Origin of the sequence: Staphylococcus sp. Marseille-Q1834 (assembly GCF_916858875.1) — a bacterium.
Taxonomy (GTDB): Bacteria; Bacillota; Bacilli; order Staphylococcales; family Staphylococcaceae; genus Staphylococcus; species Staphylococcus pragensis.
The window spans coordinates 1,787,815-1,845,485 of record NZ_CAKASN010000001.1 but is presented as its reverse complement, the minus strand read 5'-3'; the positions used below and the strand labels follow the sequence as shown (position 1 = coordinate 1,845,485).

Sequence of the window (57,671 nt, the reverse complement as noted above, 5' to 3'; positions counted from 1 at the left end):
TTGTTATGATTGGCGTACTTAGTGCTTCAATTGTTAACTTGATTTTTTTACCACCTAAATTTGAAACCAAAATATATTATAATTCCGTAAATATTGCTTCAGATATATTTATTTGGTTCAAACTTGTGCTAAATGACGCTTCTGACTATCATCAGATTAAAGAAGATGGTGAACAAATAGAATCTCGCATTACAAAACTTGAACAAATCTTTAATTATTATGAAGAAGAAAAAGCATTAACGCGCAAAACTGCTTTCCAACAAAATAGAAAGAAAATCTTGTTTAAAGAAGTTGTTGGTACTACCAGACAAGCTTATGAAGTACTTAATCGAATGTCTCGTTACCAAAATGACTTGCATCATGTAAATCATAATTTAATCTTCCAAATTAAATTAGAGTTGGATTCGTTATCTGCTTATCATGAACAAATTTTAAAAAGCTTATCTAAGAAAGCAAAATATAATATCGAAAGTTTTGATAATCAAATTATAAATCCTCAAAAGAAAGATTTAATGGATGCTTTCCAACAACAATTAATCCAAAATCCTTATCAAACTGAGTATTCTTATTCAAATATCATGCAGATAATTGCTGCAATTGAAGAATATCGTTACTTCTTAGAACATCTTGATAGATTAAGATTAAGTTTCTTCACTTATCATCGTAACGATACTGAAATTGATATTGCTGATGAAGATTTTGATTTATGATTTTCAACTCATAAAAAATTCCGCATATTAAGTGATTGTGCTTAATACGCGGAATTTTTAGGCTCTACGTCAAATCGGACTGATGAGTCCTAATATTGAGATTAAGCAACCTTAGGTTGTTTAATCTCTTTTTTTGTTGTTGAGGCAAATAGTCGCGAAGTTATAATAATTCGATTACGTAAATTATCATAATTTCTATAACCAAAAGATACCCTTTTAATGAGTTTGATTTTATTATTAATTCCTTCTAACGGACCGTTGGTCAGGTTAGAATATATCATGGAGTTTTCAATGAAAGCTGTTAATCTTCTTAAAGTTCTAATGACTGGGCGTAATCTAGGACACACATCTGAAAGATGAATAGAAAAGAGTTTATGAGTAAATTTCTCTATTTGGTTTTCTTTTAATAATCGTCTTAGCTCATGAACGTAGTGATATGTATTAAATAATTCAACGTCTACACTTAATAAGTAATTCATAATTCCTTTTTCGGTTTTCCACTCTTTAAATAAACGGACTTTACGATAATTAAATGCCTCTAGCGTTTCAAAAGGTTTAAGAAATAGTTTCCAATAACTTTTATATTTATTGTAAAGCGGTCTATTAGAGGTTCTATAACAATTCATTATATGAACTCTAGACATATTTAACGCTCGATTTAAAGATTGAACAATATGGAAACGATCAATAATAATCTTCGCATTAGGAAATAATTGTTTGATTAGCGACATATAGGGTTCATACATATCAATCGTTACAGTTTTGACTTTTTGTCTTAGTTTCAAAGAATAACGATAAAAATGATCTTTCAGCGATTTTAACTTACGATCCGCTACCACATCTACGATGCGGTGTGATACAGCATCTGCATAAATAAAACTCATTTTTCCAATTACATTTTTAACACTTTTAAATTCGTCCATCATTAAGTGTTCAGGTAAAGCATCAAAAGAAGACTGACCTACGTCGCTTGCCGCTTGATTAATCACTCTAGATACAGTCATTGATGATACTAAGCATGACTTAGCGATAGATTTTTGAGAGCGGTATTCTTGTACTTTATCTAAAACTGCAAGTTTTGTTTTGTTAGAAATAAAACAATAATCGTCGACAATATTAGATTTAGCAGTAAAATAACTATCACATGTTTTACAATAAAATCTTTGTTTTTGAAGCTTTAAATAAGCAGGCATTTCCATAATTTTAAGTAAAGTAATCATTGAAGTTTTCTTCCCATTTTTCACTATAGAGAAATTTTCGTTTTTAGTTAAACAGTTTTCACAATGTGTAGGTTGATAAGTAAGCTCTGCATAGTAAAACAAACTCTTTCGTCCTTTATATTTTTTCTCAGTCACTTCATCTGAAAAATTTAGATTTTTATCTTTAATTCTTAATGTATTTAATATAGACTTACACATAGGCGCATTACCTTTCTTTTTTATTTGGTGTGGTAGCTAATAATTATAGAGGTAATTGCGCTATTTTTGTATTCAAAACATAAAAATTTGACTGATGATTTTTAGTCATCAGTCCAATTTATTATAGAGCCAATTTTTATTATAAATTTTGAATGCTATATAAATGTTCGTATGCGCCTTTTTTAGCAATAAGTTCATTATGTGTGCCTGTTTCAACTATTTGACCATTTTGCATAACGATAATTTTATCGGCATGAGTAATAGTTGAAAGTCTATGTGCCACGATTAAAGTTGTTCTATCTTTACTCAATACATCTAAAGCTTCTTGAATTATTGCTTCACTTTCTAAATCGAGAGCACTTGTTGCTTCGTCTAAAATTAAAATAGGCGGATTATTTAAAAATATACGTGCAATAGAAAGACGTTGTTTTTGACCACCAGAAAGCTTAACGCCACGTTCCCCTACTTCAGTATCATAACCTTGGGGAAGGTTCATAATGAAGTCATGAGCGTTTGCCATTTTAGCCGCTTCAATTATTTCATCTTCTGTAGCATCTGGTCGACCTAATAATATATTTTCTCTTACAGTATCAGAGAATAAAATATTATCTTGCTGTACTAAACCAATTTGATTTCTTAAGCTACCAGTTAAAAAGTCTTTAATATTGTGATTATCTATGAGAATCTCACCTTGAGTAACATCGTAAAATCGCGGAATAAGATTGATTAATGTTGATTTACCGCCACCACTCATTCCAACGAAAGCTACGGTATCTCCACGTTCAATATTTAGATTTATATTTTTTAAAACAAGTGACTCATCATCGTTATATTTAAAACTAACGTCTTTTAATTCAATATGTCCTTGTTTAATTTCAATAGGTTGTGCACCTACTCCATTTTTAATGTCATAATCTTCATCCATTAATTGGAATACCCTGTCCATTGAAGCAAAACTTTGTGTCAACGTTGTAAATGAAGCAACTAATCTTCTTAACGGACCAAATAATTGTTCCAAATATCCAACAAAAGCAGCTAATGTACCCACAGTGATTGAGCCGTTAATAGCTAGGTAAGCACCAACGCCAATGACAATGATAGGTCCTAAATCTGTTACTGTATTGATAGCCGCAAATGAATAAGCATTCCATGAAGTATGTTTAAAGGCTTTACTTAAGAAATTTTTATTTCTATGATCAAAATTTTTCGCTTCGTTGTCTTCAATAGCGAAACTTTTAATAACTGACATCCCTTGAACACGTTCATGTAGAAATCCTTGTACCTCTGCAAGTGCTTGTGAACGTTTACGTGTTAATTGTCTTAAACGTCCAAAGAAGAAATAAACAGTTAAAATATAAAATGGGAAGATGAAAATTGCTGCTAACGTTAATTTAACATCTAAAAAGAACATAATTGAAAGTGCAATAATAATAGTTACACAGTCTAACCATATATTCATTAGACCTGTAAGAATGAAATCTTTAGTTTGTTCTACATCATTAATGACTCGTGAAATAACTTGGCCAACTTGATTATTTGCATAGAATCTTGCACTCAATGCTTGCAAATGATTATATAATTGCTTTCTAATATCATATAAAATTTTGTTACTTGTCCATTGAGCTAAATATTGGCGAAGATATTCGATAGGTGGTCTAACAATTAAGAAGATAAATAATGCTATCCCAATCGCTACTGCTAAGTGTTGGAATTTTTCATTAGTAGAAAGCGCATGGTTATTAATAACGCCATCTATAGCATATTTAATTAATAATGGTATTAACATTGGTATGCCGAATTTAATAATACCAATAATGATCGTCGCGAATATACGATATTTATATGGTTTCACGAACTCTAAATAGCGTCGTATCATTCGTGTTCCCCCCTCCATCCATTTACGCTTATTTGTGAAAATTAATAGAGGTTGAAGACTTAACTTACAAACTTTAGCGTCTGTAATAAAAAAGTAATTTCAACCTCTCATTATTATTACTCAAGTACTATAAAACAATTATGTACTGATTACATCTATTATGCTTAGTAATTACGAATCTTTTTATATCGTTCTTTCCACACTTTAATAAAATCAGGCGCAAACGGTCCTTTTTTCTGTTCAATCCATTGTTGTAAAATATCGACATTACGACGTAAAATCACATCAATATCATGAGGATAATTCATTTGATTCATATGTTGTTCATATTCATCTTCATCTAACAGATGATATTTTCCATTTGGATACACTTTTATATCGAGATCATAATCAATATATTTTAATGCCTCTTCGTCACAAACAAACGGTGAAGATAGATTACAATAATAATAAATGCCATCTTCTCTGAACATACAAATCACATTAAACCAGTATTCAGAATGGAAATAGACAATGGCTGGTTCTCTAGTAATCCAAGTGCGACCATCGCTTTCAGTGACTAAAGTATGGTCATTACCTCCAATGATTACATGATCCGTTCCTTTTAAAATAGTCGTTTCAGACCATACTCTATGGATATTTCCATCATGTTTATAGCTCTGAATTTTTATATTTTCGCCTTCTTTAGGTATGGATTCTTTTACCATACTCCACACCACCTTTTAATCATTTTTTTGCACTTTAAATTATAGCATATTTTTTACAAAAGACTTGAAACATCATTAAAATACTTCTAAATTAACTGTTCTATCGCGTCATAAAGATTGTCGAATTATCCAATGATAAATCGATATATTTTGTCCATCGATACAGGAAGCGTATATTGGTGACGTTCATTTAAATCTAACCATTCCATCTGATCTTTAAACTTCTCTAGAGAAATATCCACGTCTTCAATGACACTATAAACATTTATATTCCATGTCATATGTGTAAATTGATGTTTAAGATGAAATATTGATTCATCTGTAATTGTTACTGAAATGTTTAATTTTTCTTCTAATTGTTTTAACGCCTCTGGCCCTTCAAACATTGGGAATTGCCACATACCATTTAATAATTTTTCCTGTCTTTTTTCTATCAAATATTCACCTTTAGAATTTCTTATTAAAAAGACATTTTGATTTTTTGTTTTCTTACTAATCTTTTTCGTTTTAACTGGCAAATCAAGGACTGTTCCTTCTTTGAATGCTTCACAATTTTCTTGCACTGGGCAAAATAAACATAACGGATTTTTAGGTGTGCAAACCAATGCGCCTAATTCCATCATAGATTGATTAAACGTACCCGCTTCTTCTTGTACATAAGGAAGTAATTCTTGTTCATATGCTTTACGCGTAGACTGTAGTTTAATATCTCGTTTGTCATTATTCAATCTTGACCATACACGAAAGACATTTCCATCTACCGTAGCTAATGGTTGATTAAACGCAATACTCATGACAGCTGCTTGTGTATACGGTCCTACTCCTTTTAATTGAGCAAACTTATCGGGAGAAGATGGAACTTCCCCATTATACTTCTCTTCTACTTCTTTAATAGCAGTATGAAAGTTACGCGCACGACTATAATATCCAAGGCCTTCCCAATATTTCAGAACTTCATCTTCATTGGCTTTGCTTAATGCTTCGACCGTTGGGAAGCGACGAATGAATCGATGATAATAATCTATGACGGTTTTAACTTGAGTTTGTTGTAACATTACTTCACTTAACCAGATATAATAAGGATTTGTCGTTTCACGCCACGGCATTTCTCTTTGATTTTTTTCGAACCATGTTACGATATTATTTTTAAAAGTGGGTTCGTTGAACATTTATATTTTCCTTTCTACGTTCATTTTTATTTTACTTTATCCAATTTAACTAATTTTTTATTTTTTATTAAGTATCTTAATTTTGTTATTCTAATTTTTAGATTATAATATATATTAAATTCAAATGAAAAGAGTGAACTTTTATGGATACAGCCACACATATTGCTATGGGTGTCGGATTAACCGCATTAGCTACGCAAGATCCTGTGATGGCCGACACAATGGTAGCTACGGCTACAACTTTAATTGCTGGGTCTTTAATCCCTGATGGTGATACTGTTTTAAAATTAAAAAATAATGCAACTTACATTTCTCATCATAGAGGTATTACACATTCAATTCCGTTTACTATTTTGTGGCCAATATTAATTACATTCGCAATTTACATTTTATTTCCACATATAGATGCAACACATGTATGGTTGTGGGCGCAACTTGCAGTATTTCTACATGTATTTGTAGATATTTTCAATTCTTATGGTACGCAAGCGTTGCGACCGATTACTAATAAGTGGATTCAACTCAGTGTTATTAATACGTTTGATCCCATTATCTTTGGTATTCTATGTCTTGGTATCATTATTTGGGCATGCGGAGTTCATCCGTTCTTAGTGTATTTCCCTATTATAGCGATACTTATTGTTTATTATATTGTTCGTTTTAAAATGCAAGCGACTATTCGCAAACAAGCTTTAAAACAAATTCAACAACAACATCGTCCAGTTAAAATCTTTGTAGCGCCTACGATGAAATTTATGGAATGGCGTGTCGCAATTCAAACTGAAGAACATGATTACGTTGGTCGTGCATACGGTCGAAACGTCACATTTACTGACAAAGTTAAACGTCAGAAATTTTCACCAGACTCATTATTATGGCAAATTAAAGGTAATCCTGATATTAGAACTTTTTTAAATTTCTCATCTATTTATCGTTGGCAAACACGTCAGCTAGATGATGATACTACTGAAATTAGATTAATCGATTTACGCTATTTAAATAAAGGTCATTATTCTTTTGCAGCGATTGCACATTTAGATAAAAACAATCATATCGATCATTCTTATATTGGTTGGGTATTTACAGAAGAAAAATTACAAAAAAAATTATACTCACATTAATAGAATAAGGTACGCTATCAAATAGATTTATTGATAGCGTACCTTTTTTATTTCACCTGTTGTTGTGTATCATCTTTTACATTTTGGGTATGATTTGTATATTTATACTTTTCATGAGCAACATAGCGCACTAACATGAAATTGATTGTACCTAACAAGACTAAGAAAATAATAAAATAAATGTGATAAGCGATATTATACATATTTACAGCACCAAAAATAACTGAACTAGCTGAGCCATCTAAAAGATAATACATTGGATTAATCTTTAAAATTTGGTTAATAATATGGAATTTCGTACTAGGAATATAAATAATTGGCACTAAGAAGAAACAAATCGCACTAACAATCATAAATAGTTTAGTTACTTTGTTGCTAATTAAATCAAGTAATCCTAGAGTTACGACAATAAATATCATAAACAGTATACACATTAAAGCAAAGAATAAATATGAAATTACCGAAGTTTCTAAGTTCGTAGGTTTAAAAATAGCTATAATAAATGATAATACCCAAATAACAATATTACCCATGATGATATTCATGATAGCAGTAACTAAAGGTGTTAATTGAAACGACTTAGTAATTAGGTAATCTCTACTATACTCCATATATGCTTTATAAATTGTACTTACTATTGATATAAATGTAATCAAAGTAGTAAGTCGATATAACCATTGAGCTTTAACTATTTCCTCTATTTCTAAAAAAGATACACATAACAGTAAGATAACAACTAGAATCAACTGTGCTAAGAATAAGTAAGCAAACCATTTCCATGTATTAAATAATCTTTGCTTTGCAAATTTTAAAAGCGATGGAAAGTGTTTAAAATATAAAATTAAATTATCTATCATTTTTCCACCTACAATTCCACATAAATCCATTTATTGTTCTTCATATCAGCAATTAAATAGCCATCAGTCGTTTTAACAGTCCACAAATCTTGTTTAATATGATATTTGTTTTTTAATTTATCTTTGTCAACTATTGGATATACAAAACCAGTCAATTTATTCTCGTCATTAAATAACATATCAATAGGTTGTTGTGTTATAGGCACTACAAAGCGCTGATCTTTTTCTGGTACAAGTGTTTTCTTTACTTGATCGTGTTTTTTATGTAATTGGCCATTGAAATAATCAACGTAGTTACTATAGTTTGATTTCATATATGGTGCCAACGTTTTAAATTCATGAGATTCATAGAGGGCAGCCGGATTAAAATATTGCAATTTACTTTTTCCAATTTCATAATTTTTATCATCAACGACAACGCGGTAATTTTTAGCACTTTCACCTGTAATAGTAACGAAACTATATTTTGGTATATTGCGATTTTCTTCTCCATTTAATTTGACTGATTTATCAAGAACAATGCCATATGCCAATTTATCTTCAAATGGATCCTTATCTTTATTTTGTACTTTCTTTTGAACTTCATTCGCTGGTATTTCAATTTTACCGACATTATTTACTACCATTGCAGCAAATAATACGAAAGCTAATAATCCTGCAATTAATATCGTCCAAAATTTAACTATGAAATCCGGAATTTTGACATGTTTATATCGTTCAACTCTTTTGAAGCTGTAACTCATCTCAGGTAATCGGCTTCGACTTTCTTTCCAATCAAGGTCAAAATTTTGCTTCTCTTCTTCACTTTGAATACTTAATCTATCACGTTCATGTTCTCTAAATACTGGCAATACTTGATTTAATGAGCCTTCTAAACGCAATTGCCCATGTGAAATCCATGCTACATAGTTACTAACTTGAGCAACTTTATCTACATCATTATCAATAAAGACAATCGATAGGTTCTCAGAAACATAATCTTTAGTCAGTTCTTTCGCTTTTTGTAAAAAGTCTTCATTAAGATGTTCAATAATGTGATTTAAAATTATCACTTCATTTCGGCATACTCTTGCAATACTCAATATCAATTGCGCAAATTCTGCATGACTAAGCTCATTCACTTTTGTAGAAGATTTCTCATCTAAATGTGCAAATTTAATAATTTGTTCAACACTATGTGAAGATGTTTCGTATGTAAATAATCGTTGAATATCTTGAGTATATTCTTCTACAGTAATATTTAATAAATGTTTATCTTTAATATCACCATAATATGTAGAAACCGATTGAATCACTTTACCTCTATCGGGTTTGATATCACCGGACATAATCCTGCCAAGCAATGTTTTAGATGAGCCAGGTTCTCCAATAATTGCTAGCGCTTCACCTTGATATATATGCAATGATATCTTATTTAATTCAATATCTTCAGCAGCATAGCCAAATGGTAAATACCATTTCCTATCTTTCTTATTCCTATAATATTGCGTAACGTTAAGTAACTTTAAAACTATAGAACTTCCCATTCTTGTTACATCCTTCTAAATTTTTAATAAAGCGATTGGCAAACCTTCCTCTGGATTAGAACTATTAATTCTATACCCCCATGCGAATATACCTTTTAAACGTTCGACTTTAAAATATTGTTCACTGCCATCTGCTAATTTATACATTCTGCCAAGTTCGATTTTATTGCGATCTACCAAATAACTTTCGGCTACAATCACTTTACTCTGGTAGACATCATATTCATTCATAATGCCGTTCATTTCTGCTTTACGCATTTTCTCTTTATACGTTTGAATTTCATGTCTTAATTCTTGTTCAGACATTTCACTAAGTTTTTTATCATTCATCAGAAATACCACTTTCTTCTAATTTATCTTTAATTTTATCATATTTATAGCCTTTTCTCATAAGGGACTCGATGGTTTTCATCACAAGCATTTGTCCATCATATTTACGACGTTGTTTATGATAAACTTTCTCTAAATCACGTTGTAGTAAATCATCCATCATCGCTTCATCTTGCGTAAAATCTAATTCACTCATAGCTTGATTAGCTACTTCCATAGAATACCCCTTTTGAACTAAGCTCTGCAAAACTTTTTGTTTTATTTTACTTTCTGGACCTTTTTTAGTTTTCATTATTTTTTGGGCTACATTAACTACCGCTTCTAAGGGTTGTTCTTCCTCATATATCGCTACGAAATGATTAATAATGTTAGGTTCTACCCCTAATTGGTACAATTTCTGTTTATATACTTCCGGTCCTTTATCAGTAGTATTAATCATTGTATTTTTTAAACTTTCAGCGTAATCATTGTGATTAATATATTGTTCTTTATAGCAGTAATCAATAACTTGTTGAATTGCCACATCACTAATTTCACTTTTCTCTAAATGTTGGCGCACTTCTTTTTCCGTTCTCTTTTTATAAGATAAATATTGAATGGCTATATTCACACCCAATCTATAGTGTTCATATTTCTGGATTTGTTCCATTTCAGCCGCTTCAACTACATGTCCTTTTTTCAAATTAAACTTCACTAAGGTATCGATATCTATGCCCATTTCAAACTCTCCATCTAAGAACAGATTGAAACGTTCCTTATTCTTCTTTTGAACTTCAATTTTTGTAATTTTAGGCATAATTTTCCCTCCTTTTCTAAAAATGAATAATTATAATTGCTCGAGAATATTTCTAACTTCAACATTTATCATTTTATAATAGCTATCCTCACTCTCAAAGCATTTTAACTATCTAGATAAATAAAAAATGAAGATTAAGACTTTTTAATCATCTTACTCTTCATTCATAACAACATCTTAATAATTATTTAATTGTGATAATGCTTCTTGATATTGGTCATCATTAATATAATTTTGTTGTTTCATTTTTTCTAAATTTGTTTTAATACGATTTTTAAAATTGTCGGACATGTTATTGATATCATATACACTTGGTGCGTTCACTTTACTTGCTAAAATAGCACTTTGTAACACAGTAATTTGAGACATACTACTATTGTTTTGATTAGTAGTAGTTCCAAAGTAATAGTTTGCAGCACTCTCAATTGTATATTGATCACTACCATAATAAATATTATTTAAATAAAAACTTAAGATTTGGTTTTTATTATATTCTTGCTCTACTTTGTGAGCTACAAACAGTTCTTTAAGTTTTCTAGTAAATGATCGTTCATTATCATAGTAATAGTTTTTTACAGTTTGTTGTGTGATCGTACTTCCACCTTGAACGTCATGTTCACCTATCGTTGAAAATATGGCACGAACCGTTCCTTTAACATCAACTCCATGATGTTTATAAAATCGTTCATCCTCCATAGAAATAAATGCCCCTTTTACATAATCAGGCATATTATCTACTGGAACATAACTACTTTTATTCTCAATTGTTTGTAAAGCCTCCACATTCGCTCTAGAAGATAAGAAATACATTAAACCAGTAAACAAAGCGAATAGGATTGCAAAAATAATAAATATTCTTAAAAAAATACGTTTACTTTTTTTCTTTTTAGGCGGTTTACCTACAGGTCTGTAATACGTATTATAATGTGGTTCATTTTGATGATGTGGATATCTCTCAGGCGAGTTGTTATATCTTTGGCTTCTTTTCATGCGCTAGCTCCTTTACTTAAACTCACTCTATATTTGAGAGTTTAACAGTACTTTATATTTTTAGCTATACTTATCATCAAAAATCAGTCCCAAGGTGTATTACGTATGCGACTTGAGACTATACAAAGCAAAAAGCTGTCCACAAAGTCAATGACTCCATGGACAGCTTTACTTGAAACAAATATATGCTTCAAATACTAGTTAATCTTATTAAATATAATTAGTCTTCTAATTGTTTTACGATTTCTCTATTGAAATCATCTAAATCGTCAGGTGTACGGCTTGTAACGATATTTTTGTCAACAGCTACTGATTCATCAACAACGTTTGCACCTGCATTTGATAAATCTTTACGTACGTTTAATACAGCAGTTAAAGTACGACCATTTAAATCATCAGTATCGATTAATACTTGAGGTCCGTGACAAATTGCGAATGTTGGTACATCATTTTTAGTGAAATATTTAGCGAATGCGCCATAACGACCTTCTGCATCTCCACGTAAGTGGTCTGGAGAGAAGCCACCAGGAATTAATAATGCATCGTAGTCTTCTGGTTTAGCATCTGCAATGCTTACATTAACTGTAGCTTTTTCACCATGTTTACCAACTACTTCTGCGTTAGCAGTATCTCCAATAATTTCAGTTTCAAATCCAGCTTCTTCTAAAGCTTCTTTAGGACTTGTTAATTCGATATCTTCAAATTCGTCTGCTAAGATAATTGCTACTTTTTTAGCCATATGTGTATCACCTTTCTTAACTAATTTATATTTAATATATAGACAAGTTTAAGATGCTTTAAACATAAAATTTATTTAGAGACTTGTTTTACTTTCTCTTCTAACTGATCTAGTAATCCAATCCACTCATCAATATCTTCTACACTGACTTCATCTGGATTAACATGATCGATATCCTCTAGAAATTTTGATAAACGACTTTTAATTTGGTCAATAGTTTGTTTTTCATCCATTAAAATGAACGCTCCTTTAAAAATGATTTTATTTAACTATTACGTTAGTTTTATCCTAACAGAATTTGACAAAAAGGGATATAATCTTAATAATGTTTACTGTACTTTTTAGCAACGGAGAAAGGAATTTATAAGTTTAGGAGTAATAAAAATGTTGATGACAAATAGTAAAAAACCCATTTCGATAACAAATGATCCGTGGGAAGCTTATAATGATATCGAAGAACATGGGAACTTAACTTTAAGTAATATTGAATTTACTACCACTAATTTATGTAATATGCGTTGTAGCCATTGTGCTGTAGGTTACACATTACAAACCAAAGATCCAGACCCTCTACCTATGGATTTAATTTATAGACGTTTAGATGAAATCCCTCATTTACGTACAATGTCTATTACTGGTGGCGAGCCAATGTTTTCTAAGAAATCTATTAAAAACGTTGTGAAGCCACTTTTAAAATATGCGCAAAATCGCGGTATTTATGTACAAATGAATTCTAATTTAACACTTCCTCAAGATCGTTATTTAGATATTGCTGAATATATTGATGTAATGCATATTTCTCATAACTGGGGTACGATTCAAGAATTTACTGATGTTGGTTTCGGCGCAATGAAGAAACAACCTCCATTGAAGGCGAAATTAAAATTATATGAACAAATGTTAGACAATGCGAGCACTTTATCTGAGCAAGGGATGTTTGTATCAGCTGAAACAATGTTAAATCAAAGCACTTTACCTTATTTAGATAAGATACATAATGAAATTGTGAATGATATGAAATGTAGCAGACATGAAGTTCATCCTATGTATCCTGCTGACTTTGCGAGTCAACTTAACGTGTTGTCGCTTAAAGAAATGAAATCAGCTATTCATCATTTATTAGATATTCGTGATGAAGATGTTTGGATGTTATTTGGTACATTACCGATTTACCCATGTATCAATGATGAGAATGATCAAGCGTTATTACAACGTTTAAGAGATGCTAAAAACGTTACTATGCGAAATGACCCTGATGGTCGTAGCCGTTTAAACGTGAATGTATTTAGTGGTGATGTGATTGTTACAGACTTCGGTGATGAAAATGGAACGATTTCTAATATAAAACGTGATAAGTTAACAGATGTGTTTAATACTTGGTTAGATAGTGATTTAGCGAAATCTTTAAACTGTCACTGTGAAGCGTTCCAATGTTTAGGACCAAATGTGTTAGTCAAAAATATGTATTATCCAAATACGGATTTCAAACAAAACGAAATTGCTATGCATAGCGAACATATATTTAATTAGATTAAAAGAAGCGGTTGGAACTTAACTAACATTCCAGCCGCTTCTAAATTTATACTTCTTCGATATTTTGTGCATTTGATAGAAAATCTAAAGTGCTTTTACTTTCTTCACGTCTATCTTTTCTACGTTGAACACGTTTAGGTGCGCTTTCGTAGAACCATTTCTCCACTTTCGTTTCTGGATAAACCTTAGGTACTTGCACAGGTTTGCCGTCATCATCTAATGCTACAAATGTTAAAAAACTTAATGCAGCTAAGTGTCTTTCTTTATTTAATACGTCTTCAATGATAATTTGAACACAGACTTCCATTGAACTTGTACCCGCATAACTTACCATTGCTTCATATGAAGTAATATCACCTGTTTTAATCGGTCTTAAGAAATCGACTGAATCTGTAGATGCTGTTACTACTTGGGCATTCGCATGTTTCATTGCAGTAATAGCAGCAATTTCATCTATATTAGCCATTAAAGAACCGCCAAACATTGTATGATGATGGTTGGTATCTTGTGGAAAGACTTGTTTGGCTTTAACACTTTTTGACTCAGACATTGATTTTTTCTCAACTTGCTTTTGTGACATTCTGACTACCCCTTTTATATATTCTATCTTTTACTATGTTATTGAGCCCAATTCCCGTTTTCAAAAACTAATTCTTTACTGCCGTCATGAAGTATGCCGTATATAGTTAAATCAGAACTACCTATCATAAAATCTACATGCGTATTTGAATCATTCAAACCACTAGCAATCTTCTCTTCAGTAGTCATTTCAGTGCCACCTTTAACGTTGAAACCGTAAGCTGAGCCAATAGCTAAATGGCATGATGCGTTCTCATCAAATAAAGTATTGTAGAAAATAGTATTACGGTTAGAAATAGGTGAATCGTCTGGCACAAGTGCTACTTCACCTAATCGTTTAGAGCCCTCATCTGTATCAATTAAGTCTCTTAATACGTCTTCACCTTGTTCAGCTTTATAATCAACGATAACGCCATCTTTGAACGTTAATGTAAAACCATCGATAATAGTGCCATTGTAACTTAATGGAAGCTTATTCGTTACATAACCATTTACGTTATTGCGGTCTGGTGCTGTGAATACTTCTTCAGTAGGAATGTTCGCAATGAAAGGTTGTTGATCTCCATTAACATAACTTGTAGCGTCTTCCCAAATATGTCCTTCTGGTAAGCCTACTACTAAATCTGTACCTTCAGAAAGATAATGTAATGCTTTATAATTTTTCTCTTGTAATTTATTCGCATGAACGCTTAAATTCTCCACATGCTTTTTCCAATTTTCAACTGGATTATTGCCGTCGATACGCACGATATCAAATACTTCGTCTACAAATTTATTAAATGCTTCCTCTTCTGAAAGCTCTGGATAAACGCGTTTAGCCCATGCTTTAGAAGGAAATGCAGCAACTACCCAAGGGAATTTATTTTTCTGGCTACCTTCCATATAACCTTTAAATGCTTTAGCATATTTCATTTGAGACGCTTTTAATTTTTTAGAATCTATACCATTTAATAAATCAGGATCTTCAGTAAGTAACGCTAAATTAGCAGCACCTCGATTTGCATAATCCATGCGTTCTTCAACATCATATGATTTTACTGGAGAATTTTCAAAAGTTTCTACAGACTCATATTCAAATTTTAATCGACTTAATGTAGGGTCTCCATAAACCACTCTGACATCTGATGCGCCCGCTTTATAAGATTCTTCAACAATTAAGCGCGTTAGCTCTATTGCATCTACAGATGATCTAATAAAAACAGGTTGTTTAGGTTGAACATTCATCCCTACTTTTACTAATAATTCTGCATATTGTTGTAATTTCTCTTCATAACTCAATGTTGCCATTTGAACTTCCTCCTTAGTCTTGACGTAAATTGCCTAATTCATCTGCTATCGCTGTGACTTCGCTTGGTGAAAATGACTCTTTAGACATCACAAAACTATGAATTTCTTCAATATCTTCATTATTTGCTTCTTTAAATTTATCCGGATTTAATAAACCTTGATTAACTATGTTTAATTTCTTTCTAATATCTTTAATCATTTCTTCATTACTTTGTGCCATATTCTTCACCTCTTTATTTCAACATTCTATCAAAGTATGAATATTTAATAAACTTTTATAGAATTTGACAAATTTATTACTTTCTAAATGTTTAAATTAAATATAAAATGGTTTTATATTATAGTTTGGAGGTATGTATATTGATAGATGTAGCTTTTGCCTGTCTAGGAAATATTTGTCGTTCTCCAATGGCTGAAGCAATTATGCGTCAGCGTTTAAAAGATCGCGGTATTTCTGGAATAACTGTTCATTCAAGAGGTACAGGTCGTTGGAATTTAGGTGAACCTCCTCATGAGGGTACCCAAGATATTCTAAAACGTCATAATGTGCCCTTCGATGGTATGATAAGTGAGCTTTTTGAACCTAATGATGACTTTGATTACATCATTGCAATGGATCAAAGTAATGTAGATAATATCAAATCAATTAATCCTAATCTTAAAGGACAATTGTTCAAATTGCTTGAATTTAGTAACATGGAAGAGAGTGATGTACCAGATCCATATTACACAAATAATTTCGAAGGCGTGTATGAAATGGTACAATCATCTTGTGACAATCTAATAGATTTCATCATTAAAGATGCAAACATGAAAGAGGGGTAACTTAAAATGGAAAACAAATTAATTCCTGGTATTATTATTGGTGCTATTGTTGGCGGTGCTGCTACATTAGCTGATAAATCAACTCGTAACTCATTAGTACAATCTGCTAAAGATGTTAAAAACGGTAATCGTTCTCGTAAACCATCTAAAATCAGTTCTATTAAAGATGAAGTTATGTACTGGAAAGATACAATCGAAGAAATTCGCCGTAATAATCCAGAGTTAGAAAGATCAATTAGAGATGCTAAAGATACCTTTGTAAATCGTAAAAATAATCGTATCGGCAAATAATTGATATTTAAAGGCAAAATTCCTTTTTACTAAAGAAATTTTGCCTTTAATTTTAAAAGAAATAATTATTGTTAATTGTACAAAGGAGATTGTTATGTCAAAACAAAATCAATCAAATTCTAATTATCTTAATTCTATTAAAGATAAAGAGAATGAGAAGAAAGATAAGATTAAGGTTGATCGTACATATGTAGAACCTCAAGAATTTCAATCTAAGGAACCTAAAAAAGATAACCAAGTGTTTTTCGTATCTAGACTCAATAAGCCTGCGAAATACACTAAGGATTCTAACTTTTTCTCATATTTAATTTATCGTATTGGAAAAGATGATGCCGCTGGACTAGCTGCTCAAATGACTTATCATTTTGTATTAGCTATGTTCCCTATGCTCATCTTTTTATTAACACTTTTACCATTATTTAATTTAGATCAAAAACAAATCACTGATTTATTAAGTAATGCGCCAGCAGAAACTTCATCGTTAATTAAAGGCGTTATTACTGATGTTACTAAAAACTCAAGTGGTGGCTTACTATCTATTGGTTTGATTTTAGCAATTTGGTCAGCGTCTAATGGTATGACAGCAATTATGAATTCTTTCAATGTGGCTTATGACGTTGAGGATAATCGAAACGGTATTGTATTAAAAATATTAAGTGTCGTATTCACTGTTGTTTTAGGCGTTGTATTTTTAGCAGCGATGACATTGCCAACTATGGGTTCAGTAATCGCTCATTTCCTATTTGGTCCGTTAGGCTTAGATGATGAAGTTAAATGGATATTTAATTTAGTTCAAGTCGTTCTACCATTAATTATTATTTTAATTTTATTCACTATTCTTTATTCAGTAGCACCAAATGTTAAAACAAAGTTAAAATCAGTTTTACCAGGTGCAATCTTCACATCAGTGATTTGGTTAATTGGTTCATTTGCATTTGGTTTCTATATTTCAAACTTTGGTAACTATTCTAAAACTTATGGTAGTATCGCAGGTATTATCATTTTATTAATTTGGATTTATTTAACTAGTTTTATTATTCTAATAGGTGCAGAGATTAATGCTATCATCCATCAAAGAAAAGTCATTCAAGGATTATCACCAGAAGAAGCAGCATTAAAACACGATGATAATAACCAAAATCATTACAATGAAGATACAACATATGAATATAAACAAACACCACCTGGACAAGATGAGGATTATAAAGTAGACAAAGATCCTGATAATAAAACAAAAGAAAAAGAATCACTTACTGATAAAATTAAAGATAAATTCAGTAACGATGATGATGATGATAAGAAAAATAAATAATAAGTAAGAATAAAGGACAAGACGTTTTTCCGTCTTGTCCTTTATTGATTCGTTATTGAATTAAATTGTGTTGGAAAGCATAAATTACAGCTTGAGTTCTATCTTGTACTTCTAATTTACTTAAGATATTACTTACATGGGTTTTAACCGTTTTAATTGTAATATGAGACGCACTAGCAATTTCTTGGTTCGAATACCCTTTTGCAATTAATAATAATATTTCCATTTCACGTTCAGTTAGCATTTCATATAATTCTGCTCTTTTTTTCATTCTATTGCGCATTTTAACCAATACTTCTGGCTCAAATACAGATTCACCGTGATATGTTTTACGTACAGCTTCAGCTATATCGCTTGCGCTTGTTGTTTTTAATATATAACTATCTACGCCAGCATCTAAGGCTCTATATACTTCTTTGTCTTCAATAAAGCTTGTAAGCATTACTACTTTTATATGAGGTAAATCTTTCTTAATTTGAGTCGTAGCTTCAACACCATCCATATCATCCATAAGTAAATCCATTAAGATTAAGTCTGGTTGTAATTCGTGTGCTTTAGCAATAGCTTCTTTTCCTGATGCGCCTTCTCCCACGACTTCAATATCTTCTTGAGTTGATAAATAACTAGAAATCCCAATTCGAACCATTTCGTGGTCATCCACAAATAGTACTTTAATCGCCATACAAATCATCCTCCTTATGTAATGGTGCTTTCACTTCTATTCTTGTTCCTGCATCTGGTAAGGAAACAATATGGAAAGTCGCTCCAATTTCTAACGCACGTTCTCGCATATTTTTTAAACCATAGCTTTGTTCAAGCTTTTCATCAACATTAAAGCCTTTTCCATTATCTTGAATACGCAATAATAAATAATCTTCTTTATTGAATAATTCAACCGTTACTTTCGTACCGTTTGAATGGCGCAACGTATTAGAAATAGCTTCTTGCGTAATTCTAAACAAATGATCTTCAATCCCTTTAGGTACTTCAAAGTCTTCAATATCATGAATCACTTTCATAGGCACTTTCTTCTGTAAATCAATGACTAAGTCTTTAATACCTTCACCTAATGACTTATCTTTGAGACCAATTGGGCGAAGATGTAATAAAAGTGCTCGCATTTCTAATTGAGATTCTTGGACCATTTTTTCAAGTACTGGTATTTGTTGATCTAGTGGTGGCTCTAATTTCGTTTCTTTGATAGCTGAGAGCATCATGCTAGCTGCGAAAAGTTGTTGACTTACAGAGTCGTGTAATTCACGCGCTAAACGTTGACGCTCGTCTTCAATAATCTTTTTCACTTTGACATCATTCATATTATAATTTTCATTGGTTAAATTTTGCGTTTTAATTCTTAAACGATGTAATTCTTGATTTAATGGTACAAGCGTTTGATAAATATCAATGGTTTCGTTATAAAGTTCAATATTTTGGTCATTGATACCTACCGTTTCACCCTCGATAGCATGTTCAATTTGATTTTTAATCCAATGATTTTGTTGGTTAATCTTATAAGCTAAAACAGAACCAACAATAATGCATAATAAAATAATGATTAAGTTTAAAAATAAGAATACAGGTATGCCGAAGATTTGGGTATAAAACATCCCTTGGAAATAAATAATGTTTACGAATACTTTATCTATAAATAAGAACGCGGTTAACATGCTATACACGAGGATTAACATGGAACCAATAGCTCTTAAGTAGTGATTCATCTATAAACCACCTCAACATCACCTATAAATGTTGAAATATAAATATTTACATTATAGTTTTCTTCTTTAGGTTTTTCTTCAACTTGAATATGATTATTCTCCACTTTATATGATTGGCCGTTTAAATAAGCTGTGCCATAAAAAGCAGCCATGTGTAAATTAATATTGTAATTTGTAGGCACAATAAGTTGAACTTTTCCTAACACATGTCTAACTACAATCGTATTATTCTCTTTGATATTAGCCGCTTTCGTCATATCAATGTGAATATCTCCTACACCATGTTGAATTTGTACGTCTTCCCACTTATACACGTAAACAGGCGTACGTTGTTCGCCAAACCATTTCTGTTTAATGAATTGAGGAGACGTTACTTCCTCTTCAGAAGCCACTATTTCTAAAGGCTTAAATTTGAATATTAAGTATCTAATAATAACAATGACTAAGAAAATAAACAAAATAATAATAGTATACTTATTTGACAACAAGGTAAAAGCGATAAGAAGAATACCTATCCAGAACGCTAAGAGACCCCTTACTTTATGAAAGTAAAGGTATCCAACATAAACTAATATACATCCTAATAACAGTATAAATAGGTAGCCTATCTTCTCGAAAAAGATATAATAAAAGTTCGCTATAATCATTAAAGCAGTAAAAATAATTAATAATTCTGTTGATATATACTTACGAGTCAATCTGTCGCCCCCTATCTATTTAAAATTTTTAAGCTATGATACTGATTTGCTCAATAATATCACATTGCCCTTTTGTTGTTATGCGTTCTCTTGCACAACGATGAATGTCCGCTTCAATTCTAGCGCAATATGCTTCAAACATATCTAATTGGCTTTTTAGACTTTCAATTTCACAATTGTTAATTTCTTGAGCATTTTTAATATTATACATATTTGCTACATCAATATACTTATTTTCTAATGTTGCTGTTAAACTGTCAATTAACTTATTCATTTGCAGCTTCTTTGTTTTTAAATAAGCAATATATCTTTCAATACTATTTAATTTATTATCTAATGCTGCGCGGTACTCATTGATGTTCTGTTTAATTATTATCTTTAGAAAATGTTGTACATATAAATCTATATAATTCATAGAACCACCTCGTTCCTGATTAAGCATAATTATAATACTTTTAACTATGACTTAATATAGGCTTAGGAACCATCTTTATCTCATACTTAAGGACTAATACATCGATTAGCCTTTTTTAATAATATTGCTGTTTAATTAATATACTTTTTCCTTAAAAGAAAGATTAATTGACTTACAATTGGTTATAGTGAATACTAGTTTCACATTAAGCTAAAGGAGATTATGAAATGAATTATAAAGTTGCTTTAATTACTGGAGCTTCATCAGGTTTAGGTTTCGAAACGGCTTTATTATTAGCTGAAAAGGGATATAAAGTATATGCGACGATGCGCAATTTAGATAAACAAGACACGTTAAAACAAGCAGCTAAAGATAAAAATTTAAATATAATTATTAAAGAATTAGATGTCACTAAAGTCGATAGTATTGAAACTACAGTCAATGCTATTTTAGAAGATGAGGACACAATCAATGTGCTTATCAATAATGCTGGTGCGGGCTTTGCACGTACGACTGAACATGCGACGGATGAAGAAATGATGTGGCAAGTCAATTTAAATTTAATGGGCGTGATGCGTATGACTAAAGCGATCCTACCTACTATGAGAACACATCGTCAAGGGCATATCGTTAACATCTCATCAGTGGGTGGTTTAGTTGGCCAACCTTTCAATGAAATTTATTGCGCAACTAAATTTGGTGTTGAAGGCTATACTGAAGCATTAGCTAGCTATATCCAGCCTGAATTTAACGTGAAGTTTAGTGTCATCGAACCTGGAGGTATTCAATCCGAATTTACAAACAACTTAATGGCACATCTTGAATCAACAGGCGGTATTCAAGAGGATGAATATCTTCCACTATTCCAATCTTATATGGGTGGTTTAAAGGAAAATTATGGCCCTGGCGCTTCTCAAACATCGGCTGAAGTAGCTCAAGTTATTATTGATACAATTGAGATGGAAGAGCCACCTGTTAGAGTCCGTACATCGGCTTGGTCTGAAGACTTCACACGTTTAAAAACGGAAGCGGACCCAACTGGAAAATTGCTACAAGCTCAAGTTAAAAAATTACTAGGCAAATAAATAAATTTTAAAATTAAGTTTTTCTATAATTAAAGCCCTTAATAGAGTAATTTAAACTCTATTAAGGGCTATTGTTTCATATTAATTCTACTACATTAGTTTAAGCTTTTAATCAATTTTCGTTGTTAAGATTGGACCATCTTTGGTAACGATAACTGTATGTTCAATTTGTGCAACAAAACTTTTATCCTTTGTTTCAAACGCCCATTCATTTTTACCTTCTGTTACAAACGTTGCTTTAGAAGAAATAAATGGTTCTACTGCAATTACCACACCTTCTTTTAAAAGTGTTTTATCTTTAGGATCGTAGTAGTTCATAACATGGTTAGGCGCTTCATGTAATGATTGGCCTACACCATGGCCTGTTAAGTTTTTAATAACAGTTAAATCATTTTGGCGGGCTGTTGCATGAACTGCTTTACCAATATTACTTAATTTAGTGCCTGGTTTAATTTTAGACATTGCATTTTCAAAAGCCATAATAGCTACATCACAAACTTTTTGTTTTAATGGATTATCCGCTTCTCCTACTACAAATGAGATGCCTGTATCAGCGTAGTAGCCATTCTTCAAAGCAGAAACATCAATATTAACTAAGTCACCTTCACGGATGATACGTTTGCCAGGAATACCATGTGCAACTTCTTCATTCACACTGATACAAGTTTGACCTGGGAAGTTCTCATCATGAATTGGTGCTGAGATGGCACCATGTTCTTCAAATAACTCTTTAGCAATGTTATCTAATTCTTTAGTTGTGATACCAGGTTTAGTCGCCTCTTGCATTGTGTCTCTAACTTTAGCACAAATATAACCTATTTCCTTTAAGGCTTGTAATTCTTCATCTGTTTTTACAATCATATTATCCCGTTCCTTTTTAATTGTTGTTACATCTTATTATACCAAAATTTTTTTGATATACTAAATATGATAAACAAAACGTTAATAATTATTATTTTTAAATATAGATATACAGGATTATTTTCGGTCAACGAGAGGATTTATAGATTCATGAACAAATGGTATAAGCACATTATTGGAGCTAGAACAATTAAAACAGGGTTAGCGACCTTTCTGACCTCCCTATTTTGTTTAATGCTTAATCTAACTCCTATCTTCGCAATACTCACTGCAATTGTTACGATTGAACCTACTGCTAAAGCTTCGTTGAAAAAGGGTTACCGTAGATTACCCGCTACAGTAATTGGGGCGTTATTTGCAGTTATATTTACATACATATTTGGAGATACATCTCCTTTATCATATACATTCGCTGCAGTATTTACAATTATGCTGTGTACTAAATTAAACTTACAAGTGGGTACAACCGTAGCGGTATTGACTGCTATGGCGATGATACCTGGTATTCATCACGCCTACTACTTTAATTTCTTTTCAAGGTTATTAACTGCCTTAATTGGATTAGTAACTGCAGGGTTAGTTAACTTCATCATTTTACCTCCAAAATATTATCAACAAATAGAAGATAATTTATCGGTTATAGAACATAAGATGTATAAATTATTTGCGATTAGATGTCAGGAATTACTATTAGGTAAATTCCAATCAGATGAAAGCAATGATTTACTTGATAAATTAGCAGGTCTTAATACTAAAACAGAAACGCTAATTGGATACCAACGAGACGAGTTAAGATACCATAAAAATAAAGAGAACGAATGGAAACGATTAAAAAATATTTCTAATCGTGCGTACAGCGACCGTTTATTTGCTACCCATCTTTCTAATATTATCTACTTGCCTAAAAATATTCATCTTAAATTTACTGCTGATGAAAAAATGGCTATTATCAAAATTAGTAATAGTATTAATAAGATTCCATTAAATGATGAATTTATTCGTCAAAAAGAAGCCGCTTCAACATTAAAATCATCTGTTAAACTACTTGAAGAGTTTGACCAAAATCAAATTAAAAGTCATCTTATCTATGAAATTTTATTAATTTATAAAATACTTGATACTCGCTTTGAAGATAAAGAAAGACAGGAGCACGACAGAAATTAAAAAATTTCTTTGTCCTACTCCGACTAATTGAGTAGCTACTGTCAAAATACAAATTAAGGCTAAGACATTTTGAAATGTCTTAGCCTATTTATTTATATTTAATTTTTAGCTGAACGTTCGATAATGACACGTTTAGCAGCTTCTTCTTCAGTGTTATCAAGATGTCTTGGTTCAAAAGGTATACCTTTACGCTCACATGCTTTTTCTAATAAGTAATCTGTTAACTCATGATTTTTAGGTAAAATTGGTCCGTGTAAATACGTACCTAATAAGTTTTTATAATGAATACCTTCACGTTTATCGGTATCATTATTACCATAACCCACTTTAACCTGACCTAATGTACCAAAGTTATGATGCGTACGACCGCCATGATTTTCAAAGCCGACAATTGTGCCAAACGTATCGCTTTCAATCACAATATCTCCAGTTAAACGATCTGTACGTGATTCCGTATAAAAGTCTAAGATTCCTAAACCTTCTAACTCAGTGCCATCTGGAGTAATATATTTTGTACCTAAGAACTGGTAACCGCCACAAATCGTTAAGCCTGGCATACCATCTTCAATCGCTTCTTTTAATTTTGTTTTAATCTTACTTAATTCTTTTGTAGCGATACTTTGTTCTCTATCGCTTCCGCCACCGATAAAGAAGATATCACAATTATCTAGAGTGACACCTTCTGTTTCATTAACTTCTACAACATTTAATTTGATATTACGTTTTTTAGCACGTTGCTTAAGGGCGATAATATTCCCGATGTCACTATATAAATTCAATTTGTCTGACATAAAGTGATAGACTGTTAATTCATTCATATTTATTGCCCTCCTACAAATGAACGATTAAGTTGTTCAAGCATTGGTGATAATGACGTATAGTTTGGAATAGCTACAGTGAAGCCACTATAATTCATTGTTAATGCTGTTGCTTTATAAATATCCTTTTCAAGCACTATAGGCACTGTAACTTCAGCTAATTTCAAACGTAATTGTAACTCCTCTGCACGTGTACCTGTCACTATAATCGCTTCAATATCTTGTTCGCTTAACTTTTCAAAATCAGCGTCATAAATCCATGATGTATCGCGACCATCCGCTGCATTATCATTTAGACTAATAACATAGACTTTCTTACCTTCTAGTTGCTCGCCTACTGATAAACTTGCATTCATACCTGCAGGGTTCTTAGCTAAGTTAATCATTGCCTCTTTCTCATTTAGTTTAAAATACTGCATACGTCCATTATCAGAAGTGTAAGTTTCAAAACCTTTGCGAATGGACTCGTCATTAAGTCCTAACTCTCTTAATACTGAATAAGCGGCGATAGCATTGAAAGCGTTGAAGTCCCCAGCAATCTTCATATCGAACTGTGTATCGTTAATATTTAATTTTAAGAATGGTGATACGTTAAATGTGTTGACTTCATATTTAGGCGTTTCACGTTTGAAACCACATGTACAATGGTAATGCCCAATTTGATTGTAATGTATGTAGTCATATTCTAATAATCTTCCACAGTTAGGACAGTATTTACTTTCATTCATTGTACTTTGTTCAAATTCATGGGCATGTGCTTTCATGCCGTAATAAACAATCGTATCACTTGCGATTTTAAGACGACTCACAAATGGATCATCTGCATTAAGTAATAACTTAATTCCTTTATTACTGATTGATTTCGCAATATTATTAACCATAATATCAATTTCACCGAAACGGTCCATTTGATCTCGGAAAAAGTTGGTAAAAATCATCATAGTTGGTGTAACTTCTTTTAACACACGCGGAATAGAACCTTCATCAATTTCAATTACCGCTACTTTTGTATTTTTAGTTGATTGCATAATAAATGCGGACGTAATACCAGCCGCCATGTTTGCACCTTCATTATTATGAATAATATCGATATTATTCGCTTTTAAAGTATGACCTATTAAGTTAGAAGTAGTAGTCTTTCCATTCGTACCACTTACGAATACGATATCATCTACTTGTGCGGCTAATTTACGTAATATATTTTGATCCACTATACGTGCAATTTGACCTGGTAAGTCAGTACCCTTTTTACCAGCTGCGATACTCGCTCTACGGGCCAATTTAGCTAAGTGGGTTGCAGTCCATTGTCTCATGAGCTTCCTCCTTGTTTAATTCACTCGCATAATTATAACACGTTACGGGTATAACAAAAAACATTCTCAATTAGAAATGATATTATACACTCTAGATTATAATAATTATTATTTACTAATGAGAATAAATTTGTTATACTCAAAAAGAACAAACAGAGAAGATAAATTTTATATTTGAGGTGACTTATTTATGTTAAGTAAAGATTTATTAGAAGCATTAAACGACCAAATGAATCACGAGTATTTCGCAGCACATGCATATATGGCAATGGCAGCTTATTGTGATGATAAATCATACGAAGGATTTGCTAACTTCTATATTCAACAAGCTAAAGAAGAACGTTTCCACGGTAAAAAAATCTATGACTATATCAATGATCGTGGAGAACGTGCAGAATTTAGAGCAATTCCTGCGCCAAAAACTGATTTCAATTCTATCTTAGAAACATTCAAAGACGGCTTAGCTCAAGAACAAGACGTAACACGTCGTTTCTACAATTTATCTGAAATTGCTCAAAAAGATAAAGACTATGCTACAATTTCATTCTTAAATTGGTTCTTAGATGAACAAGTAGAAGAAGAATCTACCTTTGAAACTCACATCGATTACTTAACTCGTATCGGTGACGATTGCAACACATTATATTTATATGAAAAAGAACTTGCATCTCGTTCATTTGATGAAGAATAAGTTTAACATTCATTTCAAAATTAATGTATAAATTTAACCCGTATTACTCTCCCCCACACTTTGGAGTAATACGGGTTATTCTTTATGCAACTTTCTGTTATTTTTAACGATATTAAGCTAAACTAACAACATCTTTAAATAAAGAAAGGAAATGTATATGCCTAGTAATTCATTCGTAGCACTTGATTTTGAAACAGCTAATGGTAAGCGCACTAGTATTTGTTCAGTGGGTATGGTGAAAGTGGTTGATAATGAAATCGTAGAATCCTTCTATACACTGGTAAATCCCTTTGATTACTTTTCAAAAACCAATATTGCCGTTCATGGTATAAAGCCTCAAGATGTAGAAAATGCACCTAGCTTTGCATATGTATATCCTTATATGTTGCAATTTATTGATAAGCTTCCTGTTGTTGCTCATAATGCAACATTTGATATGAATGTGTTACATCAAAGTTTAAAGCAATTAAATATTGAGACCCCTTCTTTAATGTACTTCTGTTCTTATCAATTGGCTAAACGTACAATTAGTGCTTATCGCTATGGCCTAAAGCATTTAATGAACCATTATAAATTGGATTTCCACGGGCATCATGATGCATTAAATGATGCTAAAGCATGTGCCATGATTACGTTTAGATTGTTAAAACACTATGATAATCTTGATAGCATGTTACAAATTTACGGAAAAAATTTAAAAGATAAAGGTTAATATCAAAGACTATGGTTAAACTAGCCTTATCAAATGATAAACCTTTATCTTCTAAATAAAATCATATATAGTCATATTTTGATAGGTGGCTTGTTCTAAATTTCCAACTGTTACGCCTATTAGGCGAATAGGTACGTCTGGATCTTTTAATTCATTATACAAATCATATGCCACATTATAAATATCTGTCTCACTACTTACCATTTCTCTTAAACTGCGTTGTTTGGAGAATGTTTCATATTTATGTGTCTTAATTTTTACAGTCACAGTACTGCCAGATTTTTGCAGTTTAGCTAAGCGTTCTGCCGTCTTACTTGATAACTCCCACACTTTCTATCTCATCATCATCATTCATGTCGGTCGAGAAGGTACGCTCCGTACCTACAGATTTACGAATACGCGTCGCTTTAACTTCACTGTCATCGATGCCTCTCGCTTTATTGTATAAACCTCTTCCTTTTTTACCAAACCAACGAATTAATTCAAATTCTGATTTCTCATATAAATCTTTTCCAGTATAAATTTCATGTTCATGCATAATCTTTTTAGACGCTTTACCGACACCGGGAAACTCTCCTATATCTAAATTCATAAGAATGTCATGCACATTATTATAATCTATAACCATCATGCCATTGGGCTTATTCATCCCACTGGCCAATTTAGCTAAATACTTGTTATATGAGACACCCGCCGAAGAGGTTAACCCCGTTTTTTCGAAAATATCTCGACGAATAAAGGCAGCAATTTTAGAAGCTGGCATATCCGGTCTTACTAAATGAGTAATATCTAAATACGCTTCATCTAAAGCAAGTGGTTCAACTATATCTGTATAGCTTTTAAAAATACCCATAATTACTCCAGAAGCTTCACGATAAGCATCAAAACGTGCTCTAACATAGTAACCATTAGGACATAATTTATGTGCTTGAGACATTGGCATGGCAGAATGAACCCCATATTTACGTGCCTCATAAGACGCTGTTGACACTACACCACGGTTGCTTGCTTTACCTCCTACAATTACAGGTTTTCCACGTAACTTAGGATTATCTCTCATTTCTACTTGTGCGTAAAAACAATCCATATCAATATGTACAATACGTCTTTCTGCCATATATGTCCCCCCCTTTTCCGAAAAATAAAAAATAAAAAAAGCCTCGATACAATTATACTGCGTCTATGAGTAAAACTCATGAGATGTGCATAGTACGATTGTATGGAGACTTAACTTATATTACTCGTAATCATTCTGAGCTTGGAATGGTTGATAGTGATACATAAATAAACCTTCATCAGTAGTCTGAACATATTTGAATTTATTAATTACCACGATACCGACTAAATATATATCAAGTAAACAATAAGCTATATGTATACTTAAAATGAAGATAATCGATGAGTAAGAATAAAAACTAAATAAAACCATTAATGCAGCAGTAATCATAATTACTGGGGCTAACATAATTGTACAAAATTGCCATTTATTAAAGTACTTCTTCGAAATATGAATTAATAAAATTCCTTTTTTATATTTAAAATGAGGTTTCTCCCCTTTTGAGAAAACATAAAAAGAAAAACGATGAATAAATTCATGTATGCCTAGAACGATACCAAAGCCTAATATCCCAAAAACAATATTAGTTAAAAATGATTGTTCAATCACTCTAGTAAATGAGAAAGCCCATTTATAAGTTAGCAAAATTGCAAATAATATAACGACGATTTGTATGGCAATAAACTTCGACAAGTTTAATCGGTTGTGATTTAAATCGATTTTATGCACAATTATGACCCCCTATCCCTCTTAATTCATTCATAGTATACATGGACAAATAAAAGAAAAAAAGTATTTTTTTATAAATTAAACACTCTGTAATCTTTTCTTAATATTAATCAAACAAAATTGAATATGAATGAAAGATTAAACACTTCTAAAAGATAATATGTTATATATCATTATTTTCTTTCAAACAAAGCAACTGTTTCAATGTGTGTTGTTTGAGGGAACATGTCCACTGGTGTAATCTCTTTTAAATCATAACTTGAGGCTAATATTTGTGCATCTCGTTGTTGTGTAGAAGGATTACAAGAAATATAAACAATACGTTTGGGATTAAGTGCTAGAAGTGTTTGTAAGAAAGTTTCATCGCATCCTTTTCGAGGAGGATCGACCATGACTACATCAGGTTTAATTCCTTGTTGTTTCCATTCTATAATGACTTCTTCAGCTTTCCCACAGACAAAAGTCGTATTATCAAGTCCGTTTAAAGTCGCATTTTGCTTCGCATCTTTAATTGCAGATGGAACGACTTCTACCCCATATACATGTTTAGCTACAGGCGCCATATATAATCCAATCGTACCGATGCCACAATAAGTATCAAGCACCGTTTCTTGACCGTTTATTTGCGCATACTCGATAGCTTTCCTGTATAATTTTTCCGTCTGACTTGAATTTATTTGATAGAAAGATTGATCACTGATTTTGAAGGTAATATCACTTAATGAATCAATAATTTTATCTTTCCCATATAATGTAATGGATTGTTGTCCCATAATCACGTTTGAATGGCTATCATTAATATTCTGTTTAATACTCGTAATGTTCGGAAATGTTTGAGTTAATTGTTCAACTAATAATTGTGCCTGTTTAAATTTAGAACCGTTAGTTACAAAAATAACCATTATTTCATCTGTATAATGACCAGTACGAACAACTAAATGTCTTAATAGTCCTTTCTTAGTACGCTCATTATAAATGCTTATATTGAATTCATTAAGCCACTTTTTAACATGATTCATAATTTCTTGATGTTGATGATCTTGAATCAAACAACTGTTCATATCAATGATGTCATGGCTTCTTTGACGATAATATCCCATGATAGTGTGATGATCCTTATCCTTACCTACAGGTAATTGTGATTTATTTCTATAACGCCAAGGATTTTCCATACCTATCGTGTCATTAATTAATGTTTCATTAAACTGTGCTTTTCTATGGAAAAGATTGACGACTTGCTCTTTTTTCATAGCGAGTTGCGCTTCATATGTCATATGTTGTAATTGACATCCTCCACATTTCCAATAATATTTACAAGGAGGTTCAACTCTGTCTTCGCTCGCTTTTTTGACTTCAAGCAATTTTCCAATAGCGAAATTCTTCTTTACTTTAATCACTTTAAATTCTATTTCCTCATCAATGAGGGCATTAGGAATAAATACAGGATAGCGGTCAAATTTTACTACGCCATGACCTTCATGCGTTAAATCAACTACATGTCCCTGTTTAATATCATTCTTATTTAATGCTTCCACCTTTTTTCACCCCACATGAAAAAGAGGTTTGAGTAGCTTAATGTAGGCGATGATACTTCCCCTATGTCGTCAAACTATGACTCAACCTCTTCTTATTATTCATTAAAATATTTAATTTCAATTGTATATCATTATTTTTTTGAATTAACTTAATGCTACATGCTATCTTGTTGATCTTCAGTTAACTCCTCATTATGAATATCTTTAGGTGTACATACTTCGATATGTCGTTTTAAATTTAAGAAATTAGCTGGCAATTTACCACCATATTCTCCATCTACATTTAATTGCATTTCTGTATATGAAGATATATTGATAGATTTCGCTTTTTCATAAATCACTTTCGGATGTTTCGTATGTTCCCCTCGTGATGCTAATGTCATGATATGTCCTAGTTCTGCTAGATTAGCTTTTTCGACAATAATTAAAGTAAAATGCCCATCGTCTAGCTTAGCGTCTGGTACTAACTTTTCAAAGCCAGCCATAGAATTAGTTAACCCTAATAGAAATAATAGTGCTTCACCTTGGAAGACATTATCATCATATTCAATTCTTAAATCGACTGCTTTCATTTGAGGTAACATTTCGAAACCTTTAATGTAATAAGCAAATGGTCCCACAATTGATTTCAAACGACTTGGCGTTTCATAAGAGACTTGAGTTAATTGCCCTCCTGCTGCCAAGTTGATAAAATAGCGATTATTCATCTTACCAATGTCTACTTTAGTTGTATGGTTATCAATAATAACATCGACAGCTCCCATAATATCATTAGGTAAGTGTAAAGCGCGACCAAAATCATTTACAGTCCCCATAGGAATAATACCTAGTTTAGGGCGATTAGGTCGTTCTGCGATACCATTTACTACTTCATTAAGCGTGCCATCGCCACCAGCTGCAATAAGAATATCATAATTTTGTTTAAGTGCACGTTCAGCTTCAAGCGTTGCATCCCCTTCTCTTTCGGTAGCATAGGCACTTGTTTCATAACCTGCACGTTCTAATTTTATTAACACATCTGGTAAAGTACGTTTAAATAATTCTTTGCCAGATGTTGGATTATAGATGATTCTTGCACGTTTTCTCATAAATTATCCCTCTACTTTTTATACATACACTTATATTAAATGATTTATGAGCGAGTTAAAAGTATTTCAATCGATAAACTTCATTTATGATACAAAAATAATTGGGTCACAATATAAACATATTTAGTTTCTTCACGTTAGCCTGTATTAAGTACTCAATACTAAGTTTAGTTAAATTGGGTGAATCGTTCTTCAAATACAAAGTAAGCCTGAGACACATCCTATTGTTGTCCCAGGCTTATCAAAATTTAAAAATTCAATTAGAATTATCGTTTGTCTAATTCTTGTTTTAAGATTTGGTTTACTTTTTGAGGGTTTGCTTGACCTTTAGAAGCTTTCATAATTTGACCAACTAAGAAGCCCATCGCTTTGCCCTTACCGTTTTTGTAGTCTTCAACTGATTGTGGATTATTGTCTAACGCTTCAGTTACAAATTGAGTTAAAGTAGCCTCATCTGAAATTTGTACTAAACCTTTATCTTCCATGATTTGTTTAGCATCTCCACCATTTTCAGCTAATTCTGGGAAGACTTTCTTAGCAATTTTACTACTCATTGTGCCATCTTCAATAAGTTTAATCATTCCTGCTAAGTTTTCAGGTGTTAATTTAGTATCTTCTAAATCAACTTGGTTTTTATTAAGATACTCATTCACGCCACCCATTAACCAGTTAGAAGTTAATTTAACATCAGCACCGTGCTCAATTGCACCTTCAAAGAAGTCTGACATTTCTTTTGTAAGTGTTAATACATGCGCATCGTATTCAGGTAAACCTAATTCGTTTACATACTTCGCTTTACGTTCGTCTGGTAATTCTGGAATAGTTTGACGTACACGTTCTTTCCACTCGTCATCAACGTATAAAGGTACGATATCTGGTTCTGGGAAGTAACGATAGTCATCTGATCCTTCTTTAACACGCATAAGAATTGTTTTACCAGTAGATTCGTCGAAACGACGTGTTTCTTGTCCGATTGTTCCGCCATTTAGTAATTCTTCTTCTTGACGTTTTTCTTCATATTCTAAACCTTTTCTTACATAGTTAAATGAGTTAAGGTTTTTTAATTCAGTTTTAGTACCGAATTCTTTTTGACCATATGGACGTAATGAAATGTTGGCATCACAACGTAGTGAACCTTCTTCCATTTTACAGTCAGATACGCCAGTGTATTGAATGATTGAGCGTAATTTTTCTAAGTAAGCATATGCTTCTTTTGGTGAACGAATATCTGGTTCAGATACGATTTCGATTAATGGTGTACCTTGACGGTTTAAGTCAACTAAAGAGTAACCATCTTTATGTGTTGATTTACCAGCATCTTCTTCCATGTGAAGACGAGTAATACCAATACGTTTAGTTTCACCATCTACTTCAATATCAATATATCCATTTTCACCAATTGGTTGGTCAAATTGAGAAATTTGATAAGCCTTTGGATTATCTGGATAGAAATAGTTTTTACGGTCAAATTTAGAATGTGTCGCAATATCCATGTTAAGTGCCATTGATGCGCGCATAGCCCAGTCTACAGCACGTCTATTTACAACTGGTAAAACACCTGGATATGCTAAATCAATAACATTAGTATTTGAGTTAGGTTCAGCTCCAAAGTGTGCTGGTGATGGAGAGAACATTTTTGAGTCTGTTTTTAACTCTACGTGAACTTCAAGTCCGATAACTGTTTCAAAATGCATTATTTCCACTCCTTATAAATTTTCGTATGCGTCATGTAAGTTGAATTGTGTTTCATATTGATATGCCACACGATATAACGTCTTTTCATCAAAAGGTTTACCGATGAATTGTAAGCCAATTGGGCGTCCGTTTGATTGTCCACAAGGAACAGAAATACCTGGTAAACCAGCTAAGTTAACAGGTGTAGTTAATAAGTCATTCGCGTACATAGTTAAAGGATCATCAATTTCATCGCCTAAGTTGAACGCAGTTGTTGGAGCAGTAGGACCTACTACAACATCATAATCTTCAAATACTTTATCAAAGTCATTTTTAATTAATGTTCTTACTTTTTGAGATTTTTTATAGTACGCATCATAGTAACCAGAACTTAAGGCAAATGTACCTAAGAAGATACGACGTTTTACTTCATCGCCAAATCCTTCTGATCTAGACATTTTGTATAATTCTTCTAACGTTTGAGCTTCTTTAGAGTGGTAACCATATCTAATACCATCGAAACGAGCTAAGTTAGCTGATGCTTCAGATGATGCGATAACATAATATGAAGGAATACCATATTTAGTATTTGGTAATGACACTTCTTCTACTTCAGCGCCTAAAGATTTCAATGTTTCTACAGCATTTTTAACTGCTTCTTTAACTTCTTCACTTACACCTTCACCCAAATATTCTTTAGGTAGTGCAACTTTAAGTCCTTTAATATCTTTACCGATTTCAGAAGTGAAATCTACATCGTCAACTGGTGCACTAGTAGAATCATGTTCATCTACACCAGCAATAGCTTCTAATACTAAAGCATTATCTTTTACATTACGTGTGATTGGACCAATTTGGTCTAATGAAGAAGCGAATGCTACAAGACCGAAACGTGATACACGACCATATGTAGGTTTCATACCTACTACACCACAGTATGCTGCAGGTTGTCTGATTGAACCACCTGTGTCTGAACCTAAACTAAATGGTACTAAACCAGCTGCAACTGCTGCTGCAGAACCACCTGAAGAACCACCTGGTACTGCTGTGTGATCAAATGGGTTAACTGTTTTTTTGAAGTAAGATGTTTCTGTTGAACCACCCATTGCAAATTCATCCATGTTTAATTTACCAATTAACACGGCATTTTCATTATTTAATTTGTTCATTACAGTAGATTCATAGATAGGTACAAAGCCTTCTAACATTTTACTAGCACATGTTGTTTCTACATCTTTAGTAATAATGTTATCTTTGATACCCATTGGAATACCGAATAATTTACCTTCGATTTGTCCTTTAGCTTGCAACTCATCTAACTCTTCAGCTTTTTTGATTGCATTTTCTTTATCTAAAGCTAAAAATGATTTAACTGTAGGATCAGTTTCTTCAATTGCATCATAAATATCTCTAACAATTTCAGAAGGTTTGATCTCGTTGTTTTTAATCATTTCTGATAATTTTTCAACTGATTCATAGCGAATACTCATCTTAAGCGTCCTCCTCGTTCATGATAGCTGGTACTTTAAATTGACCATCTTCTGTTTCTTTAGCATTCTTTAATGCAAGTTCTTGAGGAATGCCCTCGATAGCTTTGTCATCACGTAACACATTTTGTAAGTCTAATACATGATAAGTTGGCTCAACACCCTCTGTATCAGCTGTGTCATTTTGTTTCGCAAAATCTAAGATACTTTCAAGCGTATTAGCCATAATTTCTGTTTCTTCTTCAGAAATTTGAAGTCTTGCTAAATGTGCTATATGTTCAACTTCTTCGCGTGTAACTTTAGTCATTAATTAAAAAGCCTCCTTATTACTCATTCATCATAAAATTGTATCAAATTTTGAATGAAAAATCTAAATATTTATCATAATTCTTATTGGTATAGTGCTTAATCTCGCTTTTTTTAATCTTAACTAAATCAATTACTACTCCTTTATGTAACTTAATCAAAATAAAAATATTATTAAAAAGTTTAAGTCATAAAAAATATGCAATTAAAGTATAAACATTCAGTAATAATATTTTTATTAAGAAAACGCTTACTAACTAATTATTAAAGCTATTTTTAACACTTTATATAAAATAATACTTCTCTCAAGTATTCAATATAATGTATAATATTACATGTAACTAATTTAATTTGTAAGTACAGGTATTTCTAATCTATTAAAACAAATTAATTTAGGAATATTTACCTAAAAAGAAAAAGAGGAGGTATAAAGATGTTTACTTTGGGAGCAAGTTTAAGCAGTCATGTTAACACTGATTGGCAAACTTATATCATGATTGCGATTTACTTTATTATTTTATTAGTTATTGGCTACTATGGCTATAAACAAGCTACAGGAAATTTAAGTGAATATATGTTAGGCGGGAGAAGTATAGGCCCCTACATTACTGCATTATCTGCAGGTGCTTCTGATATGAGTGGTTGGATGATTATGGGATTACCAGGTTCAGTTTATAGCACTGGTCTATCAGCTATATGGATTACTATTGGTCTTACACTTGGTGCTTATATTAACTATTTCGTTGTCGCACCACGTTTAAGAGTGTATACAGAAATCGCTGGAGATGCTATCACGCTTCCAGACTTTTTTAAAAATCGTTTAAATGATAAACAAAATATTATTAAAATCATTTCTGGTCTTATCATTGTCGTGTTCTTTACTTTATATACACATTCCGGTTTTGTTTCAGGAGGTAAATTATTCGAAAGTGCATTTGGACTAAACTATCATTTCGGATTAATCTTAGTAGCGGTAATCGTCATACTTTATACCTTCTTCGGAGGATATTTAGCTGTATCTATCACTGACTTTTTCCAAGGGGTAATCATGTTAATCGCAATGGTAATGGTGCCTATAGTGGCTATGATGCAACTCAATGGTTGGGATACGTTTCATCGTGTTGCCGAAATGAAACCAACAAATATGGATTTATTTAAAGGAACTACATTTTTAGGTATCATTTCGCTTTTTGCATGGGGGCTTGGTTATTTTGGACAACCTCATATTATCGTTCGATTTATGTCTATTAAATCACATAAGTTATTACCAAAAGCACGTCGTCTAGGTATTAGCTGGATGGCTGTAGGTCTTTTAGGGGCAGTAGGTGTTGGATTAACAGGTATTGCTTTTATTTCTGATAACCATATTAAGATGGAAGATCCTGAAACTTTATTTATCATTATGAGTCAAATTTTATTCCATCCATTAGCTGGTGGGTTCTTACTAGCAGCTATCCTTGCTGCAATTATGAGCACAATTTCATCTCAACTCTTAGTTACTTCAAGTTCGTTAACTGAAGACTTTTATAAATTAATACGTGGTGAAGAACGTGCAAAAACGCATCAGAGAGAATTCGTATTGGTGGGCCGTTTATCTGTATTAGCAGTAGCAATTGTAGCAATGGCAATTGCTTGGTCTCCAAACGATACAATACTTAACTTAGTTGGTAATGCCTGGGCAGGCTTCGGTGCTTCATTCAGTCCACTCGTTTTATTCTCTTTATATTGGAAGAAGTTAACACGTGCTGGTGCTGTAAGTGGTATGGTCGCCGGGGCGCTGGTTGTAATTGTTTGGATTGTATGGATTAAACCTTTAGCTAATATCAATGAATTATTCGGTATGTATGAAATCATTCCTGGTTTCTTAGCAAGTGTCATCGTAACATATGTTGTGAGCTTATTAACTCAATCACCTGGTGAATTTGTAAAACATGATTTAGATAAGGTTAAATCTATCGTACGAGAAAAGTAAATTTTCTTAGACTAAATAATAGCCATAGAAAGAAGAAACTCTTTCTATGGCAATTCCTATTAATTACTATAAATATGAACTTGTGCTTCTTTATCATCTTTAGTTTTCGTAATTAAAGCGCGTGCGTTATTACCGTCTTTAATGCGAATTTCATAGCTATCAATATTGTCAAAATATTTTTCAGCTTGTTCTGTTACATATTGCGTAATACCAATTGTTTCAGCTTGTCCATAGTAATCAATCGGTAAATCAATTGTTAATTGTTGTGGCTTTTTATCCACGAATTTGATTTTCCCTACTGCTTGAGTAAAGTTAGAGAAATATGATTGTAAATTATTATTAAATTGTTTAAAGTTATTATTTAAGTTTTCATTGTATTTTTCAGCAGTAGCAGAAGGTAATAAGGTTGAAACTTCATTAATTTTATTCCACTTACTGATTTTAGTTTGATCTTCATCTACTACTGTATTAGCGATAAACTCTCCTGGCGTAATTGAATCCTGACCTGACTGCTTGTAAATAGCAAATTGAATAGGTATATTTTTTAAATCATCATTAGCGCGTAATCGCGTTAACATTTCAGATGCCATCGCTTTACCTTGTTTTTCAATTTCTTTATCATCAAGCTCTTTACTATACGTTGGTCCATCTTTTTCTTCTTGATAATAATAAACACTATTCATGGCTAATCCAATGGTCATACCTTTAATATTAGAATCTTTAGTATCATTACTATCATAGAAATCTTGTTCTAAAATATTCGATAAATAAGCAGGAGAATTGTCAGCAATTTTTTCTGGTTTTGTTTCTCCATTATGAGAAGGGTTTAAACCTAAATTCTCATTTGCTTTTTTAGATTTTTTCTCACTTTCACTCATTTTATCGATTTCTTTTTTAGAATATCTAGGACTTAAATAAGCATTAATGGTGTCTTTATTCAAATACTGACCGTCTTGATATAAATATTTATCTGTAGGAAAGGCTTCTTTACTTAAATTGAGTAAGCCATGTTCGAAGTCTCCTCCATTATAGCTATTTGCCATATTATCTTGTAAGACTCCACGTGCTTGACTTTCTTTAAACGGTAGGATTGTTCTATAATCATCGCCTTGTACATCTTTACCAGTAGCGATTGTTTTAACATTATTCGAATTTGATTGTGTATCTTGTTGCTTGTTAACTGATTGATCATTTTTATTACTATTATCGTTTCCACATGCCGCTAATAGCACGAGAGACATTATAACTAATAGCAGTGTCCGCTTCATTGCCGTACTCCTCTAATTTGATATTTCATTTTGCTTCGTTACAAATTGGTCTTCAGTCCAAACTGTTGTGCCAAATTTTTCTGCTTTGGCTAATTTTGAACCTGCATCTTCGCCAGCAATGACTAAGTCAGTGCTCTTGGTCACACTACTTGTAACTTTTGCTCCTTGCATTTCCAACCAAGCCGTCGCTTCTTTACGTGTCATTTGTTGTAATTTCCCTGTTAATACTATTGTTTTATCTTTAAAATCAGGATGCCCTTCTATTTCACTCGTTTTGACACCTTTATACTTCATATTAACATTCTTGTGCTTAAGTTTTTCAATTAATTCTTTGATATCTTCATTTTCAAGATAAGTCACAACAGATTGTGCTAACTTATCCCCTATATCATGAATACTTACTAATTCTTCTTCCGTTACTTCAAGCAAACGATCCATTGTTTCATATTGTTCGGCAAGGACTTGGCTGGCTTTAGCGCCTAAATGACGAATACCCAAGCCAAATAATAAATGTTCTAATGAATTCTCTTTAGACATTTCAATTGCATTTAATAAGTTGTCTACTTTTTTAGCACCCATGCGTTCTAAAGGTAACAAATCTTCTTTAGTAAGATAGAAGATATCAGCCACGTCTTTAATGAGCTGATTATGGTAAAGTTGTTGAATAATTTTTGTCCCTAGTCCATCAATGTTCATCGCTTGTCTTGAAACAAAGTGAATCAACCCTTCAACTAATTGTGCTTGGCATTGAGGATTAATACAACGTAGTGCAACTTCTCCTTCAATACGTACAAGCTCATGGTCGCAACTCGGGCAATGTGTTGGCATATGATATGGCACGGCATCATCAGGGCGACGGTCAACTATACTGCGAACGACTTCTGGAATGATATCGCCTGCTTTTTTTACAACTACACTATCTCCAATACGAATATCACGTTCTTTAATTAAATCTTCATTGTGAAGTGATGCTCTTGAGACAGTAGTCCCTGCGACACGGACTGGCTCTAAAATTGCTGTAGGTGTTACTACGCCAGTTCGTCCAATACTTAATTCTATATCTTGTAATTTAGTAATCACTTCTTCTGCTGGGAATTTATAAGCAATCGCCCAACGTGGTGATTTCTGTGTATAGCCCATTTCATCTTGTTGTTCTAAGTCATTGACTTTAATTACAATACCATCTATATCATAAGGTAAATTCTCACGTTGTTCTGTCCATTTTTCAATATATTCTAATACACCTTCTATATCAGCAACACGTTCACGTTCATGATTGGTTTTAAAACCTAAGCGATCTAATTCATCTAACGCACCACTTTGCGTTGTAGCTTTAAAATCAGTAAAATCATTGACGCTATATAAGAATACACTTAATTTACGTTTTGCCGCTAATTTAGGATCTAATTGTCTTAATGAACCTGCAGCTGCATTTCGAGGGTTAGCAAATGGTTGCTCCTCATTCTTTTCTTTTTCTTCATTCAAAGCCATAAATGAACTTCGTGGCATATAAGCTTCACCACGTACTTCAAAATTCAAAGGTTCTTTAATTTTTAGAGGTATCGCATGAATGGTACGTAAGTTTTCTGTAATATCTTCACCTGTTGTTCCATTACCACGTGTTAATCCTTGCACAAAGCGTCCATCTACATATTTCAGTGAGACAGCTAAACCATCGATTTTTAATTCACACATATATTCTACTTGGCCGATTTGTTCACGGATACGTGCATCAAAACGTCGTAGTTCTTCTTCATTAAACGCGTTCCCCAAACTTAGCATCGGGGTATCATGGTCAACCTTTTCAAAAGAAGATTGAGCTTCTCCTCCTACACGTACAGTTGGAGAATCAGCCGTTTTGTATTCAGGATGTGACTCTTCTATATTGATTAATTCGCGCAATAATTTATCATATTCGCTATCTGGAACTGAAGGATTATCTTGCACGTAATATTCATAACTATATTGATTTAATAAATCATGTAGTTCATTAACACGTTGTTGGATGTTTTCCATTCATTAATCCTCCTTCTTAGTAATTGGGGCAAATTGAGCTAACAGTCGTTTAGGACCTTCAGATTTGAAGATAATATCTAATTCAACTGAGCCATTTTTCTCGCTTACATTACTTACCATACCCTCACCCCAAGATTTATGCGTTACTTTATCACCAATGTTCCAATCTGAAGCGGATACTTGTTTTTTAGATGATGTCGTGCGTTTACTAAATCCACGTTTCGCTGGTGCCTTGGATTTTGGAGTGATGACTTGTCGTTGTTGTTTCGCAGGTTTTTCTAATAAATCTTCAGGTATTTCACGTAAGAAACGTGATGGCATATTTGATTGAGAACGGCCGAATAACATACGTGACGTTGCGTGAGTGATATACAATACTTCCTCTGCACGCGTAATCGCTACGTAACAAATACGGCGTTCTTCTTCCATTTCATGCTCGTCATCGCTCTTGATTGCACGAATATGTGGGAATAATGATTCCTCCATACCCATTAGAAAGACGATTGGGAACTCTAGACCTTTCGCAGAGTGCATTGTCATTAATGTCACACCATTTTCGATTTGTGCTTCATCAATATCTGCCACTAGTGATAAATCCGTTAAAAAGTTAATCAATGATTGTTCTTCAAGTGGTGTATTCTCTTCATAGTCTTTAGGTACTGACATGAATTCATCGATATTTTCTAATCGTGAACGTGATTCGATTGTTTGTTCACGTTCTAACATTTGACGATAGCCTGATTTATCAAGAATTTCTTCTACAATCTCACTAATTTCAAGGAACTCTTGTTCTTTGATTAAATTTTGAATAAGTTCATAGAATTGTATACACTCTTGAGTAACCTTTTTAGAAAGACCAATGAAATCCACTTCGCCTAATGCGTCAAACATACTGATATTATTATCCATTGCATAGCGTTGAATCTTTTCAACTGAAGATGGACCAATACCTCGTTTAGGGACGTTAATAATACGTTGTAAACTGATATCATCATTACTATTAGCTACAATTCGTAAATAGCTTAATAAGTCTTTAATCTCTTTACGGTCATAGAACTTTTGTCCCCCTACCATTGTGTATGGAATGTTAGATTTCATAAACGTTTCCTCTAGCACACGAGATTGGGCGTTAGTTCTATACAGAATAGCCATGTCGCTATAATCTTTACCTAACTTGCGATGTTTAATGATTTCACGTACAACATATTCCGCTTCATCACGTTCAGTCATCGCTTCATAATATTTAATTTTCTCGCCACCATTATTAGCTGTCCATAATCCTTTAGGCTTACGTTCTGTATTATTTTTAATAACTTCATTAGCTGCTGTTAATATCGTCTTAGTTGAACGATAGTTTTGCTCTAGGAATATAGTCTTAGCTTCAGGATAGTCTTCTTCGAAAGATAAAATATTTTGTATATCAGCACCACGCCAACCATAAATAGATTGGTCTGAGTCACCTACTACACATAAGTTTTTAAATTTACTAGCTAGTAATTTAACAAGCGTATATTGTGCTTTATTGGTATCTTGATATTCATCTACATGAATATATTGGAATTTATTTTGATAATATTCTAATGCATCTGGTACACGTTCAAATAAACGAATGGTCTTCATGATTAAATCATCGAAATCTAATGCTTCATTTCTTGATAATTGACGTTGATAACCACTATAAACTGTCGCTACCATTTGTGAATGGAAATCATTCGCTTCATTCATCGCATCTTCTGGCGTTTTTAATTCATTTTTTAAGTTGCTGATTGCGCCAATAAACATACGAGGTTCGAAACGCTTGCTATCTATGTTTTCATTTTTCAATACATCTTTGATCACTGATTTTTGATCTGTAGGATCGATAATTGTAAAGTTACGTTCTATACCGATACGGTCAGCATCACGTCTTAATATTTTCACACACATTGAGTGGAAGGTAGACATCCATATCACTTGTGCCTGTTCTCCTACTAAATGTTCTACACGTTCTTTCATTTCTTTTGCTGCTTTATTTGTAAAAGTGATTGCTAATATGTTGTAAGGAGAAACATCTTTTTCATCTAATAAATAAGCGATTCGATGCGTTAATACTCTTGTTTTACCAGAACCTGCGCCAGCCATAATAAGCAATGGTCCTTCAGTCGTTCTTACAGCTTCACTTTGCTCTTTATTCATGTTTGCTACTAATGAATTCATTTATTAGACTCCTTTTTTATTTTTACAGTTTTTAATGCTTTTTTAATATCAGAATAAATAATATTACCTACTACAATAGTATCAGCAATATCTTTCATTTCCTTGGCTTCTTCTAATGTACTAATACCCCCGCCATAGAATAACTGAGTTGTTGATAGCATTTGAGACGCTGCTTTTACTTGTTCAACATCTCCATATGAACCACTATATTCAATATACATCATCGGTAATTTATACATGTCATTTACCATTTGTGCATATGCTTCAATATCCTCAGTAGTTAAATCTGTTTCTGACTGTGTAGCTTGAGCGACTTTGCTTTCTGCATTAAGCACTACATATCCTTCAAATATGACTTCATCGAAATTAATCATATGACCATATTGTTTTAATGCTTTATGTAAAATGCCGTTGTGATATTTAGTATCTTTACTGTTTAGTACGGTTGGTACAAAATAAAAATCGAAACCAGGCATGATACTTTCTAAATTTGAAATTTCTAGCACTAGTGGTAATGGATATCGTCTCACTCTACTCATTAAATGAATGACATTATCCTCAGTGATATCATCTGTACCACCAATCATTATCGCATCAGTTTCAGACATACAAAGTGCCTCTAAATCCTTGTCACTAATATCCTTTGCTGGATCAAGTTTAAACACATGTTGCCACTCTTTAATGTCGTACATATATCCATAACTCCTTTTTTTAACATACACTAAATTATAGCATTTTTAATCTTTGAGTTCTAAACAGATTCCTCGGCTTTTTTGCGGAAAAATAAAATTTAAATTTTTTAAATTGAGGAAAATTGAGGACATAAATTAAGGCTGAAACTTTGCGTCTCAGCCTTGTATATATAACGTTTATTCTTTTGTTTCAATATTTAAACGGTCTAAAATCATTGTATATGCATCATTACCCCATTGTAATGAACGTTTTACTCTAGAAATAGTAGCTGTTGAAGCGCCAGACTCTTTTTCAATTGTAGCATAAGTAAAACCTTGTTTAATCATTTTAGCGACTTGAAGTCTTTGAGATAATGATTGGATTTCGTTTACTGTGCATAAATCATCGAAGAACTCATAACATTCTTCTCTATTTTCTAGTGTTAATATCGCGTCAAATAATTCATCTAATGCTTGTCTGCGTAGTTTCTCGATTTGCATCTCAAACAACCCCTATATTCCAATTTCAATATACATTTATTTTAACGCATTAAATAATTAAAGTGTAGTCATTTTTATTGAAAAAAGAGTATAGGTTTATTCTAATCCAGCACGTTTGAAAATCGTATCCACTTGATTTAAATGATGTTCTGGATTGAAGCATTCATCTAATTCTTCTTTAGAAAGCACCTCTGTAATTGAACTATCTTGTTCAATTAATTCACGGAATGGTGTTTTAGTTTCCCAAGATTCCATCGCTTTAGGTTGAACTTTGTCATATGCTTCTTCACGAACCATACCTTTGTTAATTAAAGCTAATAATACTCTTTGTGAGAAGATTAAACCAAATGTCTTATCAATGTTATTTCTCATATTATCTTCAAATACAGTTAAGCGATCAACGATATTTGTAAAACGGTTTAAAGCATAATTTAATGCAATTGTTACATCAGGTAACATAATACGTTCTGCAGATGAATGTGAGATATCACGTTCATGCCATAAAGGTACATTTTCATATGCTGTTGTAATGTAACCACGAATCACTCGTGAAATACCTGTAATATTTTCTGAACCAATTGGATTACGTTTGTGAGGCATTGCTGATGAACCTTTTTGACCTTTAGCAAATGACTCTTCTACTTCACGTGTTTCAGTTTTTTGTAAATTACGGATTTCTACCGCAAATTTTTCTAAAGAAGTAGCAACTAACGCTAATGTTGCAATGTAGTAAGCATGACGATCACGTTGTAACGTTTGCGTTGAAACAGGCGCAGTATCAATGCCTAAGTGTTTACATACATAACTTTCAATTTCAGGTGGAATGTTAGCAAATGTACCAACCGCACCACTCATTTTACCTACTTCAATTTCTTTACGTACTTCTTTAAAACGTTTTAAATTACGTTTCATTTCTGCATACCATAAAGCCATTTTCACACCGAATGTTGTAGGTTCAGCGTGCACGCCATGTGTACGGCCCATCATTAAAGTATATTTATATTTTTTAGCTTTTTGTTCTAATACGTCGATAAAACGTTCAATGTCTTTCTCTAAAATTTCATTTGCTTGTTTAATCACATAACTTAAAGCTGTATCAACTACATCTGTTGACGTTAATCCATAATGAACCCATTTACGTTCTTCACCTAATGTTTCAGATACTTGTCGAGTGAAAGCTACAACATCGTGACGTGTTTGTTCTTCGATTTCTTTCGCACGCTCAACATCAACTTTAGCATTGTCTCTAATTTTTTTAACATCTTCTTTCGGAATGTGACCTAATTCACTCCATGCTTCACATGCTAAAATTTCAACTTCTAACCACGCTTCATATCTATTTTGGTCTGTCCAAATACTAGCCATTTCTTCTCTTGAATAACGTTCAATCATTTTTAAACTCCTATTCTATGTATTAGATTCATTACAAAAACTGTACATTAAATGCAAAAACACAATAATAGTTCGTGTTTAAGTGCTTATTTTTAGTTTAACAGATTCTATTTAAAAAGTATAAACCTTTTTTCTATATAATAAGTATAATGGATTATTTAAAAAATAGACACTGATGTCCCTAATAAAAAAAAGAAATCTAAGTGCTACTCAAATTAAGCATTGCACTTAGATTTCTCTTCTAATTAATTATTCACTTTCGATTTTCTTACCAACAAATTGGATATCTTGTCGTAAAACTTCTACATTACCATTTTTATCTTCTGTATAAACTGGTTTTTCAATACGACGAACTGGCATATAGCCTTCTTCACGCATACGCGCTAAACAATCAGCAATCGTTTCATTCTCATTTACTCTGAACTTCACTGTATTCCACAACGCTTTCTATTTCTTCTACTTCGTATGCTTTAACCTTACGTGTACGTACACCTTTAGTCCAGAAACCACCATGTATTGCTCTTGGTTCATAAGCAATAATAAATGCTTTTTCATCTAAATTGCGAACAGTTTCCATTAATTTACGTTCATAACGGCGTGGCGTTAAAATTTGCATAACCATTCGGCTACCATCTCTACCATGTGCTTCATAGTGCGTAACACCATACCCTAAGTTTCTTAATTCGTTAGGTAAATCTAATTCATATTCTGCTGAAGTTACGTTGACGACTGTGTATCCTAAAGCAAGTTTCTCTTCAATCTTCATACCTACCATGATACCTATTGAGAAACCAAAGGCATATGCAAAGATATTCTGTATTTGATCAAGACTAGACATTACTAATCCAAGACCAACTACATATATTAATACTTCAAGGAAACTTACTGCTGCTGCCATATAACGATAACCTTTTAATGTTAAGATTGTGCGCATTGTTAAGAACGTTACGTAAAACACATTAATAATGAATATCGCTATAACCATTGACCATGGATTTGATGTTATCACTGACATGTTAATCCCCATTTCTTCCTTGTATAACTGAAATCGAAAATTATTTTATCAGTGAATATTTAATTTGTCACTAAAAAATCATTATAGAATAGATATAAAATAAACAGTGTAAAATATTAAAGTTAAATATAAAACCTTACTATTTAACTTTAATTCTTAGGCCAAGTATAACGTGTATAAGCTAACTCACGTTTATGCGCATTGCGAACGTAATGTTTTTCAATTGTTTCGCGTGCCTCACTTGGCACTTCTTTTCCTTCTAAATAATCATCAATTTGATCATAAGTAACGCCAAGTGCTTCTTCATCAGGCAATTGCGGTTTGTCATCTTCTAAATCCGCTGTTGGCACTTTTTCATATAAATGTTTAGGCGCATTTAAATATTGTAATAATTGTCTACCTTGTCGCTTATTTAATCCGAAAATAGGTGCAATATCAGCAGCGCCATCGCCATATTTAGTATAGAAGCCAGTAACATTCTCAGCAGAGTGATCTGTACCAATGACAATGCCACTACGATTAGAAGCAATTGAAAATTGTACTTTCATACGTTCACGTGCTTTTTCATTACCACGTTGGAAATCTGTTAGTTCAATACCTGCTTCTTTCAGTGATTGAACACTTTGATCTACCGCTGGCTTAATGTTAACTGTAATCGTTTCATCTGGTTGAATAAATTTAAGGGCATCTTCGACTTCGTCAGCATCTCTTTGTACACCATATGGTAATTTTACAGCGATAAATTGACATTCTCGTCCTTCTTTACGTAACTCTTCTACTGCAAGTTGAGCAAGTTTACCTGTTAAAGTAGAGTCTTGACCACCAGAAATACCTAATACAAGTGATTTTATAAAAGCATGAGATTGAACATATTCTTTAATAAAATGAATGATTTCATGGACTTCTTTTTCACTATCAATCTGTTTTTTGACTTTCATTTCATTCACTACGATATCTTGTAATTTAGTCATTGTCTTCCTCCATTTCTTTCACACGCTCTGCAACTTCAAAAATACGTTTATGTTTATTATCCCAACATGCTGTACTTAAGTCTACTGGATACTCTTGTGGATTTAGGTAACGTTTATTTTCATCCCATAATTTTGAAAGTGCTTGTTTTAAATACTCTTGCGCTTCTTTCTCACTTGGCAACTCATAAACGAGTTGACCGTTTTCAAAAATAGAGTGATGTAAGTCAATAGCTTCGAAATGTTTAATATGTTTCATTTTATACGTATGAACTGGATGGAACATTTTTAATGGTTTTTCACTATTAGGGTTTTCATGTTCTAACGTAATGTAGTCACCTTCTGCTTTACCAGTTTTAGTGTTAATGATTCTATAAACTTTTTTCTTACCAGGTGTTGTAACCTTTTCAGCGTTATTAGACAGTTTAATACGATCGATATATTCTCCGTGTTCGTCTTCAATTGCTACTAATTTATATACTGCACCTAATGCCGGTTGATCATAACCGGTAATTAATTTCGTGCCCACGCCCCAAGAGTCTACTTTAGCACCTTGAGATTTTAAGTTCATTATTGTTTGTTCATCTAAATCATTAGAAGCGATTATCTTCGCATTAGTGAAGCCCGCTTCATCTAACATACGTCGCGCTTCTTTTGATAAATAAGCGATATCGCCAGAATCTAAACGAATACCAACGAAATTAATCTTATCGCCTAATTCTTTAGCTACTTTGATAGCGTTTGGCACGCCTGATTTCAATGTATGGAATGTATCAACTAAAAAGACACAATCTTTATGACGTTCAGCATAAATGTTAAATGCTTTATATTCATCACCATACGTTTGTACTAAGGCATGTGCATGTGTCCCAGAAACTGGGATACCAAATAATTTACCGGCACGCACATTACTTGTCGAATCAAAACCACCTATATAAGCTGCACGTGCGCCCCAAACTGCTGCATCAAGTTCTTGTGCACGTCTTGTTCCAAATTCCATTAACGTATCATTTGGTGCCACTTGACGAATACGACTCGCTTTTGTAGCAATTAACGTATGGAAATTGACAATATTTAACAATACAGTTTCAATCAATTGCGCTTGAATAAGTGGTGCTTCTACACGTAGTAACGGTTCATTGCCAAAGCATAATTCCCCTTCTTGCATAGCACGAATATTACCTGTGAATTTAAGATTTTTTAAATAAGATAGGAAATCATTTTGATATCCAATAGATTGTAAGTACTCAATATCTGAATCACTAAAGTGGAAATTCTCAATAAATTGAATGACTCGTTTTAATCCATTAAATACAGCATAACCACTTTCAAATGGCATATTTCTAAAATACAAATCAAACACAGCGTTACGTTCATGAATACCATCATTCCAGTAACTTTCAGCCATATTAATTTGGTATAAATCATTATGTAACATTAAACTATCATCTTCGTAACGATACACCTTAATCTCTCCCAACGATCTTTTTGTATATTTTATCACAATTAGTGAATTGTGAGTATTCTCTCAACATTTACCCTTTTCAAAATTAAAAATAAAGGTATCTGACAAATTCGTGACAAAAAAAATATTTGAATGTGTTCATTAATTGCCTAGATTATAATATTAATTGAGGTGTTCTTATGATATTTGAAGAAGCAAAGTCATTTATACAAACCATGTATTCAGAATTAGCATACCCGACCATTGCAATAGAAGAAAGAATCAATGAAATCGAAAAAGAAATCACCCAAACTGGCACCTACACTCATACCTATGAGGAGTTAAGTTATGGAGCAAAGATGGCGTGGCGAAACTCTAATCGTTGTATTGGACGTTTATTTTGGGATTCACTTTATGTAAAAGACGCTCGTAATATCAAGACGGAAGCCGATTTCATCGAGGCGATTAATACACATTTAGATGAAGCCACCAATGATGGTAAGATAAAGCCTTATATTACTATTTTCTCTTCTGAAAATGCACCACGCATATACAACAATCAACTTATACGTTACGCGGGTTATGAAGATAAAGGTGATCCAGCTGAACGTGAAATCACACAACTGGCACAACATTTAGGTTGGCAAGGGCAAGGCACAGATTTTGATGTTTTGCCACTAATTTATCAAATGCCTGGTGAACCGATTAAGTTGTATAACATACCCACGTCTCTAGTAAAACAAGTTGGTATTGAACATGATCATTTTCCAAAATTAAAAGATTTAAATTTAAAGTGGTATGGGGTGCCTATCATATCAAATATGGATTTAAAAATTGGCGGTATCACTTATCCTACTGCACCATTTAATGGCTGGTATATGGTAACAGAAATAGCCGTACGTAATTTCACAGACCCCTATCGCTATAATTTATTAGAAAAAGTTGCAGAAGCTTTCGAATTTGATACACTTAAAAATAAATCATTTAATAAAGATCGAGCATTAGTAGAGTTGAATTATGCGGTCTATCATTCATTTAAATCTCAAGGTGTATCTATTGTTGATCATTTAACTGCATCAAAGCAATTTGAATTATTTGAACAGAAAGAACATGCAGCACAGCGTGAAGTAACTGGTAAATGGTCTTGGTTAGCACCTCCACTTTCACCAACGTTAACAGCGAATTATCATCATGGTTATCATAATGAAATGAAAGACCCTAATTTCCATTACAAAGAGAAACAATCGATGAAATGTCCATTCCACTAGTGTTCAACAATCATGGGGTGACATTATAAGATGTGATTATATTATTTAGGTCCTAAAGGGACGTTCTCTTACCTAGCTGCACAAACTTTTATCTCTGAAAATGAGGCTACATATTTACCGAAGTCGAATTTATATGAAGTAGTAAAAGCAGTTAATGGGGATGATGAATCTATCGGTATTGTACCTATTGAAAATTCTATCGAAGGTACAATCAATATTATTGCTGATGCACTAGCGTTACAAGAAATTTATGTTCACGGTGAAATTCACCTCGCTATTAACTTTGCGTTATACGGTAAAGAAGGTGCTACTGTTGAGGATATTAAAAAAGTATATTCTATTGCGCCAGCTATAAGCCAAACAAGTCTTTATATTTATCGTCACCAATTTGCCTATGATTATGTGGATAGCACAATTCAAGGTTTAGATAAAATTTCAGATAATGAAGGAGCTATTGCACCACTTGGAAGCGGTGAAGCATATGGTTATATACCTATCGATAGTAACATTCAAGATTACCCTCATAATGTGACTCGTTTCCTAGTGGTAAAAAATCATGACCGCTATAATACGAAAGCTAAAAATACTATACTGCTCATTACACCGAAATTTGACAAAGCCGGCTTATTAGCAAGTATATTAAATACCTTTGCGTTATTTAATATTAATTTGTCTTGGATTGAATCGAGACCTTTAAAAACAAAACTAGGGATGTATCGTTTTTTCGTACAAGCTGATATAGGTTTATGCACTGATCTCAATAAAGTGACATCAATTTTAGAAACGTTAGATTTCAAAGTGAAAGTTATTGGTGCATTTAATCGCCATTAACATTAAAAATAAGCTTCGTCTTAATAGGTCATCGAACTGGATGAGTATCTATTCTGACGAAGCTTTTATTATATCAATTATTGAACATTTATCTTTTTCACTGGCACATCATCGCTTTGATTATAGGTTAAATCTGAAACATCTTCTAAATGAATTTTTTGCGATGCGTGATCAAATGCATTTCCTGCTACAAAGACATTGGTATGCTTCACGTTATTATAACTTCTTACGTGAATCGCATCTCTATTCATTTCACCTTTAAATATATTTCCAATTACACTGAAATTCTCACCTGCTTGAGACCCTTGAACGAATCCTGTAACTGGGTCAGCGGCGTTCTTTCCATCTTTCACACCTAAAAAGCGAATGCCCCCATTACAATTTATAAATTCATTACGTGAAATAATCATATTTTTAGCTTTTAAAGGTGTTAGAGCATATTCATTTAGGCCATCAAAAATATTATTTCGGATATGTACATTATCGTAAAATTTATTATATCGACTTGCATGTGAACCTATTGCTCTATTCCACGCTTGCATTTTTGGATGTTCTGAGTCGCCGAAGTAACAATTTTCAATAACAACATTTTTAGTAATCGTGCCATCTGTCGTCCCAAATTTAGGAAATGCACCAGGCACTTGAATATCTAATTGAATTGCTTCTGAAAATGAACGATCCCCATTGATATCATAAAACCCTTTAAATACACAATCTTTAATATACAAGCCATTAATACCACAAGCATCTAACGCATGCCCACCTACTACATTTAAAACGGTTACACCTAATAGTTGAACATTCTCTGCATGCCCAATAGACATAGCCGTATTATTATAAGGATAATCTCCTCCATTCATATCAAATACGCCACCTTTGATATAAATATGACTGTTTCCTTTATATCCATGATAAAATCCAAATCGTCTTCCATTTTTCAACAATGCATCTTTACTACAACGTAATAAAACTGTGTCATCTTCAAGAAGCAGTGTTGTTGAGTCGTATATCACTAAAGCTTTACCGATATGATAGGTACCTTTAGGAATATAAACGGTATGCTCTCCGTCTTTTGCGGCGTTTAATGCACGTTGAATAGCCCTTGTATCTCTACGCTTATTATTCCCTTTTAACCCATAATCTTGAGCGTTAATTAACATGTTATTGTCCCCTATCTATTATGTATTACAACTTTAAAGTTTATGTATAAATTTGTATCAAATTTAGAGTAAAGCTATACTATAGGTAATAAACTTAGCTAAACTATACTTGAGGTATATTTAAGCGTCTTATCTATATTATTATACAATTTTTTATTACCTCAAACATTCACTTGAGAGGAAGGTTGAATATGACTAAAAGAGCTTTAATTGTTGTAGATTATTCTTATGATTTTATCGCTGATGACGGCCGTTTAACTTGTGGCAAACCAGGTCAAAACATTGAAGAGTTTATCGTTAATCGCCTTGAAGATTATCAAGCTCACAATGATAATATTTTCTTTATGATGGACTTACACTACGAAAATGACGAATATCATCCTGAAACGAAACTATTCCCTCCACATAATATTGCTGGTACGCCAGGTCGTGAATTATATGGAACCGTTAAAACTTTTTATGATAAACATAAAGATAGTGACACTATTCATTACTTAGATAAACGTCGCTATGATTCATTTTATGGAACACCATTAGATAGCTTACTACGTGAGAGAGGTATCACAGAAGTTGAAATAGTAGGCGTATGTACAGATATTTGTGTATTACATACCGCTGTATCTGCGTATAATCTTGGTTATCATATTGTCATTCCTAAAGACGGTGTTGCCTCTTTTAATGCACAAGGACATGAATGGGCGTTAGGTCATTTCCAAAACTCATTAGGCGCCGAGGTAGAAGTATAACCTTAAATCGTGCTAAAATAATATTAAATCTATAGGATAAGGGTGAATTAAAACTATGGCAAAAACTTATATTTTCGGACATCAAAATCCAGATACTGATGCTATTTCATCAGCTATTATCATGGCGGATTTTGAAAAATTAACTGGTAATTCTGAAGCAACTGCTTATCGTTTAGGCGATATCAATGCTGAAACACAATATGCGCTTGATCATTTCGAAGTGAAAGCACCAGAATTATTAAGTGATAACTTAGAAGGACAAAATGTTATTCTAGTTGACCATAATGAATTCCAACAAAGTGCAGAAACAATTGCTGATGCAACAATTTTAAATGTAGTAGACCACCACAGAATCGCTAACTTTGAAACAGCAGGTCCACTATACTACCGTGCAGAACCAGTTGGCTGTACTGCAACTATTCTATATAAAATGTATAAAGAACGTGGTTTTGAAATCAAACCTGAAATTGCAGGATTAATGATTTCAGCTATTATTTCTGACAGTTTATTATTCAAATCTCCAACATGTACTGAAGAAGATGTAAATGCTGCTAAAGAATTAAAAGATATTGCTAATGTTGATTTAGATGAATATGGTTTAGAAATGTTAAAAGCAGGTGCTTCTACTACTGATAAATCTGCAGAAGAATTATTAGACATGGATGCTAAATCATTTAACATGGGTGACTACGTAACACGTATTGCTCAAGTTAATACAGTCGATATTGATGAAGTATTAGATCGTAAAGACGAATTAGAAAAAGCAATGTTAGAATCAAGTACTAACGAAAAATATGATTTATTTGTATTAGTAGTGACTGATATTATTAATAGTGACTCTAAAATTTTAGTTGTTGGTGCTGAAAAAGATAAAGTCGGCGAAGCTTTCAAAGTTCAATTAGATGATGGTATGGCCTTCTTATCTGGCGTTGTATCACGTAAAAAACAAGTTGTACCACAAATTACTGAAGTATTAACTAAATAATTAAAAAAACTGAGTCACAATTTGTGACTCAGTTTTTTTAATTATTTAATAATAGGGTATAAATAATATAAATTGTATTCTCTATTTATATTAAGGTAATTTATTAAAAACATTTAAAATTTAAGGAGGTCATGTGCTTGTCATCAATAGCGCAACAATTTGAAAATAGTAGAACCTTTTTCAAAACACATAAAACGAAAGACGTTAAATTCAGAAAACAACAATTAAAACAATTAAGTAAGAGTATCAAAAATCATGAAAATGAGTTACTTGAAGCTTTAAAAGAAGATTTAGGAAAAAGTCCAGTTGAAGCTTACGCTACAGAAATTGGTATTTTATTAAAAAGTATTAAGATGGCGCGTAAAGAACTTAAAAATTGGTCAAAAACAAAACAAGTTGATACGCCTTTATTCATGTTCCCTTCTAAAAGTTACATTAAGCCTGAACCATATGGCACAGTATTAATCATCGGTCCATTTAATTATCCTGTACAACTTGTCTTTGAACCTTTAATTGGTGCCATTGCTGCAGGAAACACTGCAATCGTTAAACCGTCTGAATTAACACCTCACGTTGCAAGTGTGATCAGTAAAATCATTGAATCAACTTTTTCACCAGAATATATCTCTACTGTTGAGGGCGGTATCGAAGAAACACAAGCCTTAATCAATCTACCATTCGACTATATGTTCTTTACAGGTAGTGAAAAAGTTGGCCAAGTTGTCTATGAAGCTGCTAGCAAGAATTTAGTACCCGTTACACTTGAACTAGGTGGTAAATCTCCTGTCATTGTAGATGAAACTGCGAATATAAAAGTAGCAAGTGATCGTATTAGTTTTGGTAAATTTACGAATGCTGGTCAAACTTGCGTCGCACCTGACTATATTCTTGTTAACCGAAAAGTAAAAAACGAACTTATTCAAGCTTTAAAACAAAGCATACGCGAATTTTATGGTAAAGACATTCAACAAAGTCCTGATTTCGGAAGAATTGTTAATGACAAACATTTCAATAGATTAAGCGAACTATTAGCCGTTCATCAAAACGAAATAACATTCGGCGGGAACACAGATGCAGCTGAACGTTATATTGAACCTACCATCTTAGAAGGTATTAATCCAATTTCAAAAATTATGCAGGAAGAGATTTTTGGCCCACTCTTGCCAATTATTACTTACGATGATTTCGACGAAGCATTGGATATTATCCAAAGTAAATCAAAACCTTTAAGTTTATATTTATTTAGTGAAGATGAAAATACGACACATCGTGTATTAAATGAATTATCATTTGGTGGCGGTGCGATTAATGACACACTTATGCATTTAGCAAATCCTAACTTACCATTTGGCGGTGTAGGTGCTTCAGGTATTGGTCAATATCATGGTAAATATTCATTCGACACCTTTAGTCATAAAAAATCATATATCTTTAAATCTACACGCTTAGATTCTAGTATCATTTATCCTCCATATAAAGGTAAATTTAAATATATTAAAGCCTTTTTCAAAAATTAAAAAAGCACTTAAAAAAGGAGTGGGACAGAAATTAAATCAATTTCGTCGTCCAACCCCAGCTTGCTTTATTAGTGGAATTTCTTAATGAAATTCTCTGTGCTGGGGCCCCGCTCCCCGGCAAGGATGACTAGGCTTGAAAAAAGCTTAAAATAAGCACATTTTTAAGCCAGTCAGCTACTGCCAATATATTAGCAAAGGCTGAGACATTTTAATTTGTCTCAGCCTCTTTAATATTATTATTCTAAAAATCCAACATATACGCCTTCAGGAGCTGTATGTTGATTATCTTTAGGTGTAAGCTTACCAGTATTAGTGTCGCGACTAAATATAGTAACGGCATAGTTACCTTCTTGATGAGCACACACAAGATATTCATCTGATTCTGTAATATTGAAATCTCTTGGGAACTCTCCTCCAGTTTTTACAATTTCTACCGGATTGAGCGCTGCGCCATCTTCAGTAATAGTAAATACTGCAATACTATCATGACCTCTATTGCTTACATATAAACTTTGTTGGTCGTGAGATAATCTGACTGCTGCTAATTTAGTATCTTCTTCAAAGTCCTCAGGAACAGTTAAATGACGTTCTATTTCTTCAAATTTCCCTTCATTATAACGCACCACACTTACATAATTGGATAATTCATGTACAACATAAGCGTATTCTCCATTTTTATGAAAAGCAATATGTCTCGGACCATCTTGATCTTTAAATTGAGAAACGGCATGCTCTTTAAAACCATTATCGCCAAATTCATAAGTAACTAATCTATCTGTGCCTAAATCTGCCGTTACTACAAATTTATTGTCAGGCGTTTCGTTTATAAAATGAACATGTGGCTGTTCTTGACGTTCATGGCTACCTGTTGGATAGTCATGAGCTAATTCTTCAATTAATTTAACTACTTCGCCAGTTTCTTTATTTAATTGATAAATGCGTGCTAGTCCAGCGCCATAAACCGCTTCAAATAAGTAATTGCCATTAGATGAAACCGAAATATAACATCCTGTACCTTGAGTAGACTCTAAACATTTATTAATTAATGTTAAATTACCTTCGTCATCTTTTTTAAAAGCTGCTACGCCACATTGTTCGCCTTCTTTTGTAATTGCATATAAGAAGTCTTCAGTTTGCGCTAAATATGTGGACGCTTCAATTTCGTATCCAGTTTCGACTGAATCAATTTGGCCATTATCTTCATTTAATTCGAAGCGATAAATACCCTTACCTTCTTTTTTAGTATAAGATCCAATATAACCTCTCGTTGCCATAAACAAACCTCCAATCATTTATTAATTTCATTTTATTAAAAGTAAGATATACATGCCAATTATTCCTACTCTAAGTTGTTATTTATACATCATATTTCAAAAAACGGTTATTTAAATAAAAAATCCAGCAACTTCATAAGAAATTACTGGATTTTTTAAATCGATTAATTAAGCATTACTGCTTTCGATATCTGAAACGATTTCTTTTGTTTTTCTTTCGATATCTTCAAAGTCTTTTTTGAAGATGTAAGCAAATGCAGCTACACCTACACCAATTACTAATGTAGTGATGACTACAAAGCTTAATAAGAATTTGAATAAACCTTTAATTAAATCCCACATTAAGTTTCACCTCTGAAATAAAAATAAGTGCGTTTACAATATTATATTTTATCACACTTACTGTGATGGTTAAATAGATACCTTTTTTCGTCTTATAATAATCACTAAAAAATGAATTTCAAAAATTTGAAAACTTCATAATATTTAACTTTCAATTTAATCTAAGATAACCACCAAGATTTTACTGAATCAGCCACTCGTCTATATGCTTCTGAAAACATACTACCCCTCCTTGTATTTTTAATTTTTCTTGCTATCATGTTCAGTATAGTAATAATTATATTAGTTTTCAATTAATGCTATTTTACAATATTTTTAATTTTCAGGAGGCCTTCTCATGCAACAAGTGAAATCAGATATCATGACGTTTCGAGGGTCACATTTTGATTTAGGCGTCAAAACAGCTCAATGGCTTAAACAAACGCCTTTACTAGAAAATCGTGAACGCGAATGGAAAAAACGTATGCCTCGTTTTGATATAGATGTAAATGAAACTTATTCAGTTTTTCAAACATATGCACCGCAAATCTGGGAAGAATTAATGGGGATGCAAGAAGTACTTAATCTACCAACGAAACAAATGATTTTAAACTTTGCTCATTACCGTTTCACTGATTTAAAAGAAAGTGGCTGTACTGTCTTTCAAGGTTCAGATTATATGGTCCGTAATTATGATTACCACCCTGCT

General features: G+C 32.6%; 56 protein-coding genes and 2 pseudogenes (2 of these 58 only partly in view). 17 read left to right on the top strand and 41 right to left on the bottom strand.

Features of this window, described 5'->3' with window-relative positions:
• On the top strand, positions 1 to 710 hold the 3' portion of the coding sequence (locus LIX58_RS09180) for an FUSC family protein (RefSeq protein WP_126566321.1). Its footprint begins 385 nt before the window's first position; the window shows 710 of its 1,095 coding nt (coding positions 386-1,095); its start codon lies off the left edge, out of view; it ends in the stop codon at positions 708 to 710.
• A 101-nt stretch (positions 711 to 811) separates the two neighbouring features.
• On the opposite strand, the gene LIX58_RS09175 is transcribed toward LIX58_RS09180, so the two are convergent.
• The 4 genes from LIX58_RS09175 to mutY all read right to left on the bottom strand — a co-directional run bounded on the left by LIX58_RS09175 (position 812) and on the right by mutY (position 5,880).
• Positions 812 to 2,128, bottom strand: a complete 1,317-nt coding sequence (locus LIX58_RS09175) for an ISL3 family transposase (RefSeq protein ID WP_226386176.1) — start codon at positions 2,126 to 2,128, stop codon at positions 812 to 814.
• Between the two features lie 139 nt (positions 2,129 to 2,267).
• Entirely contained in the window at positions 2,268 to 4,004 is a 1,737-nt protein-coding gene (locus LIX58_RS09170; protein WP_126566323.1) for an ABC transporter ATP-binding protein, read from the bottom strand.
• Between the two features lie 164 nt (positions 4,005 to 4,168).
• Positions 4,169 to 4,711 carry a DUF402 domain-containing protein gene (locus tag LIX58_RS09165; protein ID WP_053030354.1) on the bottom strand — a complete coding sequence of 181 codons (543 nt, stop codon included), beginning with the start codon at positions 4,709 to 4,711 and terminating at the stop codon, positions 4,169 to 4,171.
• Between the two features lie 125 nt (positions 4,712 to 4,836).
• Positions 4,837 to 5,880, bottom strand: a complete 1,044-nt coding sequence (gene mutY, locus LIX58_RS09160; RefSeq protein ID WP_226386266.1) for an A/G-specific adenine glycosylase — start codon at positions 5,878 to 5,880, stop codon at positions 4,837 to 4,839.
• A gap of 143 nt (positions 5,881 to 6,023) precedes the next feature.
• Here mutY and LIX58_RS09155 point away from each other — a divergent pair, with 143 nt between their 5' ends.
• Entirely contained in the window at positions 6,024 to 7,001 is a 978-nt protein-coding gene (locus LIX58_RS09155; protein WP_126566330.1) for a metal-dependent hydrolase, read from the top strand.
• 47 nt (positions 7,002 to 7,048) lie between these two features.
• Here LIX58_RS09155 and LIX58_RS09150 read toward each other — a convergent pair whose 3' ends face one another.
• The 7 genes from LIX58_RS09150 to LIX58_RS09120 all read right to left on the bottom strand — a co-directional run bounded on the left by LIX58_RS09150 (position 7,049) and on the right by LIX58_RS09120 (position 12,472).
• Positions 7,049 to 7,888: a teichoic acid transporter gene (locus tag LIX58_RS09150; RefSeq protein ID WP_226386265.1), complete on the bottom strand. Its 840-nt coding sequence runs from the start codon at positions 7,886 to 7,888 to the stop codon at positions 7,049 to 7,051.
• The gene (locus LIX58_RS09145; protein WP_154838321.1) at positions 7,867 to 9,384 is read right to left on the bottom strand and encodes an ATP-binding cassette domain-containing protein; all 1,518 of its coding nucleotides are present in this window, start codon (positions 9,382 to 9,384) and stop codon (positions 7,867 to 7,869) included. Before LIX58_RS09145 ends, LIX58_RS09150 begins: the two co-directional genes overlap by 22 nt.
• A gap of 15 nt (positions 9,385 to 9,399) precedes the next feature.
• Positions 9,400 to 9,714 (bottom strand): YfhH family protein, encoded by a 315-nt coding sequence (locus LIX58_RS09140; protein WP_126566333.1) that lies wholly within the window; start codon positions 9,712 to 9,714, stop codon positions 9,400 to 9,402.
• A complete protein-coding gene (gene recX, locus LIX58_RS09135; protein ID WP_154838320.1) occupies positions 9,707 to 10,510 on the bottom strand; it encodes a recombination regulator RecX in 804 nt (267 codons plus the stop codon). Before recX ends, LIX58_RS09140 begins: the two co-directional genes overlap by 8 nt.
• Before the next feature lie 177 nt (positions 10,511 to 10,687).
• Positions 10,688 to 11,500, bottom strand: a complete 813-nt coding sequence (sgtB, locus tag LIX58_RS09130) for a monofunctional peptidoglycan glycosyltransferase SgtB (protein ID WP_126566338.1) — start codon at positions 11,498 to 11,500, stop codon at positions 10,688 to 10,690.
• A gap of 220 nt (positions 11,501 to 11,720) precedes the next feature.
• On the bottom strand, positions 11,721 to 12,239 hold the full coding sequence (locus LIX58_RS09125) for a type 1 glutamine amidotransferase domain-containing protein (protein WP_103298567.1): 519 nt from the start codon (positions 12,237 to 12,239) through the stop codon (positions 11,721 to 11,723).
• Positions 12,240 to 12,310: 71 nt separating this feature from the next.
• Positions 12,311 to 12,472 (bottom strand): SE1561 family protein, encoded by a 162-nt coding sequence (locus tag LIX58_RS09120; protein WP_103298568.1) that lies wholly within the window; start codon positions 12,470 to 12,472, stop codon positions 12,311 to 12,313.
• Positions 12,473 to 12,629: 157 nt separating this feature from the next.
• Between LIX58_RS09120 and yfkAB the strand changes: the two genes are divergently transcribed.
• Positions 12,630 to 13,769, top strand: coding sequence for a radical SAM/CxCxxxxC motif protein YfkAB (gene yfkAB, locus LIX58_RS09115; RefSeq protein ID WP_186805209.1), 1,140 nt, complete (start codon positions 12,630 to 12,632; stop codon positions 13,767 to 13,769).
• Between the two features lie 49 nt (positions 13,770 to 13,818).
• Here yfkAB and LIX58_RS09110 read toward each other — a convergent pair whose 3' ends face one another.
• The 3 genes from LIX58_RS09110 to LIX58_RS09100 are packed head-to-tail and all read right to left on the bottom strand — an operon-like array spanning position 13,819 to position 15,858.
• Complete coding sequence (locus tag LIX58_RS09110) at positions 13,819 to 14,352, bottom strand: acyl-CoA thioesterase (protein WP_126566344.1); 534 nt, start codon at positions 14,350 to 14,352, stop codon at positions 13,819 to 13,821.
• Positions 14,353 to 14,390: 38 nt separating this feature from the next.
• Entirely contained in the window at positions 14,391 to 15,638 is a 1,248-nt protein-coding gene (locus tag LIX58_RS09105; RefSeq protein ID WP_226386264.1) for an aminopeptidase, read from the bottom strand.
• Positions 15,639 to 15,651: 13 nt separating this feature from the next.
• Positions 15,652 to 15,858, bottom strand: coding sequence for a DUF1128 domain-containing protein (locus LIX58_RS09100; protein WP_126566349.1), 207 nt, complete (start codon positions 15,856 to 15,858; stop codon positions 15,652 to 15,654).
• 140 nt (positions 15,859 to 15,998) lie between these two features.
• Between LIX58_RS09100 and LIX58_RS09095 the strand changes: the two genes are divergently transcribed.
• The 3 genes from LIX58_RS09095 (at position 15,999) to LIX58_RS09085 (ending at position 18,066) form a co-directional block, all read left to right on the top strand.
• Complete coding sequence (locus LIX58_RS09095) at positions 15,999 to 16,463, top strand: low molecular weight protein-tyrosine-phosphatase (RefSeq protein ID WP_154838318.1); 465 nt, start codon at positions 15,999 to 16,001, stop codon at positions 16,461 to 16,463.
• A 6-nt stretch (positions 16,464 to 16,469) separates the two neighbouring features.
• Positions 16,470 to 16,754 (top strand): YtxH domain-containing protein, encoded by a 285-nt coding sequence (locus LIX58_RS09090; RefSeq protein WP_135789026.1) that lies wholly within the window; start codon positions 16,470 to 16,472, stop codon positions 16,752 to 16,754.
• 94 nt (positions 16,755 to 16,848) lie between these two features.
• Positions 16,849 to 18,066 (top strand): YihY/virulence factor BrkB family protein, encoded by a 1,218-nt coding sequence (locus LIX58_RS09085; protein ID WP_154838317.1) that lies wholly within the window; start codon positions 16,849 to 16,851, stop codon positions 18,064 to 18,066.
• 52 nt (positions 18,067 to 18,118) lie between these two features.
• Here the strand turns inward: LIX58_RS09085 and vraR are convergent, their stop codons facing one another.
• From vraR to LIX58_RS09065, 4 genes are read right to left on the bottom strand one after another with little or no spacing between them, the layout of a single operon-like run.
• Positions 18,119 to 18,748: a two-component system response regulator VraR gene (gene vraR / locus LIX58_RS09080; protein ID WP_103328275.1), complete on the bottom strand. Its 630-nt coding sequence runs from the start codon at positions 18,746 to 18,748 to the stop codon at positions 18,119 to 18,121.
• The gene (locus tag LIX58_RS09075; protein WP_154838316.1) at positions 18,738 to 19,784 is read right to left on the bottom strand and encodes a sensor histidine kinase; all 1,047 of its coding nucleotides are present in this window, start codon (positions 19,782 to 19,784) and stop codon (positions 18,738 to 18,740) included. The genes vraR and LIX58_RS09075 overlap by 11 nt, the downstream gene beginning before the upstream one ends.
• The gene (gene liaF, locus LIX58_RS09070; protein WP_126565856.1) at positions 19,781 to 20,482 is read right to left on the bottom strand and encodes a cell wall-active antibiotics response protein LiaF; all 702 of its coding nucleotides are present in this window, start codon (positions 20,480 to 20,482) and stop codon (positions 19,781 to 19,783) included. Before liaF ends, LIX58_RS09075 begins: the two co-directional genes overlap by 4 nt.
• A 28-nt stretch (positions 20,483 to 20,510) precedes the next feature.
• Positions 20,511 to 20,897, bottom strand: coding sequence for a hypothetical protein (locus tag LIX58_RS09065; RefSeq protein WP_154838315.1), 387 nt, complete (start codon positions 20,895 to 20,897; stop codon positions 20,511 to 20,513).
• Positions 20,898 to 21,124: 227 nt separating this feature from the next.
• Here LIX58_RS09065 and LIX58_RS09060 point away from each other — a divergent pair, with 227 nt between their 5' ends.
• A complete protein-coding gene (locus LIX58_RS09060) occupies positions 21,125 to 21,982 on the top strand; it encodes an SDR family oxidoreductase (RefSeq protein WP_126565858.1) in 858 nt (285 codons plus the stop codon).
• Between the two features lie 108 nt (positions 21,983 to 22,090).
• On the opposite strand, the gene map is transcribed toward LIX58_RS09060, so the two are convergent.
• Positions 22,091 to 22,843, bottom strand: coding sequence for a type I methionyl aminopeptidase (map, locus tag LIX58_RS09055; RefSeq protein WP_126565859.1), 753 nt, complete (start codon positions 22,841 to 22,843; stop codon positions 22,091 to 22,093).
• A 150-nt stretch (positions 22,844 to 22,993) separates the two neighbouring features.
• Between map and LIX58_RS09050 the strand changes: the two genes are divergently transcribed.
• The gene (locus LIX58_RS09050; protein ID WP_126565860.1) at positions 22,994 to 24,007 is read left to right on the top strand and encodes an FUSC family protein; all 1,014 of its coding nucleotides are present in this window, start codon (positions 22,994 to 22,996) and stop codon (positions 24,005 to 24,007) included.
• 98 nt (positions 24,008 to 24,105) lie between these two features.
• Here the strand turns inward: LIX58_RS09050 and LIX58_RS09045 are convergent, their stop codons facing one another.
• Positions 24,106 to 24,825, bottom strand: coding sequence for a type 1 glutamine amidotransferase (locus LIX58_RS09045; RefSeq protein WP_154838314.1), 720 nt, complete (start codon positions 24,823 to 24,825; stop codon positions 24,106 to 24,108).
• A gap of 2 nt (positions 24,826 to 24,827) precedes the next feature.
• Positions 24,828 to 26,138 carry a Mur ligase family protein gene (locus tag LIX58_RS09040; protein ID WP_154838313.1) on the bottom strand — a complete coding sequence of 437 codons (1,311 nt, stop codon included), beginning with the start codon at positions 26,136 to 26,138 and terminating at the stop codon, positions 24,828 to 24,830.
• Between the two features lie 190 nt (positions 26,139 to 26,328).
• Between LIX58_RS09040 and ftnA the strand changes: the two genes are divergently transcribed.
• Positions 26,329 to 26,829, top strand: a complete 501-nt coding sequence (gene ftnA / locus LIX58_RS09035) for an H-type ferritin FtnA (RefSeq protein ID WP_126565863.1) — start codon at positions 26,329 to 26,331, stop codon at positions 26,827 to 26,829.
• A 157-nt stretch (positions 26,830 to 26,986) separates the two neighbouring features.
• Positions 26,987 to 27,541, top strand: a complete 555-nt coding sequence (locus LIX58_RS09030) for a 3'-5' exonuclease (RefSeq protein ID WP_126565864.1) — start codon at positions 26,987 to 26,989, stop codon at positions 27,539 to 27,541.
• Positions 27,542 to 27,592: 51 nt separating this feature from the next.
• Here LIX58_RS09030 and dinB read toward each other — a convergent pair.
• From dinB to gatC, 7 genes and pseudogenes are all read right to left on the bottom strand, one after another.
• Positions 27,593 to 28,658 (bottom strand): annotated as a pseudogene (dinB, locus tag LIX58_RS09025) (DNA polymerase IV).
• 120 nt (positions 28,659 to 28,778) lie between these two features.
• Complete coding sequence (locus tag LIX58_RS09020; RefSeq protein ID WP_154838312.1) at positions 28,779 to 29,327, bottom strand: DUF3267 domain-containing protein; 549 nt, start codon at positions 29,325 to 29,327, stop codon at positions 28,779 to 28,781.
• A gap of 173 nt (positions 29,328 to 29,500) precedes the next feature.
• Positions 29,501 to 30,862: a 23S rRNA (uracil(1939)-C(5))-methyltransferase RlmD gene (rlmD, locus tag LIX58_RS09015; protein WP_154838311.1), complete on the bottom strand. Its 1,362-nt coding sequence runs from the start codon at positions 30,860 to 30,862 to the stop codon at positions 29,501 to 29,503.
• Positions 30,863 to 31,017: 155 nt separating this feature from the next.
• Positions 31,018 to 31,950: a diacylglycerol kinase gene (locus tag LIX58_RS09010; RefSeq protein WP_126565868.1), complete on the bottom strand. Its 933-nt coding sequence runs from the start codon at positions 31,948 to 31,950 to the stop codon at positions 31,018 to 31,020.
• 266 nt (positions 31,951 to 32,216) lie between these two features.
• Entirely contained in the window at positions 32,217 to 33,644 is a 1,428-nt protein-coding gene (gene gatB, locus LIX58_RS09005; RefSeq protein WP_154838310.1) for an Asp-tRNA(Asn)/Glu-tRNA(Gln) amidotransferase subunit GatB, read from the bottom strand.
• A 12-nt stretch (positions 33,645 to 33,656) separates the two neighbouring features.
• Positions 33,657 to 35,114 carry an Asp-tRNA(Asn)/Glu-tRNA(Gln) amidotransferase subunit GatA gene (gatA, locus tag LIX58_RS09000; protein ID WP_126565870.1) on the bottom strand — a complete coding sequence of 486 codons (1,458 nt, stop codon included), beginning with the start codon at positions 35,112 to 35,114 and terminating at the stop codon, positions 33,657 to 33,659.
• 1 nt (position 35,115) lies between these two features.
• On the bottom strand, positions 35,116 to 35,418 hold the full coding sequence (gene gatC / locus LIX58_RS08995) for an Asp-tRNA(Asn)/Glu-tRNA(Gln) amidotransferase subunit GatC (RefSeq protein WP_126565871.1): 303 nt from the start codon (positions 35,416 to 35,418) through the stop codon (positions 35,116 to 35,118).
• A gap of 432 nt (positions 35,419 to 35,850) precedes the next feature.
• On the opposite strand from gatC, the gene putP reads away from it, so the two are divergent.
• Positions 35,851 to 37,389 (top strand): sodium/proline symporter PutP, encoded by a 1,539-nt coding sequence (putP, locus tag LIX58_RS08990; RefSeq protein ID WP_154838309.1) that lies wholly within the window; start codon positions 35,851 to 35,853, stop codon positions 37,387 to 37,389.
• Between the two features lie 59 nt (positions 37,390 to 37,448).
• Here the strand turns inward: putP and LIX58_RS08985 are convergent, their stop codons facing one another.
• From LIX58_RS08985 to LIX58_RS08940, 10 genes are all read right to left on the bottom strand, one after another.
• Positions 37,449 to 38,657 carry a CamS family sex pheromone protein gene (locus tag LIX58_RS08985; RefSeq protein WP_226386263.1) on the bottom strand — a complete coding sequence of 403 codons (1,209 nt, stop codon included), beginning with the start codon at positions 38,655 to 38,657 and terminating at the stop codon, positions 37,449 to 37,451.
• Between the two features lie 12 nt (positions 38,658 to 38,669).
• Positions 38,670 to 40,673: an NAD-dependent DNA ligase LigA gene (ligA, locus tag LIX58_RS08980; RefSeq protein WP_154838307.1), complete on the bottom strand. Its 2,004-nt coding sequence runs from the start codon at positions 40,671 to 40,673 to the stop codon at positions 38,670 to 38,672.
• Positions 40,674 to 40,676: 3 nt separating this feature from the next.
• Positions 40,677 to 42,869 (bottom strand): DNA helicase PcrA, encoded by a 2,193-nt coding sequence (pcrA, locus tag LIX58_RS08975; RefSeq protein ID WP_226386262.1) that lies wholly within the window; start codon positions 42,867 to 42,869, stop codon positions 40,677 to 40,679.
• Positions 42,866 to 43,561 carry a heptaprenylglyceryl phosphate synthase gene (locus LIX58_RS08970; RefSeq protein WP_154838305.1) on the bottom strand — a complete coding sequence of 232 codons (696 nt, stop codon included), beginning with the start codon at positions 43,559 to 43,561 and terminating at the stop codon, positions 42,866 to 42,868. Before LIX58_RS08970 ends, pcrA begins: the two co-directional genes overlap by 4 nt.
• Positions 43,562 to 43,738: 177 nt before the next feature.
• Entirely contained in the window at positions 43,739 to 44,041 is a 303-nt protein-coding gene (locus tag LIX58_RS08965; protein WP_154838304.1) for a YerC/YecD family TrpR-related protein, read from the bottom strand.
• 96 nt (positions 44,042 to 44,137) lie between these two features.
• Positions 44,138 to 45,433 (bottom strand): adenylosuccinate lyase, encoded by a 1,296-nt coding sequence (purB, locus tag LIX58_RS08960; RefSeq protein ID WP_226386261.1) that lies wholly within the window; start codon positions 45,431 to 45,433, stop codon positions 44,138 to 44,140.
• Positions 45,434 to 45,682: 249 nt separating this feature from the next.
• A complete protein-coding gene (locus tag LIX58_RS08955; protein WP_126565877.1) occupies positions 45,683 to 45,862 on the bottom strand; it encodes an NETI motif-containing protein in 180 nt (59 codons plus the stop codon).
• A complete protein-coding gene (locus tag LIX58_RS08950; protein ID WP_126565878.1) occupies positions 45,843 to 46,448 on the bottom strand; it encodes a DUF2179 domain-containing protein in 606 nt (201 codons plus the stop codon). Before LIX58_RS08950 ends, LIX58_RS08955 begins: the two co-directional genes overlap by 20 nt.
• A gap of 149 nt (positions 46,449 to 46,597) precedes the next feature.
• The gene (nadE, locus tag LIX58_RS08945) at positions 46,598 to 47,419 is read right to left on the bottom strand and encodes an ammonia-dependent NAD(+) synthetase (RefSeq protein WP_126565879.1); all 822 of its coding nucleotides are present in this window, start codon (positions 47,417 to 47,419) and stop codon (positions 46,598 to 46,600) included.
• Positions 47,412 to 48,881 (bottom strand): nicotinate phosphoribosyltransferase, encoded by a 1,470-nt coding sequence (locus tag LIX58_RS08940; protein WP_126565880.1) that lies wholly within the window; start codon positions 48,879 to 48,881, stop codon positions 47,412 to 47,414. Before LIX58_RS08940 ends, nadE begins: the two co-directional genes overlap by 8 nt.
• A 179-nt stretch (positions 48,882 to 49,060) precedes the next feature.
• Between LIX58_RS08940 and LIX58_RS08935 the strand changes: the two genes are divergently transcribed.
• Together LIX58_RS08935 and LIX58_RS08930 are read left to right on the top strand one after the other, a co-directional pair.
• Entirely contained in the window at positions 49,061 to 50,128 is a 1,068-nt protein-coding gene (locus tag LIX58_RS08935; RefSeq protein WP_126565881.1) for a nitric oxide synthase oxygenase, read from the top strand.
• A 36-nt stretch (positions 50,129 to 50,164) separates the two neighbouring features.
• Positions 50,165 to 50,959: pseudogene (locus LIX58_RS08930) on the top strand (prephenate dehydratase); the annotation flags it as partial.
• A gap of 77 nt (positions 50,960 to 51,036) precedes the next feature.
• Here LIX58_RS08930 and LIX58_RS08925 read toward each other — a convergent pair.
• A complete protein-coding gene (locus tag LIX58_RS08925; RefSeq protein ID WP_154838302.1) occupies positions 51,037 to 52,119 on the bottom strand; it encodes a glycosyl hydrolase family 28-related protein in 1,083 nt (360 codons plus the stop codon).
• A gap of 191 nt (positions 52,120 to 52,310) precedes the next feature.
• Between LIX58_RS08925 and LIX58_RS08920 the strand changes: the two genes are divergently transcribed.
• The 3 genes from LIX58_RS08920 to LIX58_RS08910 all read left to right on the top strand — a co-directional run bounded on the left by LIX58_RS08920 (position 52,311) and on the right by LIX58_RS08910 (position 55,367).
• Positions 52,311 to 52,865, top strand: a complete 555-nt coding sequence (locus LIX58_RS08920; protein WP_154838301.1) for a cysteine hydrolase family protein — start codon at positions 52,311 to 52,313, stop codon at positions 52,863 to 52,865.
• Between the two features lie 55 nt (positions 52,866 to 52,920).
• On the top strand, positions 52,921 to 53,850 hold the full coding sequence (locus LIX58_RS08915; protein WP_154838300.1) for a manganese-dependent inorganic pyrophosphatase: 930 nt from the start codon (positions 52,921 to 52,923) through the stop codon (positions 53,848 to 53,850).
• 131 nt (positions 53,851 to 53,981) lie between these two features.
• On the top strand, positions 53,982 to 55,367 hold the full coding sequence (locus LIX58_RS08910) for an aldehyde dehydrogenase (protein WP_413470808.1): 1,386 nt from the start codon (positions 53,982 to 53,984) through the stop codon (positions 55,365 to 55,367).
• Positions 55,368 to 55,603: 236 nt separating this feature from the next.
• Here the strand turns inward: LIX58_RS08910 and LIX58_RS08905 are convergent, their stop codons facing one another.
• Both LIX58_RS08905 and LIX58_RS08900 read right to left on the bottom strand, forming a co-directional pair.
• Entirely contained in the window at positions 55,604 to 56,641 is a 1,038-nt protein-coding gene (locus LIX58_RS08905; RefSeq protein WP_154838298.1) for a lactonase family protein, read from the bottom strand.
• A gap of 168 nt (positions 56,642 to 56,809) precedes the next feature.
• Entirely contained in the window at positions 56,810 to 56,983 is a 174-nt protein-coding gene (locus LIX58_RS08900) for a hypothetical protein (RefSeq protein ID WP_126565888.1), read from the bottom strand.
• A 337-nt stretch (positions 56,984 to 57,320) separates the two neighbouring features.
• Here LIX58_RS08900 and LIX58_RS08895 point away from each other — a divergent pair, with 337 nt between their 5' ends.
• Positions 57,321 to 57,671 carry the beginning of a C45 family autoproteolytic acyltransferase/hydolase gene (locus LIX58_RS08895; protein ID WP_154838297.1) on the top strand. Its footprint extends 690 nt past the window's final position, so 351 of the gene's 1,041 nt are visible here — the first part of the coding sequence; its start codon is at positions 57,321 to 57,323; its stop codon lies beyond the right edge, outside the window.

Bases quoted from the DNA above. Each gene is read 5' to 3' on its own strand.
- LIX58_RS09165 (WP_053030354.1), bottom strand. From the start codon at position 4,711: ATGGTAAAAGAATCCATACCTAAAGAAGGCGAAAATATAAAAATTCAG.
- LIX58_RS08965 (WP_154838304.1), bottom strand. From the start codon at position 44,041: ATGCAAATCGAGAAACTACGCAGACAAGCATTAGATGAATTATTTGAC.
- nadE (WP_126565879.1), bottom strand. From the start codon at position 47,419: ATGACTAAATTACAAGATATCGTAGTGAATGAAATGAAAGTCAAAAAA.
- putP (WP_154838309.1), top strand. From the start codon at position 35,851: ATGTTTACTTTGGGAGCAAGTTTAAGCAGTCATGTTAACACTGATTGG.
- gatA (WP_126565870.1), bottom strand. From the start codon at position 35,114: ATGAGTATTCGCTATGAATCAGTTGAAAAATTATCAGAAATGATTAAA.
- LIX58_RS09065 (WP_154838315.1), bottom strand. From the start codon at position 20,897: ATGAATTATATAGATTTATATGTACAACATTTTCTAAAGATAATAATT.
- ftnA (WP_126565863.1), top strand. From the start codon at position 26,329: ATGTTAAGTAAAGATTTATTAGAAGCATTAAACGACCAAATGAATCAC.
- LIX58_RS09125 (WP_103298567.1), bottom strand. From the start codon at position 12,239: ATGGCTAAAAAAGTAGCAATTATCTTAGCAGACGAATTTGAAGATATC.
- LIX58_RS09075 (WP_154838316.1), bottom strand. From the start codon at position 19,784: ATGAATCACTACTTAAGAGCTATTGGTTCCATGTTAATCCTCGTGTAT.
- map (WP_126565859.1), bottom strand. From the start codon at position 22,843: ATGATTGTAAAAACAGATGAAGAATTACAAGCCTTAAAGGAAATAGGT.
- LIX58_RS09085 (WP_154838317.1), top strand. From the start codon at position 16,849: ATGTCAAAACAAAATCAATCAAATTCTAATTATCTTAATTCTATTAAA.
- LIX58_RS09060 (WP_126565858.1), top strand. From the start codon at position 21,125: ATGAATTATAAAGTTGCTTTAATTACTGGAGCTTCATCAGGTTTAGGT.
- gatC (WP_126565871.1), bottom strand. From the start codon at position 35,418: ATGACTAAAGTTACACGCGAAGAAGTTGAACATATAGCACATTTAGCA.
- LIX58_RS09105 (WP_226386264.1), bottom strand. From the start codon at position 15,638: ATGGCAACATTGAGTTATGAAGAGAAATTACAACAATATGCAGAATTA.
- sgtB (WP_126566338.1), bottom strand. From the start codon at position 11,500: ATGAAAAGAAGCCAAAGATATAACAACTCGCCTGAGAGATATCCACAT.
- LIX58_RS08985 (WP_226386263.1), bottom strand. From the start codon at position 38,657: ATGAAGCGGACACTGCTATTAGTTATAATGTCTCTCGTGCTATTAGCG.
- purB (WP_226386261.1), bottom strand. From the start codon at position 45,433: ATGATTGAACGTTATTCAAGAGAAGAAATGGCTAGTATTTGGACAGAC.
- LIX58_RS09010 (WP_126565868.1), bottom strand. From the start codon at position 31,950: ATGAGAAAACGTGCAAGAATCATCTATAATCCAACATCTGGCAAAGAA.
- LIX58_RS08905 (WP_154838298.1), bottom strand. From the start codon at position 56,641: ATGGCAACGAGAGGTTATATTGGATCTTATACTAAAAAAGAAGGTAAG.
- LIX58_RS09040 (WP_154838313.1), bottom strand. From the start codon at position 26,138: ATGAGACAATGGACTGCAACCCACTTAGCTAAATTGGCCCGTAGAGCG.
- vraR (WP_103328275.1), bottom strand. From the start codon at position 18,748: ATGGCGATTAAAGTACTATTTGTGGATGACCACGAAATGGTTCGAATT.
- LIX58_RS08920 (WP_154838301.1), top strand. From the start codon at position 52,311: ATGACTAAAAGAGCTTTAATTGTTGTAGATTATTCTTATGATTTTATC.
- LIX58_RS08970 (WP_154838305.1), bottom strand. From the start codon at position 43,561: ATGTACGACATTAAAGAGTGGCAACATGTGTTTAAACTTGATCCAGCA.
- yfkAB (WP_186805209.1), top strand. From the start codon at position 12,630: ATGACAAATAGTAAAAAACCCATTTCGATAACAAATGATCCGTGGGAA.
- LIX58_RS09170 (WP_126566323.1), bottom strand. From the start codon at position 4,004: ATGATACGACGCTATTTAGAGTTCGTGAAACCATATAAATATCGTATA.
- LIX58_RS09175 (WP_226386176.1), bottom strand. From the start codon at position 2,128: ATGTGTAAGTCTATATTAAATACATTAAGAATTAAAGATAAAAATCTA.
- mutY (WP_226386266.1), bottom strand. From the start codon at position 5,880: ATGTTCAACGAACCCACTTTTAAAAATAATATCGTAACATGGTTCGAA.
- LIX58_RS09050 (WP_126565860.1), top strand. From the start codon at position 22,994: ATGAACAAATGGTATAAGCACATTATTGGAGCTAGAACAATTAAAACA.
- LIX58_RS08950 (WP_126565878.1), bottom strand. From the start codon at position 46,448: ATGTCAGTGATAACATCAAATCCATGGTCAATGGTTATAGCGATATTC.
- LIX58_RS08900 (WP_126565888.1), bottom strand. From the start codon at position 56,983: ATGTGGGATTTAATTAAAGGTTTATTCAAATTCTTATTAAGCTTTGTA.
- LIX58_RS08915 (WP_154838300.1), top strand. From the start codon at position 52,921: ATGGCAAAAACTTATATTTTCGGACATCAAAATCCAGATACTGATGCT.
- LIX58_RS09140 (WP_126566333.1), bottom strand. From the start codon at position 9,714: ATGAATGATAAAAAACTTAGTGAAATGTCTGAACAAGAATTAAGACAT.
- LIX58_RS08935 (WP_126565881.1), top strand. From the start codon at position 49,061: ATGATATTTGAAGAAGCAAAGTCATTTATACAAACCATGTATTCAGAA.
- LIX58_RS09150 (WP_226386265.1), bottom strand. From the start codon at position 7,888: ATGGATTTATGTGGAATTGTAGGTGGAAAAATGATAGATAATTTAATT.
- LIX58_RS09145 (WP_154838321.1), bottom strand. From the start codon at position 9,384: ATGGGAAGTTCTATAGTTTTAAAGTTACTTAACGTTACGCAATATTAT.
- LIX58_RS09045 (WP_154838314.1), bottom strand. From the start codon at position 24,825: ATGAATGAATTAACAGTCTATCACTTTATGTCAGACAAATTGAATTTA.
- ligA (WP_154838307.1), bottom strand. From the start codon at position 40,673: ATGGAAAACATCCAACAACGTGTTAATGAACTACATGATTTATTAAAT.
- LIX58_RS09110 (WP_126566344.1), bottom strand. From the start codon at position 14,352: ATGTCACAAAAGCAAGTTGAGAAAAAATCAATGTCTGAGTCAAAAAGT.
- recX (WP_154838320.1), bottom strand. From the start codon at position 10,510: ATGCCTAAAATTACAAAAATTGAAGTTCAAAAGAAGAATAAGGAACGT.
- LIX58_RS09100 (WP_126566349.1), bottom strand. From the start codon at position 15,858: ATGGCACAAAGTAATGAAGAAATGATTAAAGATATTAGAAAGAAATTA.
- LIX58_RS08925 (WP_154838302.1), bottom strand. From the start codon at position 52,119: ATGTTAATTAACGCTCAAGATTATGGGTTAAAAGGGAATAATAAGCGT.
- LIX58_RS08910 (WP_413470808.1), top strand. From the start codon at position 53,982: ATGTGCTTGTCATCAATAGCGCAACAATTTGAAAATAGTAGAACCTTT.
- gatB (WP_154838310.1), bottom strand. From the start codon at position 33,644: ATGCATTTTGAAACAGTTATCGGACTTGAAGTTCACGTAGAGTTAAAA.
- LIX58_RS09155 (WP_126566330.1), top strand. From the start codon at position 6,024: ATGGATACAGCCACACATATTGCTATGGGTGTCGGATTAACCGCATTA.
- LIX58_RS09120 (WP_103298568.1), bottom strand. From the start codon at position 12,472: ATGGATGAAAAACAAACTATTGACCAAATTAAAAGTCGTTTATCAAAA.
- pcrA (WP_226386262.1), bottom strand. From the start codon at position 42,869: ATGAATTCATTAGTAGCAAACATGAATAAAGAGCAAAGTGAAGCTGTA.
- LIX58_RS09030 (WP_126565864.1), top strand. From the start codon at position 26,987: ATGCCTAGTAATTCATTCGTAGCACTTGATTTTGAAACAGCTAATGGT.
- LIX58_RS09090 (WP_135789026.1), top strand. From the start codon at position 16,470: ATGGAAAACAAATTAATTCCTGGTATTATTATTGGTGCTATTGTTGGC.